This window comes from Corynebacterium sp. HMSC034A01 (genome assembly GCF_001838175.1).
Lineage (GTDB): Bacteria > Actinomycetota > Actinomycetes > Mycobacteriales > Mycobacteriaceae > Corynebacterium.
Genome location: NZ_KV835919.1, coordinates 2,500 through 57,738, shown reverse-complemented (window position 1 = coordinate 57,738; position 55,239 = coordinate 2,500). Strand labels below are relative to the sequence as shown.

52 protein-coding genes, 1 tRNA gene and 3 pseudogenes are annotated in these 55,239 nt (G+C 65.4%); 28 read left to right on the top strand and 28 right to left on the bottom strand.

Annotated features, from left to right (window positions below; translation table 11 throughout):
- Positions 1-8: 8 nt before the first annotated feature.
- A complete protein-coding gene (locus HMPREF2791_RS00430) occupies positions 9-1,361 on the top strand; it encodes an MFS transporter (RefSeq protein ID WP_070843785.1) in 1,353 nt (450 codons plus the stop codon).
- Positions 1,354-2,547 carry a copper oxidase gene (locus tag HMPREF2791_RS00425; protein WP_141764872.1) on the top strand — a complete coding sequence of 398 codons (1,194 nt, stop codon included), beginning with the start codon at positions 1,354-1,356 and terminating at the stop codon, positions 2,545-2,547. The genes HMPREF2791_RS00430 and HMPREF2791_RS00425 overlap by 8 nt, the downstream gene beginning before the upstream one ends.
- Here the strand turns inward: HMPREF2791_RS00425 and HMPREF2791_RS00420 are convergent.
- Complete coding sequence (locus HMPREF2791_RS00420) at positions 2,528-2,911, bottom strand: cupredoxin domain-containing protein (RefSeq protein WP_070472389.1); 384 nt, start codon at positions 2,909-2,911, stop codon at positions 2,528-2,530. The two genes, HMPREF2791_RS00425 and HMPREF2791_RS00420, sit on opposite strands and share 20 nt — an antisense overlap.
- A gap of 91 nt (positions 2,912-3,002) precedes the next feature.
- Here HMPREF2791_RS00420 and HMPREF2791_RS00415 point away from each other — a divergent pair, with 91 nt between their 5' ends.
- Positions 3,003-3,689, top strand: coding sequence for a helix-turn-helix transcriptional regulator (locus tag HMPREF2791_RS00415; RefSeq protein ID WP_070472392.1), 687 nt, complete (start codon positions 3,003-3,005; stop codon positions 3,687-3,689).
- Here the strand turns inward: HMPREF2791_RS00415 and HMPREF2791_RS00410 are convergent.
- Entirely contained in the window at positions 3,686-4,858 is a 1,173-nt protein-coding gene (locus HMPREF2791_RS00410) for a globin domain-containing protein (protein WP_070472395.1), read from the bottom strand. The two genes, HMPREF2791_RS00415 and HMPREF2791_RS00410, sit on opposite strands and share 4 nt — an antisense overlap.
- Before the next feature lie 57 nt (positions 4,859-4,915).
- Between HMPREF2791_RS00410 and HMPREF2791_RS00405 the strand changes: the two are divergent.
- The 3 genes and pseudogenes from HMPREF2791_RS00405 to HMPREF2791_RS00400 form a co-directional block, all read left to right on the top strand.
- Positions 4,916-6,154: pseudogene (locus tag HMPREF2791_RS00405) on the top strand (glutaminase); the annotation flags it as partial.
- A gap of 18 nt (positions 6,155-6,172) precedes the next feature.
- Positions 6,173-6,547, top strand: coding sequence for an SRPBCC family protein (locus HMPREF2791_RS12355; RefSeq protein WP_371335875.1), 375 nt, complete (start codon positions 6,173-6,175; stop codon positions 6,545-6,547).
- A 64-nt stretch (positions 6,548-6,611) separates the two neighbouring features.
- Positions 6,612-7,769 (top strand): alpha-amylase family protein, encoded by a 1,158-nt coding sequence (locus HMPREF2791_RS00400; RefSeq protein ID WP_070843782.1) that lies wholly within the window; start codon positions 6,612-6,614, stop codon positions 7,767-7,769.
- On the opposite strand, the gene HMPREF2791_RS00395 is transcribed toward HMPREF2791_RS00400, so the two are convergent.
- The 4 genes and pseudogenes from HMPREF2791_RS00395 to HMPREF2791_RS00385 form a co-directional block, all read right to left on the bottom strand.
- Positions 7,748-8,290 (bottom strand): hypothetical protein, encoded by a 543-nt coding sequence (locus HMPREF2791_RS00395; RefSeq protein WP_070843781.1) that lies wholly within the window; start codon positions 8,288-8,290, stop codon positions 7,748-7,750. The genes HMPREF2791_RS00400 and HMPREF2791_RS00395 overlap by 22 nt on opposite strands.
- A 187-nt stretch (positions 8,291-8,477) precedes the next feature.
- Positions 8,478-8,588 (bottom strand): annotated as a pseudogene (locus HMPREF2791_RS12350) (excalibur calcium-binding domain-containing protein); the annotation flags it as partial.
- Positions 8,589-8,604: 16 nt separating this feature from the next.
- The gene (locus tag HMPREF2791_RS12345; protein ID WP_371335877.1) at positions 8,605-8,736 is read right to left on the bottom strand and encodes a hypothetical protein; all 132 of its coding nucleotides are present in this window, start codon (positions 8,734-8,736) and stop codon (positions 8,605-8,607) included.
- Between the two features lie 304 nt (positions 8,737-9,040).
- On the bottom strand, positions 9,041-10,351 hold the full coding sequence (locus HMPREF2791_RS00385) for a M20/M25/M40 family metallo-hydrolase (protein ID WP_070843779.1): 1,311 nt from the start codon (positions 10,349-10,351) through the stop codon (positions 9,041-9,043).
- Between the two features lie 41 nt (positions 10,352-10,392).
- Between HMPREF2791_RS00385 and HMPREF2791_RS00380 the strand changes: the two genes are divergently transcribed.
- Both HMPREF2791_RS00380 and amn read left to right on the top strand, forming a co-directional pair.
- Positions 10,393-10,980 carry a TetR/AcrR family transcriptional regulator gene (locus HMPREF2791_RS00380; protein WP_070843778.1) on the top strand — a complete coding sequence of 196 codons (588 nt, stop codon included), beginning with the start codon at positions 10,393-10,395 and terminating at the stop codon, positions 10,978-10,980.
- 9 nt (positions 10,981-10,989) lie between these two features.
- Positions 10,990-12,348, top strand: coding sequence for an AMP nucleosidase (gene amn, locus HMPREF2791_RS00375; RefSeq protein WP_070843777.1), 1,359 nt, complete (start codon positions 10,990-10,992; stop codon positions 12,346-12,348).
- 183 nt (positions 12,349-12,531) lie between these two features.
- On the opposite strand, the gene HMPREF2791_RS00370 is transcribed toward amn, so the two are convergent.
- Together HMPREF2791_RS00370 and HMPREF2791_RS00365 are read right to left on the bottom strand one after the other, a co-directional pair.
- Positions 12,532-13,239, bottom strand: a complete 708-nt coding sequence (locus tag HMPREF2791_RS00370; protein WP_141764871.1) for a PDDEXK family nuclease — start codon at positions 13,237-13,239, stop codon at positions 12,532-12,534.
- Positions 13,240-13,441: 202 nt separating this feature from the next.
- The gene (locus HMPREF2791_RS00365) at positions 13,442-14,671 is read right to left on the bottom strand and encodes a dicarboxylate/amino acid:cation symporter (protein ID WP_070843775.1); all 1,230 of its coding nucleotides are present in this window, start codon (positions 14,669-14,671) and stop codon (positions 13,442-13,444) included.
- Positions 14,672-14,807: 136 nt separating this feature from the next.
- On the opposite strand from HMPREF2791_RS00365, the gene HMPREF2791_RS00360 reads away from it, so the two are divergent.
- Genes HMPREF2791_RS00360 through HMPREF2791_RS00350 form a run of 3 tightly spaced genes read left to right on the top strand, consistent with a single transcriptional unit; the run spans position 14,808 to position 17,627 of the window.
- Entirely contained in the window at positions 14,808-15,740 is a 933-nt protein-coding gene (locus tag HMPREF2791_RS00360) for a Sir2 family NAD-dependent protein deacetylase (RefSeq protein ID WP_070843774.1), read from the top strand.
- Positions 15,737-16,810 (top strand): glycosyltransferase 87 family protein, encoded by a 1,074-nt coding sequence (locus HMPREF2791_RS00355; protein WP_070843773.1) that lies wholly within the window; start codon positions 15,737-15,739, stop codon positions 16,808-16,810. Before HMPREF2791_RS00360 ends, HMPREF2791_RS00355 begins: the two co-directional genes overlap by 4 nt.
- Positions 16,737-17,627: a CAP domain-containing protein gene (locus tag HMPREF2791_RS00350; protein ID WP_141764870.1), complete on the top strand. Its 891-nt coding sequence runs from the start codon at positions 16,737-16,739 to the stop codon at positions 17,625-17,627. The genes HMPREF2791_RS00355 and HMPREF2791_RS00350 overlap by 74 nt, the downstream gene beginning before the upstream one ends.
- Here the strand turns inward: HMPREF2791_RS00350 and HMPREF2791_RS00345 are convergent.
- Both HMPREF2791_RS00345 and HMPREF2791_RS00340 read right to left on the bottom strand, forming a co-directional pair.
- On the bottom strand, positions 17,559-18,347 hold the full coding sequence (locus HMPREF2791_RS00345) for a serine hydrolase (protein WP_083290105.1): 789 nt from the start codon (positions 18,345-18,347) through the stop codon (positions 17,559-17,561). The genes HMPREF2791_RS00350 and HMPREF2791_RS00345 overlap by 69 nt on opposite strands.
- A complete protein-coding gene (locus HMPREF2791_RS00340; protein ID WP_070843771.1) occupies positions 18,348-19,403 on the bottom strand; it encodes an ROK family transcriptional regulator in 1,056 nt (351 codons plus the stop codon).
- Positions 19,404-19,469: 66 nt separating this feature from the next.
- Between HMPREF2791_RS00340 and HMPREF2791_RS00335 the strand changes: the two genes are divergently transcribed.
- Positions 19,470-21,113 carry a DUF885 domain-containing protein gene (locus HMPREF2791_RS00335; RefSeq protein WP_070472435.1) on the top strand — a complete coding sequence of 548 codons (1,644 nt, stop codon included), beginning with the start codon at positions 19,470-19,472 and terminating at the stop codon, positions 21,111-21,113.
- On the opposite strand, the gene HMPREF2791_RS00330 is transcribed toward HMPREF2791_RS00335, so the two are convergent.
- Positions 21,088-22,083, bottom strand: coding sequence for an AbrB family transcriptional regulator (locus tag HMPREF2791_RS00330; protein WP_141764869.1), 996 nt, complete (start codon positions 22,081-22,083; stop codon positions 21,088-21,090). The two genes, HMPREF2791_RS00335 and HMPREF2791_RS00330, sit on opposite strands and share 26 nt — an antisense overlap.
- Positions 22,084-22,101: 18 nt before the next feature.
- Here HMPREF2791_RS00330 and HMPREF2791_RS00325 point away from each other — a divergent pair, with 18 nt between their 5' ends.
- Positions 22,102-22,851 (top strand): TSUP family transporter, encoded by a 750-nt coding sequence (locus HMPREF2791_RS00325; protein ID WP_083327831.1) that lies wholly within the window; start codon positions 22,102-22,104, stop codon positions 22,849-22,851.
- Here the strand turns inward: HMPREF2791_RS00325 and HMPREF2791_RS00320 are convergent.
- Positions 22,834-24,285, bottom strand: coding sequence for an amino acid permease (locus HMPREF2791_RS00320; protein ID WP_070843768.1), 1,452 nt, complete (start codon positions 24,283-24,285; stop codon positions 22,834-22,836). The two genes, HMPREF2791_RS00325 and HMPREF2791_RS00320, sit on opposite strands and share 18 nt — an antisense overlap.
- A gap of 88 nt (positions 24,286-24,373) precedes the next feature.
- Here HMPREF2791_RS00320 and HMPREF2791_RS00315 point away from each other — a divergent pair, with 88 nt between their 5' ends.
- Positions 24,374-25,012, top strand: coding sequence for a Rib/alpha-like domain-containing protein (locus HMPREF2791_RS00315; protein WP_070472443.1), 639 nt, complete (start codon positions 24,374-24,376; stop codon positions 25,010-25,012).
- On the opposite strand, the gene HMPREF2791_RS00310 is transcribed toward HMPREF2791_RS00315, so the two are convergent.
- Entirely contained in the window at positions 24,993-27,089 is a 2,097-nt protein-coding gene (locus HMPREF2791_RS00310; protein WP_070843767.1) for an ATP-dependent RNA helicase, read from the bottom strand. The two genes, HMPREF2791_RS00315 and HMPREF2791_RS00310, sit on opposite strands and share 20 nt — an antisense overlap.
- 25 nt (positions 27,090-27,114) lie before the next feature.
- Here HMPREF2791_RS00310 and thpR point away from each other — a divergent pair, with 25 nt between their 5' ends.
- On the top strand, positions 27,115-27,657 hold the full coding sequence (thpR, locus tag HMPREF2791_RS00305) for an RNA 2',3'-cyclic phosphodiesterase (protein ID WP_070472538.1): 543 nt from the start codon (positions 27,115-27,117) through the stop codon (positions 27,655-27,657).
- Here the strand turns inward: thpR and HMPREF2791_RS00300 are convergent.
- Positions 27,654-29,078: an HNH endonuclease signature motif containing protein gene (locus tag HMPREF2791_RS00300; protein WP_141764868.1), complete on the bottom strand. Its 1,425-nt coding sequence runs from the start codon at positions 29,076-29,078 to the stop codon at positions 27,654-27,656. The two genes, thpR and HMPREF2791_RS00300, sit on opposite strands and share 4 nt — an antisense overlap.
- A gap of 133 nt (positions 29,079-29,211) precedes the next feature.
- Between HMPREF2791_RS00300 and HMPREF2791_RS00295 the strand changes: the two genes are divergently transcribed.
- The 5 genes from HMPREF2791_RS00295 to HMPREF2791_RS00275 are packed head-to-tail and all read left to right on the top strand — an operon-like array spanning position 29,212 to position 32,095.
- Complete coding sequence (locus HMPREF2791_RS00295; RefSeq protein ID WP_246825277.1) at positions 29,212-29,838, top strand: alpha-ketoglutarate-dependent dioxygenase AlkB; 627 nt, start codon at positions 29,212-29,214, stop codon at positions 29,836-29,838.
- A complete protein-coding gene (locus HMPREF2791_RS00290) occupies positions 29,835-30,407 on the top strand; it encodes a LysE family translocator (RefSeq protein ID WP_070843765.1) in 573 nt (190 codons plus the stop codon). Before HMPREF2791_RS00295 ends, HMPREF2791_RS00290 begins: the two co-directional genes overlap by 4 nt.
- On the top strand, positions 30,404-31,114 hold the full coding sequence (locus HMPREF2791_RS00285; protein ID WP_070472454.1) for an SDR family oxidoreductase: 711 nt from the start codon (positions 30,404-30,406) through the stop codon (positions 31,112-31,114). Before HMPREF2791_RS00290 ends, HMPREF2791_RS00285 begins: the two co-directional genes overlap by 4 nt.
- A gap of 10 nt (positions 31,115-31,124) precedes the next feature.
- Positions 31,125-31,412 carry an RNA-binding S4 domain-containing protein gene (locus HMPREF2791_RS00280; protein WP_070472457.1) on the top strand — a complete coding sequence of 96 codons (288 nt, stop codon included), beginning with the start codon at positions 31,125-31,127 and terminating at the stop codon, positions 31,410-31,412.
- On the top strand, positions 31,412-32,095 hold the full coding sequence (locus HMPREF2791_RS00275) for a VOC family protein (protein ID WP_070472460.1): 684 nt from the start codon (positions 31,412-31,414) through the stop codon (positions 32,093-32,095). The genes HMPREF2791_RS00280 and HMPREF2791_RS00275 overlap by 1 nt, the downstream gene beginning before the upstream one ends.
- On the opposite strand, the gene HMPREF2791_RS00270 is transcribed toward HMPREF2791_RS00275, so the two are convergent.
- From HMPREF2791_RS00270 to HMPREF2791_RS00240, 7 genes are read right to left on the bottom strand one after another with little or no spacing between them, the layout of a single operon-like run.
- Positions 32,092-32,739 (bottom strand): hypothetical protein, encoded by a 648-nt coding sequence (locus HMPREF2791_RS00270; RefSeq protein ID WP_070472463.1) that lies wholly within the window; start codon positions 32,737-32,739, stop codon positions 32,092-32,094. The genes HMPREF2791_RS00275 and HMPREF2791_RS00270 overlap by 4 nt on opposite strands.
- Positions 32,733-34,613 (bottom strand): M13 family metallopeptidase, encoded by a 1,881-nt coding sequence (locus tag HMPREF2791_RS00265; RefSeq protein ID WP_070472468.1) that lies wholly within the window; start codon positions 34,611-34,613, stop codon positions 32,733-32,735. The genes HMPREF2791_RS00270 and HMPREF2791_RS00265 overlap by 7 nt, the downstream gene beginning before the upstream one ends.
- Positions 34,606-35,472, bottom strand: a complete 867-nt coding sequence (locus tag HMPREF2791_RS00260; protein WP_070472471.1) for a cutinase family protein — start codon at positions 35,470-35,472, stop codon at positions 34,606-34,608. The genes HMPREF2791_RS00265 and HMPREF2791_RS00260 overlap by 8 nt, the downstream gene beginning before the upstream one ends.
- A gap of 19 nt (positions 35,473-35,491) precedes the next feature.
- Positions 35,492-38,689 (bottom strand): arabinosyltransferase domain-containing protein, encoded by a 3,198-nt coding sequence (locus HMPREF2791_RS00255; RefSeq protein WP_246825275.1) that lies wholly within the window; start codon positions 38,687-38,689, stop codon positions 35,492-35,494.
- 10 nt (positions 38,690-38,699) lie between these two features.
- Positions 38,700-40,529 (bottom strand): arabinofuranosyltransferase, encoded by a 1,830-nt coding sequence (locus tag HMPREF2791_RS00250; protein WP_070843763.1) that lies wholly within the window; start codon positions 40,527-40,529, stop codon positions 38,700-38,702.
- Positions 40,530-40,549: 20 nt separating this feature from the next.
- On the bottom strand, positions 40,550-41,194 hold the full coding sequence (locus HMPREF2791_RS00245; RefSeq protein WP_070843762.1) for a response regulator transcription factor: 645 nt from the start codon (positions 41,192-41,194) through the stop codon (positions 40,550-40,552).
- Positions 41,191-41,865, bottom strand: a complete 675-nt coding sequence (locus HMPREF2791_RS00240; protein ID WP_070472482.1) for a sensor histidine kinase — start codon at positions 41,863-41,865, stop codon at positions 41,191-41,193. Before HMPREF2791_RS00240 ends, HMPREF2791_RS00245 begins: the two co-directional genes overlap by 4 nt.
- 92 nt (positions 41,866-41,957) lie before the next feature.
- Here HMPREF2791_RS00240 and HMPREF2791_RS00235 point away from each other — a divergent pair, with 92 nt between their 5' ends.
- A complete protein-coding gene (locus HMPREF2791_RS00235; RefSeq protein WP_070843761.1) occupies positions 41,958-42,623 on the top strand; it encodes an ABC transporter ATP-binding protein in 666 nt (221 codons plus the stop codon).
- A complete protein-coding gene (locus HMPREF2791_RS00230) occupies positions 42,620-44,011 on the top strand; it encodes an FtsX-like permease family protein (RefSeq protein ID WP_083327830.1) in 1,392 nt (463 codons plus the stop codon). Before HMPREF2791_RS00235 ends, HMPREF2791_RS00230 begins: the two co-directional genes overlap by 4 nt.
- A 118-nt stretch (positions 44,012-44,129) precedes the next feature.
- Here the strand turns inward: HMPREF2791_RS00230 and HMPREF2791_RS00225 are convergent, their stop codons facing one another.
- From HMPREF2791_RS00225 to HMPREF2791_RS00215, 3 genes are read right to left on the bottom strand one after another with little or no spacing between them, the layout of a single operon-like run.
- Positions 44,130-44,894: a decaprenylphospho-beta-D-erythro-pentofuranosid-2-ulose 2-reductase gene (locus HMPREF2791_RS00225; protein WP_070472491.1), complete on the bottom strand. Its 765-nt coding sequence runs from the start codon at positions 44,892-44,894 to the stop codon at positions 44,130-44,132.
- A 12-nt stretch (positions 44,895-44,906) separates the two neighbouring features.
- A complete protein-coding gene (locus HMPREF2791_RS00220) occupies positions 44,907-46,304 on the bottom strand; it encodes a decaprenylphosphoryl-beta-D-ribose oxidase (RefSeq protein WP_371335871.1) in 1,398 nt (465 codons plus the stop codon).
- A gap of 21 nt (positions 46,305-46,325) precedes the next feature.
- Positions 46,326-46,562: a hypothetical protein gene (locus tag HMPREF2791_RS00215; protein WP_070472498.1), complete on the bottom strand. Its 237-nt coding sequence runs from the start codon at positions 46,560-46,562 to the stop codon at positions 46,326-46,328.
- Positions 46,563-46,587: 25 nt separating this feature from the next.
- Between HMPREF2791_RS00215 and HMPREF2791_RS00210 the strand changes: the two genes are divergently transcribed.
- Together HMPREF2791_RS00210 and HMPREF2791_RS00205 are read left to right on the top strand one after the other, a co-directional pair.
- Positions 46,588-47,370 carry a hypothetical protein gene (locus HMPREF2791_RS00210; RefSeq protein WP_141764867.1) on the top strand — a complete coding sequence of 261 codons (783 nt, stop codon included), beginning with the start codon at positions 46,588-46,590 and terminating at the stop codon, positions 47,368-47,370.
- An 11-nt stretch (positions 47,371-47,381) separates the two neighbouring features.
- Complete coding sequence (locus tag HMPREF2791_RS00205; RefSeq protein WP_246815166.1) at positions 47,382-47,810, top strand: GtrA family protein; 429 nt, start codon at positions 47,382-47,384, stop codon at positions 47,808-47,810.
- Here HMPREF2791_RS00205 and HMPREF2791_RS00200 read toward each other — a convergent pair.
- Positions 47,797-48,699: a galactofuranosyltransferase GlfT1 gene (locus HMPREF2791_RS00200; protein WP_070843758.1), complete on the bottom strand. Its 903-nt coding sequence runs from the start codon at positions 48,697-48,699 to the stop codon at positions 47,797-47,799. The two genes, HMPREF2791_RS00205 and HMPREF2791_RS00200, sit on opposite strands and share 14 nt — an antisense overlap.
- Positions 48,700-48,990: 291 nt before the next feature.
- On the opposite strand from HMPREF2791_RS00200, the gene HMPREF2791_RS00195 reads away from it, so the two are divergent.
- Positions 48,991-49,728 (top strand): hypothetical protein, encoded by a 738-nt coding sequence (locus HMPREF2791_RS00195; protein WP_141764866.1) that lies wholly within the window; start codon positions 48,991-48,993, stop codon positions 49,726-49,728.
- Between the two features lie 79 nt (positions 49,729-49,807).
- Here the strand turns inward: HMPREF2791_RS00195 and HMPREF2791_RS00190 are convergent, their stop codons facing one another.
- Both HMPREF2791_RS00190 and HMPREF2791_RS00185 read right to left on the bottom strand, forming a co-directional pair.
- Positions 49,808-50,614 (bottom strand): galactan export ABC transporter ATP-binding subunit Wzt/RfbE, encoded by an 807-nt coding sequence (locus HMPREF2791_RS00190; protein WP_070472511.1) that lies wholly within the window; start codon positions 50,612-50,614, stop codon positions 49,808-49,810.
- A gap of 17 nt (positions 50,615-50,631) precedes the next feature.
- Positions 50,632-51,480, bottom strand: a complete 849-nt coding sequence (locus tag HMPREF2791_RS00185; RefSeq protein ID WP_070472547.1) for a galactan export ABC transporter permease subunit Wzm/RfbD — start codon at positions 51,478-51,480, stop codon at positions 50,632-50,634.
- A 144-nt stretch (positions 51,481-51,624) separates the two neighbouring features.
- Between HMPREF2791_RS00185 and HMPREF2791_RS00180 the strand changes: the two genes are divergently transcribed.
- Positions 51,625-52,836 carry an aminotransferase class V-fold PLP-dependent enzyme gene (locus tag HMPREF2791_RS00180; protein WP_070843756.1) on the top strand — a complete coding sequence of 404 codons (1,212 nt, stop codon included), beginning with the start codon at positions 51,625-51,627 and terminating at the stop codon, positions 52,834-52,836.
- A gap of 16 nt (positions 52,837-52,852) precedes the next feature.
- Here HMPREF2791_RS00180 and HMPREF2791_RS00175 read toward each other — a convergent pair whose 3' ends face one another.
- The gene (locus HMPREF2791_RS00175) at positions 52,853-53,788 is read right to left on the bottom strand and encodes an NAD(P)H-quinone oxidoreductase (protein ID WP_070843755.1); all 936 of its coding nucleotides are present in this window, start codon (positions 53,786-53,788) and stop codon (positions 52,853-52,855) included.
- A gap of 31 nt (positions 53,789-53,819) precedes the next feature.
- Between HMPREF2791_RS00175 and HMPREF2791_RS00170 the strand changes: the two genes are divergently transcribed.
- Together HMPREF2791_RS00170 and HMPREF2791_RS11960 are read left to right on the top strand one after the other, a co-directional pair.
- Positions 53,820-53,907: transfer RNA gene (locus tag HMPREF2791_RS00170), tRNA-Ser, on the top strand.
- 177 nt (positions 53,908-54,084) lie between these two features.
- Positions 54,085-55,239 (top strand): annotated as a pseudogene (locus HMPREF2791_RS11960) (hypothetical protein); the annotation flags it as partial.

Below are 55,239 nucleotides of genomic sequence, written 5' to 3'. Positions count from 1 at the left end.
ATCTGCGCATGACTAAGGCGCAGCGCTGGGGATTTTTCGCGGTGGTCTCGCTCGGACTGCTCATGATTGGCCTGGACAACTCGATTCTGTACACCGCTCTGCCGGCGCTGGAGCACTCGCTGGGTGCCACCCCGGAGCAGGGCCTGTGGATCATCAACGCCTACCCGCTGGTGCTCGCCGGCTTGCTGCTGGGTACGGGCGCGTTGGGCGACCGGGTGGGTCACCGACTGATGTTCATTGTGGGGTTGGCTATCTTCGGCCTTGCGTCGTTGGGCGCGGCGTTCGCGCCCGGCCCTATGGAGCTGATTCTGGCGCGCGGGATGCTCGGCATGGGCGCTGCGGTGATGATGCCGGCCACGCTCGCGCTGATCCGCTTGACGTTTCCGGACGAGCGCGAGCGCAACACCGCCATCGGCATTTGGGGCTCGGTGGCGGTGGCGGGCGGCGCGCTGGGACCGGTGGTTGGCGGCGCACTGATCGAGCACTTCTGGGTCGGCTCTGTCTTCCTCATCAACGTGCCCATCGTCGTCGTCGCCCTCGTGCTCACCGTCGCGCTCGCACCGGAGAACTTGCCCAACCTGGACAAGCAGTGGGATGTGATCTCCTCGTTCTACGCCCTGATTGCGCTGTCGGGCCTGACTATGGCCATCAAGCAGACCGCCCATAGCCCCGCCATCACTGCCGCAGCCCTGGCCGCCACCGCCGTGGGTTCCTGGCTGTTTGTGCGCCGCCAGAACCGCCTGGAGGATCCGCTTTTGACCTTCGATATCTTCCGTTCCCGCCTGTTCACCGGCGGGGTCCTCGCGGCGGCCGGCGGCATGTTCGTTCTCGCGGGCGCCGAGCTGATGACCACGCAGAAGCTGCAGCTTGTCGACGCACTCACGCCCCTCGCTGCTGGCGCCACCGTCGCCGTGATGGCGTTTGCGGCCATACCGGCTTCCACGCTCGGCGGGGCATTTCTGCACAAGATCGGCTTCCTGCCGCTGATCGCCGGCGGGTTCGTCGGTGCGGTTGTGGGTGCGGTGGTGTTGGCGGCCGGATGGACGTCGATAGGCATGGTGCTCCTGGGGCTGTCCGCGGGCTCGGTGATGAGTGTCTCCTCGATCGCCATCATTGGCTCGGCGCCGATGCACCGCTCCGGGATGGCCGCGGGTGTGGAGGAGGTGTCCTACGAGCTGGGCACCTTGATCACCGTGGCGCTGACGGGGTCGCTGCTGCAGGCGGGGCTGGACCGCGGCGCGGACTACACGGACGCCTACACCGGGGTGATCGGCGTGCTGGCGGCGGGCGCCATGTGTTTTGCTGTTGCCACCTGGTGGTGTTTCCGCGACAACCCGAAGTCTGGAGGAGTCAATGCCTGACATGAACCCCCGCGCGTGGCACCGCAAAGCCTCGCGCCCGGTGAGCGTCTGGATGGCGGTGTTCATCCTCGCCGGCCTCGCGCACCCGTTCATCCCGGACGGGTCCTGGCTGCTCATCCACATTTTCACGCTGGGGATTTTGACCAACTCGATCATGTTGTGGTCCCAAAACCTCACCGAGCGTTTCTTGGGGCACAAGCTTGACGACGCCTCCCGGCCCGCCCAACTCACCCGCACCTACCTCCTCAACGCCGGCACCGTCGCCGTCCTGGTAGGCCAGCTCGCGCGGTGGTACTGGCTGACGTGGGCGGGCGCGCTCGTGGTCGCGGTGGCGCTGGCGTGGCACGCGGCGGTACTCTTTAAACAGGTGCGCTCGGCTTCTCGTAAGCATGCCGGGGTCCTAGGCTTTCTCGCCTCCGCGTGCTGCCTGCCCGTGGGCGCGCTGTTCGGCGCCGCGCTGTCCGTCGGCCTGCCGGGGCAGTGGCACGGCGCGGTGCGCCAGGCCCACATGTTCACCAACGTGGGCGGGTTCGTCGGGTTCGCAGCGATGGGCGCGCTGAGCGTGCTGTTCCCGGCGATGTGGCGCACCCGCGGGCAGGACCGCGTCGGCGTGGCGCTCGCGCTGGCCGGCATCGGTGTCGCCGTGGCGGTGGCGGGTTCGCTGCTGCACCTGCCCGTGGTGGTGGGCGCGGGCACCGTGGTGATCCTGGCGGGCTGGGTGTGGCTCTACCAGGGGTTCTTAGCCAGCGCGCTAACTGTGCTGAAGGACCCCCGCGGGCGGGTGACCTACCCGGCGCTGTCCGCGCTGTTCGCGGTGACGTGGTTGATCGGCGGGCTGACCTGGTACGCGGTGCGGATGTTCGGCGGGGCAGGGGAGATCCCCACGCTGCCGCTGCTGCTCGGGTTCGCGGGCCAGCTGCTCATCGGCGCCATGAGCTACCTCATGCCCACCACCATGGGCGGCGGCCCGGCGGCGGTCAAGGCCGGGCTGTACGAGCTCAACCGGGCAGCTTACCTGCGCGCCGGCCTGTTCAACGCGGCGCTTTTGGCCTGGCTGGTGGTGGGCAACTCCTACGCCCGCATCGTGCTGTCCTTTATCGCGTTCGGTGTGCTGGTGGCGTTTTTGCCCCTGATGGCGCGTGCGGTGAAGGCGCAGGTGGCCGTGATCAAATCACGTCGACCTTAAACGTCATGCCCATCGTCTTGTGCCCGGCGATGGTGCACCACCCGCGGGTGTCCTTGTTGAACTCCCCGAAGTAGGTCGTGCTGGCCTCGCCGGGGGAGAGCCTGCCGGAGTTAGCCTCCCCGATCTTCAGGTCGTGCTCCTTGTCGCCGTCGTTGACCAGGTTGACCACCAGTTTGGTGCCGCGCGGGACCTCAATCCGGTCGGGGACGTAGCGCATGCGCTCGATGCGCACGTCCGCGGTGACCACGTCGTCGCCAGTAGGCAGCTCGCCCTCGCGCGACTGCGTGACCGCCGCCGTGGTGGCGACGGCCGCCACACCCGCGGCGACAACCGCCCACGCTGCAACGTCGATAGCACGTGGCATGTGGCCAACACCTCCAAAAACCAAGTTGTCCAACATCTAAGGTTGGAATATACTCCTGACGTAACAACAAAACGCCTCCAGGAGAATGCGCATGGAACGCACTCACGCGCCCCGTCCCGCCGGTGAATTGCTCAACGCGGTCGGCCACCTCAGCCTAAAGCAGCTCGAGGTGTTTCACGTGATCCAGGAAAACCCGGACGGCATCCAGGTCGCCGAGATCGGTAAGACGCTGGGCATGCACCCGAACACCGTGCGCGGCCACCTGGAGGAGCTCCTGGCCGCGGGCGTGGTCTCCCGCCGCGTCGCCTCCGGCACCGGCCGCGGCCGCCCCTCCCACATTTACACCGCTCGCGTGGCGCGCACGAACCTGGCCTCCCACTCCATGATCGCCCTGGTGGAGGTGCTGGCCAGCACCTTGGCGGACAAAGACACCGACAGCGCCAAGCGCCTCGGCCGCCAGTGGGCGGACCGGGTGAACACCCGCCGCCACGAAAACCTCCGCGTGGATTTAGACACCGCGGAGCGCCACACCTGCCAGACCCTGCGCGAGATGGGCTTCGACCCGACACCGCGCCAAGACGCTGCCAGCGCGAAGGTGCGTGAGGTGGGGCTGAACGCCTGCCCCTTCATCGCCGAGGCGGGCACCCGCCCCGCCCCGGTGGTCTGCGCGCTGCACGAGGGCTTCTTGGACCAGGGCGCCGGCGACGTGAAGGTGCAGCTCATCCCGCACGACCGCCCCGGCCAGTGCGGCGCCCGCCTGACCAAGCGCGAGGCTTAGGCGACCAACCAGTCGTTCGGGCTGAACAGCTCGTAGTACACGTTGGCGGGTGCCTTGTCGGCGGGCAACTGGGCTACAGCGTCGCGCAGCGACTGGAGGAAGCCGGTGCCGCCGCACAGGTACACGTCCGCGCCTGCGACGTCGAGCGCGGCCACGTCGATACGCTCGGCATCACCGCGGAAGTAGGTCTGCAGCGACCCATCCTTCAGCCCCTCCACCAGCTCGCGGGTTTCCTGCGCCTGCGCCCAGGATTCCTCGGAGTCGTCGGAATGCACGTAGGTCACCCGGCGCGGATCACCGTTCTGCTCCAGGTGGCGGAGAATGCCGGTCAGGGGGGTGGAGCCGATGCCGGAAGAGATCAGCACCACCGGGCGCTCGCCCGGCTGCAGCACCAGGTCGCCTGCGGCGAGCGTGACGTCCACGGTGTCGCCGACGCTGACACGCTCCTGCAAGAACGAGGAGACCTCGCCGTCTTTCTGCACCGCGATGCGGTAGCGCGACGAGCTGCCTTCGATGATGGAGTACTGGCGCAGCTGCCGTGCGCCGTCGTCAAGCTTGACGCCTATGGACGTGTACTGGCCCGGCCTCGGCTGCGTGAACTCGCCTTCCACGGTGAAGGCGGTCACCGCGCTCGAAAGCTCCTGCTTCTCCATCACCGTGCCGCGGCGGAACACGTCGCCGTCCGCCACACCGTCGGAGGCGTAGAGGTCCTTTTCGGCCTTGATCAGCACGTCCGCCATGAGCCAGTACACCGCGCTCCAGGCCTCCGCCACCTCGGGTGTGACAGCGTCTCCGAGCACCTCGGCGATCGCGGCCATCAGGTTTTCGTACACGATCTGGTACTGCGCCTCGGTCACGCCGAGGGAGACGTGCTTGTGCGCGATGCGGTTGAGCATGACCACCGGGTCGGGTGCGGAGTCGTCCACAAGATGCGACGCGAACTTCACCACCGACGCCGCCAGCGCCTTCTGCTGCGCCTGCTGCTTCTGGTTGCCGCGGTTGAACAGGTCGGAGATCAGTTCAGGGTGGGCGGCGAACATCTTGGAGTAGAACGTGTTCGCAATGGTCTGGATGTTTTCGCCCACCGGTTGGAGCGTCGCCTTGACGGTTTCGGCGTGGGCTTCGGAGAGGTGTGAGTGCTTTGAATCTGGGAGAGTGTCGTTGTACATAAAACCGATTATACCCGGTTTAAACAGTCTCGCAGGGCGGGCCTCTACACTGGCGCCATGCTCTCGTCAGTCAACGATCACCTCCAGGCCATCGTGGACAAGGTCCGCGACCAAGACAGCGGCGACCTCGCCGACTACATCGACGTGCTCAAAAACGCCGACCCGGACAAACTTGCCCTGGCCATGTGCACCACAGACGGCCACCTCTACGCCATCGGCGACGCGGACTACGAGTTTTCCATCCAGTCCATCTCCAAGCCCTTCGTCTACGCGCTCGCACTGGACATGTACGGCGCCGACGAGGTGGACAAGCACGTGGGCGTGGAGCCTTCCGGCGAGGCGTTCAACGCACTTTCGCTTGACGACGACGGCCGCCCCGCCAACCCCCTCATCAACGCCGGCGCCATCACAGTCAACCAACTCATCGGCGGCCCCGACATCCCGGTGGAGCAGCGCAGCGAGAAACTGCGCGACTACTTCTCGCGCCTGGCCGGCCGCGAGCTGTCCATCGACCAGCGCGTGCTCGACTCCGAGCTGGACAGCGCCGAGCGCAACAAGGCGTTCGCGCACATGCTTCGCGACGGCGGCATGATCACCGACGACGCCCACGACGCCGTAGCCAGTTACATCGCCCAGTGCGCAGTGCTGGTCACCGTCGGCGACCTCGCCGCCATGGCCGCCACACTGGCCAACGGCGGCACCCAACCCGTCACCGGCGAGAAAGTGCTCTCCGCCGAGGCCGCCCGCATCGCCCAGGCAGTGATGGTCTCCTCCGGCATGTACGACGCCTCCGGCCAGTGGATGGTCAACGTGGGCATCCCCGCCAAGTCCGGCGTGGCCGGCGGGCTGATTGGAACGCTGCCCGGGCAGCTCGGGATCGCGTCGCTAAGCCCGCGGCTGAACAAACAGGGCAACTCCGTGCGCGGCGTGAAGATCTTCCGCGAACTGTCCAGCTCACTGGGGCTGAACCTGCTGTCCTCCAACTTCTACCTCGCGCCGGGCATCAAGTCCGTGGAGCGACGCGAGGGCGCCGACATCGTGGAGCTGCAGGGCATGATCAACTTCACCGCCGCCGAGAAAATCCTGCGGGGACTTGCGCAACGCCGCCTCAGCGGCGAGAGGCTCATCTTCGACGTCTCCGGCGTGACCGGCTTCAACAAAGCCGGCCGCGACCTGATCAAGGACGGGCTGATGAAGTACAAGGACGACGGCTTCGAGGTGGCCATCTACGACCCGGACCACACCCTGTCCGACTGGACCTTCGCCGACGGCACCACCGCCCAAGCCATCCGCGACTTCACCGCGTCCTTTTCCGTGCCCGCCACCCGCGAGGAGGTCTACCGCGCGATCACCAAGCCAAACAGCTGGTGGGACCAGGAGGCCGAGGGCGACGCCAGCGTCGAGGGCGGCGAATTCCACGTCGAGGACCGCGGCTTCTCCGTCAGCGAGGCCGACGACGGCAAGCGCGTGGTCTGGAACGTCGAACCCACCGACGACAACGACCACGAGTGGGATGACACCTCCCTGATCTTCGACATCTCCGAAGACGACGATGGCGAAACCAAGGTCAACTTCACCCACCGCGGCATCCGCCCGCACGACCGCGGCTACGACGAGATTGCCAAGACCTGGAAGGACCGCATCGCCAAGGGCCTGCAGCCTTTGATCAACCGCGAGGAAAATTCGTAGCGTAGGGCACGGAAAATTCGACCGATAGCGAACGTTTTCGCAGCTAGGAGGTAGGCTCGGGCGCATGCTGGACCGCACAATCTGGTGGCACGTCTACCCGCTGGCCGCCCTCGGCGCGCCGATCCGCGAGGAGCACGATTCGGCCCACCGCCTCCGCGCCCTCGAGCCGTGGCTGGACTACCTGGTCGAACTCGGCTGCAACGGGCTGCTCCTCGGCCCCATCTTCGCTTCCGCCACCCACGGCTACGACACCCTCGACCACTTCCGCATCGACCCCCGCCTCGGGGACGAAGAGGACTTCGCTTGGCTTATCGACGAAGCCTCTGCCCGCGGCATCCACATCATGTTGGATGGGGTCTTCAACCACGTCGCCCGCACGCACCCGTGGGTCGGTGAGGGCCTCGCCGGCGACACGGACTGGGAGGGCCACGGCGAGCTGGCCACCCTGCACCATTCGGATCCCGCTGTCCGCGACGCGGTGGTGGAGATCATGCTGCACTGGCTGCGCCGCGGAATCGCGGGCTGGCGCCTCGACGTCGCATACGCCGTGCCCGCCGACTTCTGGGCAGACGTGCTCGCGCGCGTACGTTCGGAGTTCCCCGACGCGATGTTTTTGGGGGAGGTCATCCACGGGGGCTACGCGTCGATAGGCAAGGCTGGCTCCCTGGACGCCGTGACGCAGTACGAGCTTTGGAAGGCGACCTGGTCCTCGCTGGTGGACGTGAACTTTTGGGAGCTCGCCCACGCGCTCGAGCGGCATCCTGCTGATGTTTTGCCCAACACGTTTGTGGGCAACCACGACGTGGACCGCATCGCCTCCACAGTGGGGCCGGAGAAAGCCGTCCTGGCCGCGGCGGTGCTGATGACGGTGCCGGGCATGCCGTCGATCTACTACGGCGACGAGCAGGGCTTCACCGGCGTACGCGGCGAAAGCTGGTCCGCCGACGACGCCGTACGCCCCGCGCTGCCCGCCTCACCTGCGGAACTGTCGCCTTTAGGGGGCTGGCTATTCACCGAGCACCAGCGGCTGATCGGGGTGCGCCGCCGCAACGCGTGGCTCATCCGCGCGACGGTTCAGGTGCTGGACAAGACCAACGAGACCATTTCGTTTCTGTGCCGCGACGGCGAGCACTCCCTGCAGACTGACCTCTGGCTCACGCCCACCCCCGGCGTGCGCATCCACGCCGGCGACGACGAGCTCTACACCTGGATGTTGAAGTAAGCCAGGATCTGCGCCAGCGCCTGCTGGATCATCTTGATGATGTCCGGCAGCTGCAACGTGGTGATATTCGCCACCGGCACATCGAAGCTGGGGGCGCCGGCCGGCGCGAGGTTGATCCGCTCCGGGAACTGCGGGCGGACGTTCAAGTTCTGGGGGTTCTGGTTGTTCTGCTTCGGCTGCTGGTTCTGTGCTGGCTGGTTCTGCTTCGGCTGGGTGTTCTGCGCAGGCTTCGCGCCGCCTTGGGTTCCCTTCAGGCCGCAGCGGTTCGCGGCTTCGTCGACACGCGACAGCGCGTCCAGGATCTGCGGGCCGCGGCGGTCGAACGCGGCGATCGCGCGCGCCTGGCGGACTTTCTGCTGGTAGTCGGCGTCGTTGGTCCAGTAGCGGGAGGCCTGGTCGCAGGAGATCGGGCCGGACGGCAGCTTGGCCAGGGCGTCGTCGATGGCGTCGGCGCCGGCGGTCGGTGCGAGCGCGACGGTGCCGGCAAGGGTGGCGGTCATTGCGAGGGTGCGGATCTTCATGCAGGCCAGTATGTCACGGATGGGGCAAATGTGGCAGGTGGGATTTGCCGTGGGCTATTGACACTTCTGCAAAATTCGGGGGCGTAAGTCAGCGAGCTTTGCGGTTCTGGCTCTGAAAGACGGAACCCCGACCGCATCGACGCCTTTTTTGGGGCTGCATTTTTGCGGATCGGGGGCGGATCAAAGGCTACTTCGGACGCTTCTCGCAGCCAACTCCGTCGCCGTCCCGATCTAGGTGTGACCCGTAACCAGCGTCGCCGCGGTGAATCGGGCCACCCAGGTCGTTCCACACTGCGCGGCAATTGGGGTACGTCTTAGCGGCGGGAGCAGGCCGCGGTGCGGGTGCCGGTGCCGGAGCGGGGGCCGGGCGCGGTGCGGGTGCCGGTGCCGGAGCGGGTGCCGGGCGCGGCGCGGGAGCAGGCGCAGACTTCGGTGCTGGGTTGCACGGGATGAGTTTTGGTGCGGGGTTCGGGATGAAGCCCTTCTGCATTGCCCAGCACGCGCCGCCAGCCGCCACCGCGGCAAAAGCGAGCGAGCCGACAATGGCGCCCACAATCTCCAGGGTGGACGGTTCATCTTCCCGAGTCTGGGGCTGTGCCTTGGCGGGCGACGTCGTCGTGGCGGTCGTGGGTTCCGCCGCGTGGGTGGCGGGCACGGTCAGTGCCCCGGCAGTGACCGCGATGGCGGCGGTCGTAGCTACGAAGGTCTTCCTCATAAAGCAAGTATTGCACAGTTAATTGCAAGGTTTTACTACGCCCCTACGAAGCGTCTGATCAGGGAACGGTACGCCCGCACGGTCAGGGCCACGTCCTCCACGGCGACGGATTCGTCGTGGCTGTGCAGCTGGCCAAGCACCGAGCCGAGCGTCTCCTCGCGCGCGTGCAGGGCGAACCCGTAGCCGACGCCTCCTTTGCGGCGCGCAAAGCGCAGGTCCGACCCGCCGGCCGCGATGGTGGGCACGACTGGGACGCCGGGGAAGAATTCGTCGAAGGTCTGGCAGATGGCATCAAAAAGCGGGCCGGAGGTGGGGGAAACTGTGCCGTCCTCGGTGATGAGGTGGTTGATTTCCACCTCGTCGGCAAGATCCCCCAGTGCTGAGCGCAACAACGAGTCGATCTCTTCCTGCGTCTGGCCGGGCAGGGGGCGGATGTCCAGCTCCAGCCACGCCTCGGACGGCAGGACGTTGATGCCGTTGCCGGCGCGCAGCACGGTCGGGGAGATGGTCAGGTGGCTCATGGCGTGGGAGTAGCTCTCCAGCTGGCCGAAGGCCTCGTAGCCCTCGCCGCGCAGCAGCGCCTCTTCGGTCGCGGGGTCGAACTTCCAGGCGCGGACGTAGCCTTCCCAGATCTCGTCCGCGCGCACCTCGGGCTCCACAGCAGCTACCCTGCGCGCCACCTCCGCGATCTTCGCCACCGCTAGGTCTCGGCCAAAAGGTGCGGAGCCGTGCCCGGCGTCGCCGTGGACGGTCAGGCGTCGCTGGCCTGCGCCCTTCTCGCCGACGACGACCGCCAGCGCGTCGGAGCCATCAACGGCGGGGATGTGGGAGCCGCCCTCCTCGGACAGGCAGTTCTTCCAGGAGAACTTCCCGTGCTCGGCCAGCCACTTCGCGCCCAGGCCGCCGCGGGCTTCCTCGTCGGCGCAGCCCACGAAGGTCAGGGTGCCGCGCGGCCTGTCCCCGCGGGCCACGTCGCGCACGCACGCCGCCATCGCCGCGGTGATGTAGAGCATGTCGGTGGCGCCGCGGCCGAACACGCGCCCGTCGATAATCTCGCCCCCGAACGGGTCTGTGGTCCACTTGTCTTCGTCCACCGGCACCACGTCGGTGTGGCCGAGGAGTGTCAGCGGCTCGGCAGAAGGGTCGGTGCCCTCCACGGTGAAGCTGATGGACACGCGTCCAGGGTGCGGTTCATAACGCTCCACTAATACGTCTGTACCTGCAAAGAAGGCCTCCAACGTGTCGGCGTTTGTTACCTCCTGTCCAGAATCTGCCGAAAAATAGTTGACGCATCCATTCCGGATGAGGCTTTGCAGCAGTGCGAGGGTGTCATCGGTTAGGCTCATATCACAAAAGCCTAACGTCCAAAGTTTTTGGAGAACCCAGGATGAACCACGATCTGCCGGGACGCAGGTCTGACAGCACGGACCCGCGCGCCCTTCGTACCCGCAAGGCACTTGTCGACGCAGTGCTCCGCCTCCTCAACGACTACGAAGTGGCCGACCTCAACGTGTCGCAAATCGTGAAAGAGGCTGGGGTGAGTCGCCAGGTGTTCTACCAGCACTTCGCCGACCGCGACGCGCTCATCCTCGCCGCCGCCATGGACTGGGTGCTGGACGCCTACGAGCACTTCGCGGACCGTTTCAAGATCGACAAAAACTTCGAGGCATCCGTCGTCGAGCTGGCCAGCGTCGTCGACGGCAAGAACGAGGCCGCCGTGCGCCTGATCGATTCCCCGGTGCACTCCGTATTCGACCACGAGGTGCAGCGGGTCATGCGGGACACGATGCGTGAGCAGCTGCTGCCGCGCTCGAAGGAGTGGGGAGACGCGGACGCAGAGCTCATCGACGACATGTCCCGCGTCTACGTCGCCGGCATGCAACGCCTCATTGAGCAGTGCGTCCGCGAAGGCTGCACCGCGGAGGAAATCGGCCGTCGCGCCGAAGCCGTGCGCCGTGTGCTCATTCGTGAGTAGCCTGGCTGCATGTGTGAGGTACCGGAGGTCGTCGCAAAGCTAAAAGCCCTCTACGAGCAGTCGTGCGAAATCGCGCGCTCGGGGGAGTTCGACCGGTACGGGGAGGTGCGCTACCCCAAACTCACGGTGGAGGTGGAGCAGTGGCGGCCGATCGACCGCTCCGAGCCCTTCGGCTACGTCGACGAGGCCGGCACCTACTCCGCCGTCATCTCGCGCCCGGACCTCATGGAGGGCTACCTCACGGCGCAGCTTGAGGCGCTGACCTCGAACTACCCGTGCTCGGTGGACGTCGGGTACTCGGATGTGGTGATCCCGCCCGCCTATATCAAGGGCATGCCGCCTATCGACGAAACCGCGAACCTGCCCCGCCCCACCCTCGACGAGGTGCACGACGCGATTGTCGACGGCCACTGGGACGCGTTCAGCGGAGAAGAAAAACCGTTGTTCCACTTCGGGCCGCAACGCTTTGACCTGGCGCTGGCGAGGTTAGAGCACTACACCGGCATCGAGGCGGACTCGCTGCAGCGCTTCATCCTGTTCACGAACTACGCCATGCACGTGACCGAGTTTGTGAAGTTCGGTCTGCGCGAGCTGTCGGACCCGTCCTCCAGGTACACCCGCCTGGTGCTGCCCAGCGGGGAGACGGTGTCCGACACTGTGGCGCTGGAGGACCTGGAGCTGGGCTCGAAGTTCCAGATGCCGCGCTACGACCTGGTCACCGAGGACGGCGACGGCATCACCATGATCAACATCGGCGTCGGGCCGTCCAACGCCAAGACCATCACCGACTCGCTGGCGGTCTTAAGGCCCGAGGCGTGGATCATGATCGGCCACTGCGCCGGCCTGGACGCCCGCATGCGCATCGGCGACCTGATTTTGGGCAACGCGTACGAGCGCCACGACCACGTTTTGGATGACTACCTGCGCCGCGAACTGCCCATCCCAGCCGTGCCGGAGATCCAGCGCACGCTGGAAAAGGCGGTGTCGAAGGTCTACGGCTTGGACGCGTCGCTGATGCGCACCGGCACTGTTTTGAGCACGGGCGACCGGAACTGGGAGTGGAAGGACCCGCGCGACCTGTGGGAATGGCTGCGCGGCTCCACCGCGGCCGCCGTGGACATGGAGTCGTGCACCATCGCCGCGAACGGCTACCGCTACCGCGTGCCCTACGGCACCCTGCTGGCGGTGTCCGACCTGCCGCTGCACGCCGTGCCGAAACTGCCCGCCGGCGCGCAGGCGTTCTACTCCAACTCGAAGGAAGCCCACGTCATGTGCGCCGTCCGCGCCGTGGAGAAGCTCGCGCGGCACCCCGAGAGGCTACGCACGCGCAAGCTGCGCCGCGCGATCGGCGAGGTGCCGTTTAGGTAGTCGGCGATAGGTTTGTTGCGAGTGTGCTGACCTGCGGGTTTCCGGGTCGATACCTCGAAGTCGATAGGCCTATGTCGATAGTTGCAGGTCAGCGACTTCTGGTACACGTGACTGTGAAAGTGTATCCAACGCTGTGACCAGGAACTATCGACATAGAGGTATCGACATGGGCATATCGACCCGTCAGTACCCCTTTGCCAGCCATTTCCGCACGGTGGCAATAAACTTGTCCGGGCGCTCTTCGAGGTAGCGGGGTGAGAAGCGGAGTACCTTGAACCGGTCGTTTTCGATCTCGTTTTGGCGCTGTTTCTCCTTCATGAGCTGCTCGTCGGTCTTGCCGTACGTTTCACCGTCGTATTTGATCCAGCCGTCGATCTCGATGACCAGCCATCCGTTGACAAGCAGGTCCACCCGGTACTTCCTGCCCAGCACCCACACATTGACCTGCACGTCGGTGATGCCGGCGGCGAGTAGCAGCCCGCGCGCGTACGACTCCGGCGCGGAATCCGGACGAGTCGACACGTGCTGCGCGGCGAAGCGGGCAGCAACCTTTCCGGGGAAGGTCGGCTGGATTTCCACCAGGGTTCGCAACCGTTCCGGTGCGCACCCGCCGTGTTTGGCCAGCCAGTCAGCGATGACTAGAGCGTGGGCGAAGCCGTCGAAACGCGCGACGTCGAAGAATGTGCGCAGCGGGGAAGTCGTGGACATCGCCGTCCCCCGCACCAGGTCGCGCTCCGCGAGCCGCCCCTTGACGTACTGCACACCTTCCGGCCACTGCGAGCGCGGCGGGACGTGCCGGGCGACTAGCGCGACCCGGTCAAGCGGCGTATTGGCCACCCACATGTCGTTCAAGTACGCCGACGCGCGTCCGGTGATCACTGCCTGTCGCACGGACAACCCCACGCAGTAGGCCCGTGCCCAGTGCTGTTGGTTTCGTTGTAGCTCTGTGTATGTGGTGCGGCTCAGGGCGTGGGTCGTCGATAAGCGAATGAGCTCCTTGTTTAGGAGCGCTAAGCGTTGCGGAGAGTCCGCCCCCCGAACGTCAACTAACTGGCTGCGAATATCCGTTTTCCAATCCCCCATGGGGGAAATGCTACCAGCGGGACTCGTCGAGGATCTTCTCGCGCTTGGCCACCACCGTTGCCACCACGGACTGGCCGGTGACGTTGACGGCGGTGCGGCCCATGTCCACGATCGGGTCCACCGCGAGCAGCAGGCCCACGCCGGCGAGCGGTAGGCCCAGGGTGGACAGGGTCAGGGTGAGCATGACGGTTGCGCCGGTGGTGCCGGCGGTGGCCGCAGAGCCCAGCACGGACACGATGACGATGAGCACGTAGTCCGAGATAGTCAGGTCAATGCCGTAGAACTGCGCCACGAACAGGGCGGCGATGGCGGGGTAGATGGAGGCGCAGCCGTCCATCTTGGTAGTGGCGCCGAGCGGGATGGCAAAGGACGCGTACTCGCTGGGCACACCCATGGATTCCTCGGTGGTGCGTTGGGTCACCGGCATCACGCCCATGGACGAGCGGGTGGCGAAACCCAGCGTGGTCACGGGCCACACGCGGCGGAAGAACTCCAGCACCGGGATGCGGTGCGCAGCAAGGATGATGGGGTAGAGCGCGAAGATCACCAAGGCCAGGCCGATGTAGATGGCCAGCACGAACTTGCCCAGCGAGCCCAGCGCGTCCCAGCCGTACGACGCCACCGCGTTGCCGATCAGCGCGGCGGTACCGATCGGGGCGAGGCGGATGATCCACCACAGCACCTCTTGGACCACCTTGAGCAGCGAGCCGGAGAACTCGATGAACGGCTCGGCGGGCTTGCCCACGCGTACCGCGGCGATGCCGAGCAGCAGCGAGACCACCAGGATCTGCAGCACGTTGAACTTCACGGACTCGCCGGAGACACCCAGGCCGAGGATGTTGGCGGGCACCACGGAGTCCAAGAAGCCCATCCAGGAGCCTGTCGACGTCGGCTCCGCCGCAGTCGCCGCATCCACCGAGGTGTTCGCGCCGGGCTTGATCACCAGGCCGACTGCAATGCCGATAAGTACAGAGAAGAACGCGGTGATGGCGAACCACACCAGGGTCTGCACGGCCAGGCGTGCGGCGTTGGTGACCTGGCGCAGGTTGGCGATGGAGGTGACCACCGCGGTGAACACCAGCGGCGGGATCAGCAGTTTGAGCAGCTGGACGTAGGTGGATCCGACCCAGTCCAGGGTGTCGGCCAGTGGCTCGACGTCCACGGCGATGAAGCCGAGGATGAGGCCGATGATCAGGCCGTAGATGACTTGTGCGCCGAAGCTAGTTGCCCATTTAGGCACGAGCGGCTCCTTCTAGACAGAACTGTTCACCTATGTGATAAAGACGTGGATAACCTACTCCTCCGGCCCGAAAAAGCAAACCGGAAAAACAGACAACACGGTCTGTTTTAGGCTCAGAGGATACACTTCCCAGACGATGGAACCCCACTTCGACGACCCAGCAATCGCCATGGCGCACCGCTCCGCCGTGCGCTCCATCGAGCGGGTCGTCGCCGAAACCGCCGCGCCCACGCAAAACGCAAAAGAGAAAATCCTCGAGCAACTCAAAAACCCGAAAACGCTCATCATCACCGGCGCGGGCATCTCCACCGATTCGGGGATTCCGGATTATCGCAGCAAAAACGGCCGCCTGACCAAGGGCCGCCCGATGACGTTCCAGGAGTTCGCGCACTCGCCGAGACAGGTGCACCGCTACTGGGCCCGCGCGTTCGTGGGCATGCACTACATGCGCCAGGCCAAACCCAACCGCGCGCATTTCGCCCTCGTCGAGTTGGAGAGGGCGGGCCTGATCCGCGGCATCGTCACGCAAAACGTCGACGGGCTGCACACCCAGGCCGGCTCCGACAACGTCATTGCGCTGCACGGGGACATGGAGCACGTGGTGTGCCTCGACTGCACAACTCTGCATGAGCGTTCGCTTATCGACGCCCTCCTCACCGCCGCCAACCCCACCTACTTCGACTCCGTGGAAGTCGAGGGCTCCATGCTGAACCCGGACGGCGACGTGGAACTGAGAGCCGAAGACGTCGAGCGTTTCCGCATGATCGCCTGCCCCACGTGCCAGAGCCACCGGCTCAAACCGCACGTGGTGTACTTCGGCGAGGGGGTGCCGAACAAACACAGACAGGCTGCAGATGCTTGGCTGAAGGAATCGGAGAGCGTGATCGCGATCGGCACGTCGCTGGCGGTGATGAGCGGCTACAAGTTCATCCTCGACGCGAAGAAGCAGGGCAAACCCACCGCCGTGATCAACGGCGGGCCGGGCCGCGCCGACGCCAAGGTGGACACGCTCTGGCGCGCACAGGTCGCCGACGCGCTCGACGAGATCCTGGACGGTCTCGACCTGTGATCGGCCTTATCCTCCTGCTGGCGTTTGCACTCTGGCGCTACATCGACTCGGGCTTGCCCAACGCGTTCACTACCGAGTTCCCCAGCGACCTGAAGGTGTACCTCTTGGGCGGCGAGAAGGTCGCCACACACCTGCCGCTCTACGACGCCGACCTGCTTCCCGGCCTGCCGTTTACCTACCCGCCGTTCGCGGGCGTGGTGTTTTCCTGGCTGACGGAGAGCGCCACTCTGGGGGTGGTGTGGAAACTGCTCTCCGTGCTGGTGGTGCTGCTCGTGGTCCGCGCGTCCACAAGCAAACATGCCCTCTTGCTCACCGCCGTGTTCGTGCTGTGGCTCTCGCCGGTGCAGGGCACCCTGTTTTTCGGCCAGATCAACCTGCTGCTCATGGGCCTGGTGTGCCTGGATTTCCTGCCGCGGGTGAGGCTTCCCGGCATCGGTATCGGGCTCGCCGCGGGGCTCAAGCTCACGCCGGCGTTCTTTGTGCTCCTGCTCATCCAGCAGCGCCGCTGGGGCGCGGTGTTCATCGCCGCGTTGACGTTCCTGTGCACCGTCGCCACAGGCTTTTCCGAGGTCACAGACGCGAAAACCTTCTGGACCGACGCCATCTTCACCACCACCCGCATCGGCACCGACGACAATCCGGGCGCGCAGTCCATCCGCCAGGTCCTCGCCCGCGCCGGCCACGACGAGCTGTGGCTCTGGCTCATCCTCTGCGCCCTGGTCACCGCCCTTGCGCTTGCTGCTTCTCGACGAGCTCCCGCCCCCCTCGCCGCCTCCTTCATCGGCATGGCGTCCTGCCTGGTCAGCCCGTTTTCCTGGTACCACCACTGGGTATGGATCCTGCCGATGCTGGCCTACGTCTACAACCGCTGGGGAGCGATCGTGCTCGCGCTGTTCATGGTGCCGTTCGCGTCGGTGAACCTGTTCCACGTCCCGGAGCTTTTATTCACCTTGGTCCCAGTCGGCTTTATGCTCTGGTACACGCTACGCTCAGGGTATGCGCACCCGTTTATTCGCCGCCGCGACCGCGGCCGCCACAACACTGACTCTCGCTCCGTTCGCCGCCGCTGACCCGGCACCAGTGACTGGGGTGGAGCTGAACCAGCCCGCCGACCAGGTCATCGCCGTGGAGGCGAAGTTCAACCTCACCTCCGACGAAGACACCGCGATGCGGGAGCTGCGCAAGCTGCGCGGGGACATGTGGGACCGCAACGTGCCTTTCGACGGCACCACCCTGCGCCAAGCAGCCGCCAAGCACGGCCTGACCACCCGTGACGCGTACGTGGGCGCCGCCAAGTACGACGCCGGTCTGTCCCGCATCGCGCTGCAACGCGGTGCCGAGGCTGCGAAGTTCTTCCGCCACCAGCGCCCGTACAACTCCACCTGCACGAACAACTGCGGCGACATCAACACCGCCACCTACAAGGGCAAGGCGGCGCCGGGGGAGAACCTGCACTCCGTCGCCAGCATGGGCAAGGCGATGCAGGACTGGGGCTACGGCGAAGTCAACGACCTCGTCCGGGCGAACGGCCACTTCAACAACGGCAACGGTCACCTGCACAACCTGTTGGACCCGCGGATGAGGCACTACGGCTTCGCCAGCGTGGTCACCGCAGAGGGCGAGGCCAGCGTGACCTCCACCTGTGGCGTCGGCGCCGGCAACGAGCGCATTGCGGGCGAGCAGAGCACCGTCCTGCACCGCCCGGCCAACGGCAGAGAAAAGCCCAGCACCACCCCGAAAAAGCTTGTGTTTGGTGGTGCCGCCTCGTCCTCCTCGCCCAAGGAGATCCTCGGCATCATCGCCACCGTGCTGACGGTGCTATCTGTCCTGCAGACCCTGTACAAGTTCGTCGAGCCGCAGCTCAAGCAGCTCCGCGACCTTGTCTAAGGCGTCCATAGTGTCGTCGTAGCTGCCGTCCTCGCTGCGCGCGCCGATGGCCACCCCGTAGCCGTCGAACCAGCCGAACTGGCGGGTGTGCCAGGACCCGTCGGTTTCGTCGTCGGACCATCCGCCCTTAAACGGCACGGTCTCCAGCGTGCCCAGCCCGTAGGACTGGTCTTCGGCGATGTGGTGCATCTCCATGATCACCGGGTCGTCCTCGTCCTGCTGGCTGAGGTAGAACGCGTAGCGCGCCTGGCCGGGGAAGGACCAGCTGGTGGTGCCGAAGGCCCCTTCCACCTGCACCTTGGAGCCGGACTTGGCAATCTCGTCGCGGACCATTTCTCCGGCCTTTTCGTCGCTGCCCATGCAGTCCCACAGGGCGCGGGCGGAGTCGTTGTCGGACCACTCGATGGAGGCCTGGGTCAGCTCTTCGACGTAGTCTGCGCCGTAGTCGCAATGCTCCACTGCGGCGCGCGCGATGGGGATCTTGATGGTGGACCAGGCCGGCAGCGCGTAGAGGGATCCTGTTTGCGTCATCTCGGAGCCGTCGAAAAGCGCGATGCCCACCTCAGTGTCAGTGTCCTTCTCGATGGCGGCCACCGCCTCGTCGAGTCCCTCGAAGGGGTCGGGCGCGGGCTGGGTGGTCACCGCGGTGTGCAACGGCTCAGCCTCCTGGGCGGAGCAACCCGCCAGGAGCAGCGCCAACAACCATGCGGCGCGCTTCATCTATTTCCCCGCGACTTTCAGTGGCTCGCGCAGCACGTGGTCCAGCGCCACGGCGCGGGCGATGTCGCGCACGACTTCGCGGTGGGTGGGGATCAGGCGCAGCTCAGGGGTGCAGTTCGCCTCGGAGCGCACGGTGCGGGCGAAGGGGGCGGAGGCCAGCGGGTCGTCGATGAACGCGCTGCCCGCAACCACCACCGTGGCCGGGCAATGGGTTGAGCACAGCCCCGCCACCAGCGAACCCAAGCCGCGGGCGCGGCGGTCCAGAGCGTAGCGGGTGTCCTCGCGCGAGTCGGTCACCGCGTCCTTGAGCGTGCGGATATTCTCCACGCCGATGCTGTCGATCAGGCCTCGGGTGGTCAGCTCGCCCTGCTCCACCTCGATCGGCTCCACGCCGTCGGGGCGGGAGATGGCGCAGGCAATCGAGTCGTCCGCGAAGAGCGCCATCACCGACGGGATGTTCAGCGAGGCGGTGGACTGCATCTCCGAGCCCACAATCGCGCTCGAGATGGAGGAGACCTCCACCGGCACCGAGAACTGCTCGCGCAGCTGGTCGCCGATGTTCACGCCGTCCCAGCCCAGGTTCGGCGCGAAGACCTTGCCGCGTTCGCGCACCGTGCCGGAGGTGGTCACGCCGACGGTGCGGATGGGGCGCTCCAGCTTGGTGGTCATCTGGTTCAGCTCCGCCATCATGGACTGGATGAAGTCGTCCTCACTGACGTTTTTCACCGTGATGTCCATGTCGCGGCACAGCAGCGTGCGGCCCTTCAGGTCGAACAGGGCCACGTAGGTGGATTCGGTGCCCACCGCCACGCCCGCGTGCACGCCGGGGGTGTCCGCCAGCTCCAGCGGGATGGTGGGCCTGCCGCGCCCCTTGGACTGGGTGAGGTCGTTGCGCTCTGTGACGTAACCGGCGTCCACCAGCGCTGAGATCGCGCGTGTGACGGTTGGCTGGGACAGCCCGGTCGCTTTGACAAGATCGCTTCTCGACGTCGTCTCGTGCAGCCGTATAAGGTGCAGGCACTTGGCTGCAGGTGTTCGCGGGCGGGAGAAGGTCATATGAATATATTTACCCGGCGCTTGACGTAATTGTCCATTTGGCCAGGTCGGATACAATCGCTCGGCATGACCAACGAAAGCTTGCGCGAGCCGTCCCTGCTGGACGCCACTTGTGAGGACTTCGTCTACGACCTCGCCGAGATCAGCCCCACCCTTGCCACCCAGATTGGCATCGACGGCCACGACGGGGAGTTGCAGGATTTCTCCCCGGACTACTGGAGCCGCCTGGCGGACAGGATGCGGGACCTGGTCGCGGACGTGGACGCGCTCAACGATTGCACGGATGCCTCCGACGACGAGGACGACTTCGACGACGTGGACAACCTCACCGCCGCGATCCTGCGCGACCGCATGAGTGCGGAGCTGGAGTTCCACCACCGCGGCGAGCTGCTGTGCCGGCTGAACAACATCGATTCGCCGGTGCAGACCATCCGTGATTCCTTCGCGCTGATGCCGAAGGTGACGGAGGAGGACTTCGACAACATCGCCTCGCGCATGTCTCGCATCCCGAACGCGTTGGCGGGGTACCGCGAGTCGTTGAGCGAGGCGGCGGCGACAGGCGATGTTGCCTCCCACCGCCAGATTGACGCGGTAATCAACCAGTGCGAGCTCCTCGGCGAGACCGAATCCCAGCTGGACCACCTGGGCCTGTCGCCCGATTCGCATGTGGTGGGCCATGCCAAGGAGGCGTTCCTGGAGATGGCGGACTGGCTGTCCACCGAGCTGTCGCCGCAGGCCTCCCACAACGACGGCGTGGGCCGCGAGCGCTACCAGCTGTTCGCCGAGTTCTTCCACGGCCGCGAGGTGGACCTGGACGCCAGCTACGAATGGGCGCAGGAGGAACTGGCCAAAACAGTGGAGGAGCAGCGCGCCATCGCACGCGAGCTCTACGGCGACGTCTCCGTGGCGGGCGCCTACCGCAACCTGAACCAGGACGAGCGCTACATCCTCCGCGGCGCAGACGCGCTGATCGAGTGGATGTCCGACCTCAACGACAAGGCCGCCGACGTCTTCCACGTGCCGGAGGGCCTGCACACAGTGGAGTGCGACATCGACCGCGCCGGCTCCGGCGGCATCTTCTACACCCCGCCCAGCGACGACATGATCCGCCCCGGCACCATGTGGTGGTCCGTGCCGGAAGGCCAGGAGACGTTCCACACCTGGCAGGAGATGTCCACCGTCTTCCACGAGGGCGTGCCGGGCCACCACCTGCAGCACGGCTACGCCCTGCTCAACCGCAGCGAGTTGAACCTGTGGCGCCGCTCCGTGTGCTGGAACTCCGCCCACGGCGAGGGCTGGGCGCTCTACGCCGAGCACCTCATGGAGGACCACGGCTTCTTCGAGGACCCCGGCTACCGCATGGGCCTGCTCGACTCCAGGCGCCTCCGCCTCGCCCGCGTGATGGTGGACATCGGCGTCCACCTGGGCAAAACCACCCCGGAGGGCACCGGCACCTGGGACGCCCAATATGCGAAGGCGTTCCTGCGCGACAACACTGCCATGCCGGAGGCGAACCTGGCTTTCGAGCTGGACCGCTACATGGGTTGGCCCGGCCAGGCACCGTCGTACGCCCTGGGCTACAAGGACTGGGTGGACCTGCGCCGCCAGGCACTCATCCAGGGCATGAGCGAGCACGAGTTCCACGTCAAGGCCCTCAAGCTCGGCTCCATGCCCATGGACATGCTCACGAACGAGGTGCTCCACCACTAAGGATCTTGGGCAGCCACCCGGCGAACAGGATCACCATGATCAGCCGGATCACCTGCAGCGCCACCACCGCCGGGCTGGTGGCCAGCACCAGCACGGTCTCCAGCGCGCCGGGGCTGGTGGCCAGGTAACCCTCGTAGAAACTCAGGCCCAGCCACTTGGCCATGAGCCACCCCATGCCGGCGCACGCCAGCATCAGCCCGGCGATGTAGGCCAGCGTGGCGGGAAGCAGGCGGGAAAACCGGCGCAGCGCGGGCACGGACAGCCCGCCGCCGCACATCCACCCGATGGCCAAAAAGCCCACAATGGACAGCAGCTGCGGCGGCACGATGGTCACATCCACCAGCGCGCCCACCAGCACCGTCAGCGCCATCGGGCCAAAGACCGAGGGGTTGGGAAACCTCAGCAGCTTGCCCGCGAACAGCCCCACGACAATCAGCGCCGGGACCAGCAGCCACATCCACCAGTAGGGCTCCAGGTCTGTGTGTGCCGCAGTAGGGGCGCCGAACAGCGACGCCACCAGCGGCAGCGACACGGACACAATGAGCAGCCGCAGGTACTGGCTGAGGCTGACGTAGCGGATGTCCGCGCCCACGTCGCGTGCGATCGCCGGCATCAGCGACGCACCGCCGGGCAGCAGCGACAGCACACCCGTTTCCCGTGAAACACCGTGGTTCGCCAGCACTAGACCGCCAACGAATCCAAGAGAGATCACCACCGCGCCCGCAACCACGCCCGGCAGGAGGTAGGGCAGCGGGTTCATCCCCACCAGCGGCAGCGCCGCAAACACGCCGACGGTGCCGCGGGCGAAGGTGAACAGGTGCTCGTTGACGGGCAGGTCTTCCTCCGTCACCAGCGCCACCGACCCGGCCCCCAGAATCCCGGCCAGGATCCAGGCTGCCGGCACCCCCAGCCAAGAAAACAACAGCCCGAGCGCCACTGAAAGAGGTGCAGCCACAAGCCAACGGTTCATGTGGGGCATAGTAGTCCCGTGATTGTTTTCCTCCTCGCGGCGTCCGCGCTCGCCGGCTGGATCGACGCCGTGATCGGCGGCGGCGGGCTCGTGCTCATCCCGGTACTGATGTCGGCGACGTCCATGCCGGCGGCGTCCGTGCTGGCCACGAACAAGGTCGCGGCGATCTCGGGCACCGCCTCCGCCGCGGCCACCCTCGTGCGCCGCGTCGGGGTGCCACGCATCACGTGGGTGTACGCGTTCATCGCCGGGGTCGCGGCAGCGCTCGGCGCCAGGGCGGTCTCGCTTATCGACGACTCCGTGGCCACCCCCATCATCCTCATCCTCCTCGTCGGAGTGGGCATCTTTGTGGCCATGAACCCGAAGTTCGGGCAGGAGGGCGCCGGCATCTTCTCCGGCAAGCGTCTCGCCTTCGCCGCCCTTGCAGTCGCCGTCATCGGCGGCTACGACGGCGTGTTCGGCCCCGGCACCGGCATGTTCCTCATCATGGCGTTCACGGCGATCTTCACCCAGGGGTTCGTGCGTTCGGCGGCGATGGCAAAGGTGGTCAACACCGCCACGAACCTAGGTGCGTTGTTGGTGTTCGGTCTCGGCGGCTTCATTGATTGGAAGCTCGCGCTCGCGCTTGCAGCCGCCAACGTGGTGGGCGCGCAGCTGGGCGCGCGGACGGTGCTGAAGGGCGGATCGACGCTGGTGCGCGTGGCGCTCCTTGGGCTCGTGGTCACGCTAACTGCGAAGTTGGGCTGGGACCTACTCCAGCACCAGTGACCCGTTGACCAGCCCGACCACGGCGATCACCGCCGCGACCAGCACTGCCGCCACCACGGCCCACTCGAAGGCGTTGAAGAGCTTGTCGCCGTGCTTGCGGCGCGTCCAGATGTAGGGGACCAGGCCCGGCACCACGGCCAGCGCGCCGAGCAGGACGTACACCGGGTCCGCGGCGTAGATCAGCCAGAGCGAGTACACGGAGCCGATCAGGCCCACGAAAAGGTGCCTGCGGTTGTCGCGGCGAGAAACGTCCGGCCCGGAGTCGTCGAAACGCGTGCCGGCGTGCGGGTGGGTCAGGCCCTTGCCTCTGATGGTTAAAAGCACCAGGTAGATGGAGGAGAAAATGTACGGCAGCAGGTACATGATGGTGGCCAGCTGCACCATGGCGTTGTAGGACGCCGAGGAGACGAAGAACACCACCACGAAGAACTGGATCGCCAGCGTGGACAAAAGCTGCGCTCGCACCGGAGAACCATTGGTGTTGTGGCTGCCCATCGAGTGCGGCAGCAGCCCGTCCTGCGCCATCAGCACGATCGGCTCGGCGCACAGCATCTGCCACGACACATACGCGCCCAAAACAGACAGGCACAGGCCGATGGAGATCAGCGCGCCGCCCCACGGTCCAACCACTTGCTCGAGCACCGCGCCCATGGAGTTGTCCGGAAGCGCCGCCAGCTCTTCCTGGCTGAGCACGCCGTAGGAGAGGGTGGACACCGCCACCAAAAGGCCCAAAACAGAGAGGAAGCCGATGATGGTGGCCTTGCCGACGTCGCTACGCACGCGCGCCTGCTTGGAGTACACCGAGGCGCCCTCGATGCCGATGAACACCCAGACGGTGTAGAGCATGATGCCCTTGAGCTGGTCCGTGAAGGGGATGTGCGAGCCCCAGAAATCCATGGTGAAGCGGTCCCAGGAGAACCCGAGGAACGCCACCAGCACAATAAAGGCCAGGATGGGCAGCAGTTTCGCCACGGTCGTGACCGCATTCATCACCGCCGCCTGCTTCAGACCGCGGGTCAGGCCGAAGAAGATCAGCCAGCTCAGTGCACTCACTGAGATAGCCAGCACCCAGCGGTTGGAGAAGACCGGGAAGTAGTAGCCGAGAGTGTTAAAGAACAGTGTGGCGTACCCCCCCTGGGCCATCACCGAGCCGAGCCAGTAGCCCATGCCGGAGGTGAACCCGATGAAGTCGCCCAGCCCCGCCCGGACGTAGGAGTAGACTCCGGAATCCAGGTGCGGTTTTCTCACCGCCAGGATTTGGAAGACGAAGGCGATGGAGAGCATTCCCACGCCTGCGATAGCCCAGCCGGTGAGCATGGCGCCCGGGCTGGCTACTGAACCGATGTTTTGGGGCAGCGCGAAAATGCCGGACCCGATGGTGGATCCGATAATGAGTGAGACCAAGGTCCACACGGAAACAGTGCGCTTTGACATGGCGAGTAAGACTACATCAGGAGTTGTCCACTACAATCATCGATAATCCGAAGCCATATAAACATCTACAACTGAGGAAACCTGAGAAATGCGCACCAAACTTATCGCACTCACGAGCGCCCTCGCGCTCGCCTGCGCGACAGTTTCCCCAGCTCACGCTGAAGATGGGTACGAGACCACCAACGTGGTTCCGGGGCTTACCGCCACCCTTGAACCCCCGCTGCCACTCGGCGCGGCATGGTACGAAGCGGACTCCATGCCTAGCTGGGCAACGATGACGCCAGACGGCGCGATCCACCTAGAACCGGGGGAGGAGATCACCCCCGGCGTCTACGAGTGGTCGGTCACCGCGACGTTCGCCGACGAGACCACCCAGGTCTTCCCCGTCAGCGTCACCGTGGGCACAGAGTCTGACGCGTCCCAGGAGGGCGCCGTCATCGACGCGTTTGTCCAGTACGCCCCCGAGGTTTCCCACCGCTGCGCAGCCACCGCTCTCGGAGTCGGCCTGCCGCTGCTGGTGCTTTTGCCGCTCGGGTTCGCGTCTCAGCTGAGCATGCCGTTTGTGGCGCGCCAGGACCACCTGCAACTGCAGGTGGATAACGTGCCGTTCCAGCTGGACGTGAAGCTGCGCGACCTGAACTCCAAGGACGTGGACATGGGGATCGCCGCAATCCTCGCCGCCGCGGGCCTCGCTGGCGCCGGCGCCATCATTTCCCAGTGCCAGTAGGGTCCTCGGGCCACGCGTGCTTGGGGTAGCGCCCGCGCATCTCTTTGCGCACCTGCTGGTACGGCCCCTCCCAGAAACTGTCTAAGTCGTCGGTTACCGCCAGCGGCCTACCCGCCGGCGACAGCAGGTGGTACAGCACCTTCACGCCCGACACCGTCTGCCCCTTCTGGCCGAACATGTGCTGCAGCTTCACGCGCTTGACCGGCCTGCCACTGCCGTACTGGTACTCCTTCGGCGCCGCAGCATCCAGCTCCGCCACCTGCTTCCAATCCAGTTGGCGCAGCATCGCCTGCCTCATGTCGCAATTGCTTATCGACGCACCTTCGGCCACCCCACGTACCTCCACCGAGTAATCGCCCTGGCTGACATCCGGCCAGCCCAATGTCTCGTGCAGGAAGTCCAGCCGCTCCTTCAAGTGCTGCTCCTCCTTGGTCAGCGGGAAGCTGGCAAAGTCCACGTCTGTCAGCGCCTCCGCCGCCTCGTCCGGGGTGAGCTTCACTGGCGTGGAGCTGAGCTCGATCGCGCCAATCCTGGCGACCTTTCGGCCTCTGACCTTGCCATCTTCCAGGTAGGCCTTCGTCTCCTCCACCACGCGGTGCTCCGGAAACGCGATCGGTTCGGCCTCGCGGATGACTGCCCCGCTGTGGGTTCGTTGCACCTCCGCGGCCGCGATCCATTCGGCGTTCGAGTTGAACTTTGCGCGGGTGCCTGACGCCAGCTGGTACTCATCGCCGACCTTCTTGGCGATCCACTGCGGGAAGGCACTCGCAATCACCTCGCCCGGATCCACCGGGCCCTTGTCCGGCACCAGCCGGCGCAGCCGGGGAGAATCCCCGGCAAGTCTCGCCACTATCGGCGCCGCTTGGGAGCCCCACTCCAACAGAGCAGCACCGAGTCTCGGGTCCAGGGGAAACCTCGCCAGCTTCTTGCCGAACTCCGTGATTTTGCCGTTCTTGGTGGCCCCGAGCTGCTCGAGGTTGGATTCGGCTTCGGTGAGGTCCTTTGGTTCGTCGATAAGCGGTAGGTCCGGCGACCCCCACGCCTTCATGGTCAGCAGCGCGCCGGTGAGGTCCGCGGTGAGGATTTCAGGGGTGATGTCCGGCTGCATCCTCGCGTACTCGTCGCGGGAGAAGACACGCACCACCTCGCCGGGGCCCTCGCGCCCCGCGCGGCCGGCCCGCTGGTCAGCGCTGGTTTTCGCCTCCGAGACCGTGACCAGGCCAGTCATGCCCCTGTTGTCGCGCTTGGGAACTCTGGACAACCCGGCGTCCACCACCTTGCGCACCCCCGGCACAGTTATCGACGACTCCGCCACCGACGTCGCCACCACCACCCGGTTTGTCCCCCGCAAAGATTCGTCCTGCTCCTTGCTGGTCTGGCGGCCGTGGAGCGGCCTCGCATCATCGAGGAACCCGCACACCAGGTCCACCTCGCGCACGCCCGGCACGAACACCAGCGTCCGGTGCTCACTGTCGGTCTGCGCCGCGACGTGACGATAAAACTCCTTCGTCCCCTGGATCCGTTCCGGGTGCGGGGCGTACTGGATGTCCAGCGGGTGCGTCACCGCCTCCGTGGACAGGACCTGCGCGCCCATGTGGTCCGCGAACTTCTGCGCGTCCAGCGTCGCGGACATGGCGGCCAGGTACAGGTCATCGCGCAAGAGCGCGACCTCCATGCACATCGCCAGCACCAAGTCAGTGTCCAGCTGGCGCTCGTGCACCTCGTCGATCACCACCGCGTTGACGCCCTCCAGGCCCGGGTCCTTGAGCAGGCGATTGAGCAGCACGCCCGGCGTGACAAATTCGACGAGCTCGCCGTCCTTGTGCTCGCCGCGGATGCTGTAGCCGACTTTGGCGCTGTCGCTGAGATGCGCGAGCCGCTGCGCCGCCGCCCGCACCGCCACCCTCCTGGGTGCCGTGACCAGCGTTTTTCCCACCTTGTTCGCGATTGCCGGCGGCACCAGCGTGGTTTTGCCCGTGCCGGGTGGCGCCTCCACCACCAGCGGGCCTTTGTCCGGCAGCTGGTCGATAACACGCGACACGGGCAAATCCCGTCCGATTTTCGCGAGGTCAAACATGGCAATTAAGGGTAGCGTGTGGGCCATGAGACGCCTCTTCGCAGCGATCGTCCCTCCGGCCGATGTTCGCGAACACCTCATCACCGCCCTGCGGCCCATCCGGGACTTCTCGGGCACAGAAGTGCGCTGGGCCGACCCCGACAACTGGCACATCACGGTCGCCTTCTACGGGTCACAGCCCAACGACGCCGCCGCGGTCACCGACCACCTAGCGCAAGCCACCGCCTTCACCCGGCCCTTGAGGTTGCACCTCCGAGGAGCCGGGTGTTTTGATCGGCGCACCATGTGGATCGGGGTCGGCGGCGACAAAGCACCGCTGAAAGACCTGATGGCGGACTGCCAGCTCGACCCCGACATGCGCCGCCGGCAGCGCGCACACCTGACCGTCGCGCGGACCGGCACTCGCACAAGGGATCCATGGCTTCTCGACGACCACGCCCACGCCCTCGCCATCTACACCGGCCCTGAATTCGCCGCCGATGAAGTGCTGCTGCTGGAGTCACACCTGGGCAAGGGCCGAAGTGGCGGCCCAAAGTACGAGGTGGTGGATCGGTTTTACTTGCGTTAGTGTTCTTCCTCCTCCGGGTCGGGGAACGGGGCCTCAACCGGCTCTTCGGGGAGCGGTTCCACGTATGGCATCTCTGGAGTGAACCCGAATTTCATGCCGTACTCCTGCTCTAAGTCTTTGATCGCGGCGGTGGCCTGTTCGAGGTCCAGGTCCTGCTCGAAGGTGTCCAGGATTGTGTGGCCTTTGGCGAAAAACTCCGCAGCCCGGGAGCGATTTTTGCGCACGGCGGACATACTGGACTGCCACCGCGGGTTAAACGGTGTGATCTGGTCGCGCAACAGGCCCTCTTCGGCGGTGACGACATAGGTGCCGTCGGCGAATAGCCAGATGATGTCGCCGGAGTAGGGGTCGGGGATGTAGAAAATCCGGCGGTCGGTCTTCATGTTGTGGTGGTGCTGGCACAGGGGGAAAAGGTTGTCCACCTCGGTGCGGCCGCCCTCCTCGTAGGGGATGCGGTGGTCCAGCTGGCACTGCTCGGCGGGACGGTTGCACTCCGGGTAGATGCAGGTGCGGTTGCGGGCGTACACGGCGTGGCGCATGCCCTCGCCGGGGCCGTAGCCCTGCAGCACCTTTTCGCCCTCTTTCTCCAGATCGCGCGTGACGGGGAACGTTCTTGCCAACCAGTCTTCGAACGCGGAGGTGGCCTCCGGTGTCGTCCAACCGCTGCCGGGGAGGTAGACCGGGCCGCTGATCGCGCGGTTCTTCGGGGCGTACACGTTCAGCACCGGAGTCACCTCAATGCCGATCGCCTCGCCGGACAGCAGCATGATAGCCGCGTCGGCCGTGCTGATGCCGAGCTCGCGCGCAACCTCGGCGACGTTCGCCTGGATCCTCCGGCCGTCCAGAGAATTCGTGTCCAGCTGCACGATCGCCCGGTCGCGGTACTCGTAGATGCCGAACTTTTCTGAGTTGTCCTGCTCGCGCTTTTCTCGCTTGCGCTTGTCGTAGGCGCGACCCCTATCCATGCGCTTAATCGCGGCACGGATGCGGTCTGTGACGGTTTTGCGCTGGGGAACAGCCTGGTCGTGGCGGGTGGGGGTGAACGTGTTTACCAGGATGCCGTCGATAAGCATGAGTGCTTCCTCGTCCACATCCTCCCCGAGCTCCTCGATGGCGGTGTAGACCGCGGTCAAGTGCCCCACGTCCATCACGCGCGATTCTTGTTGCAGCTCCCGCAGGCGCGGAAGGTCTTGCAGCGCGGCGTGGCCGAGGATCGCATTCTTGACAAACCCTTTGTGCCACCCGGTGGCGAGCTGCAGTTGTGTCACTGTGGCGTCGAAATCCTCGACGTCGAAACCGGGGTACGCGTAGTGCCCAAACATGGTCCAGTACGTATCCCGGATGGCCTGGGCGCATTCGCTATCCGGGTCGTGTTCTCGCTGGTTGCGAAATTTTTTCGGTGCTGTGGTGGCGGTGGTCACGGTCGCCCCTCTCGTCGTGATATGCTCAACAATATAGAACAGGTGCACGACTGTCAAGGGGTAGGCCAGGAAAAAGAAAACGAAAACCACTCATGTGTTCGACACTGACGCGCTGGTGCGCTACATTATTCCCGTGCTCGTCATTCCGCGGCCGCCCGCCCGCATCATCCCTGGTGCGGTCCATTTGCCTGCCTTCTTCACGCCCGCTGAGCAGGAGGAATTGGTCGCCCAGGCGCGCGAGCTGGCACGAATGGCAGCGGGGACGCCCGTTGCTATGCGACGTCCAAAGGTCGGCCACGGCCACATGGATGCCTGGCTGCTCTCGCTGGGCTGGTTCTGGGCCACGAACCCGTACCGCATGGTCAGGGAGGTCGACGGCTACCCAGTGCCGCCGATCCCCGGGAACTTCCAGGCCATCGCGGATAACGTCATGGCCAAGGCGAGGGAAGTAGACCCGCTAGTCGGCCCGACCCCAAGAATTGAAACAGCGCTGGTGAACTTCTACCCGCCGGGCAAGGGGATGGGCCAGCACGTGGATGCGGAGGAAAAGTCGGAGAATGCGGTGGTCAGCCTGTCGTTCGGCCAGGACACGATCTTCCGCATCGCTGGGCGCGATACGCTGCTCCTGTCCGGCGACGTTGTCGTCTTTGGCGGTCCAGCCAGGAGGGCGAAACATGGCGTCCTCGGCGCTAGAAAGGGCACGTCCGACCTGCTCGAAGGCCGGCTGAACATCACCATGCGGCAAATGGAGGCGACATGATTGCGTTACTCGGTGTGTGGCTTGCGGCGATCGCGAGCCCCGGCCCGGACTTGGTGCAGATCATCCGCGTGGGGTCGAAGGACCGCAGGTCGGGCGTGATGTGCGCGCTGGGCATCATGCTCGGCAACACCATCTGGATCGTCGCATCCCTGGCGGGCCTAAGTGCGCTGATTCAGGCATTTCCGCAGGTTTTGTCGGTGCTCCAGATCGTGGGCGGAGCCTACCTGCTGTGGATGGGCATCGGCGCCATCCGTGCCTCCGACCCGGAGATCCCCGCCACGAAGCGGGTGCCGAGGCCGCTGCTCACGGGCTTGCTCACCAACCTGTCCAACCCGAAAGCGATCCTGTTCTTCGGCGCCATCTTCGCCCAGTTCGCGCACCTCGGGTGGATCGCCGCGCCGGTCATGGCTATCACGGGCACCATCTGGTTCACCGGCTTTGCGCTGGCAGTCCAAGCAATGTCGCAGCTGATCGTCAAGTACAGCAAGCTTATCGACGTCATCACGGGCAGCATCTTCATCGCATTAGCACTCTGGATGCTGTGGGAGGGCCTACACTTCGGCTCATGAGCGAGCAGAAGGTAGCAGTAGTCACTGGCGGATCGGCCGGTATCGGGGAGGCCACATGCAGGGCGCTGGCCAAGGACGGCTGGAAGGTCGTCGTGGCGGCGCGGCGCCTGGAGAAGTGCCAGAGCATCGCGGACGAGATCGGTGGGGTGGCGATGGAGTTGGACGTGGTGGACCGAGGGAGCGTCGAGAAGCTTGCGGAGCTTGACCGCGTCGATCTACTGGTCAACAACGCCGGCGGCGCGAAGGAGCTGGACTTTTTGCGCGACGCGGACGACGCGGACTGGGAGTGGATGTTCCAGACCAACGTGATGGGCACGATGCGCGTCACCCGCGCGCTGTACCCGCAGCTCAAGGCGTCGAACGGGCTGGTGGTGAACATCGGGTCGGTGGCTGGCACGGACGCGTACAAGGGCGGGTCGGGCTACAACGCCGCCAAGCACGGACTCCGCGGCGTGACCAGGGCGTTCAGGCGCGAGGAGGCGGAGAACAACATCCGTGTGTGCGAGATCGACCCGGGCCGGGTGAAGACGGACTTCTCCCTGAACAGATTCAAAGGCGACGAGCAGCGCGCAAACAAGGTCTACGAGGGCAAGCAGAATCTCTCCGCGGACGACATCGCGGAGGCCGTGCGGTGGGTGGCCAGCCTGCCGGCGCACGTCAACATCGACACGATGAGCATAATGCCGGTGGATCAGGCAGAACGCTAGACTGTCGGCCATGCATATCGACGTGCCCATTTCAGGCGACACGATCAAACTCGGCCAATTTCTCAAACTGGCCAACCTCGCAGAATCCGGCGGCCACGCCAAGGAGGCCATCAGCTCCGGCGAGGTCACCGTCAACAACGAGGTGGTCACCTCGAGGGGGCACTCGCTTATCGACGGCGATACCGTCGGCCTTGGGGCTGATTCGGCCACGGTTGTAGTCGACGGAGACGACGGCGACTACTTCGACGAGCGCACCGCCAACGACGACTTCGACCCCGAGAAGTGGAGGAACCTGTAATGCCCGCATTCGAAGGCAAGGAAGGCATGCCGTTCTGGCAGGACTTGGTCACCCAGAACCAGCTCAAGTCCACCCACTTCTACTCCGAGCTTTTGGGCTGGGAGATCGTGGACGGTATCGCCCGGAAAGAGGGCCTGCCGGTGGCTGGCATTGTGCCGGCGCAGATGGACATGTGGGTGACGTCGTTTATCGGCAGCCCGGAGAACGTGGAAAAGCTGGGCGGCAAGGTGCTCAGTGCAGATGAATCCGTCACACTCTGCCAGGACCCCGCCGGTGGCCTGTTCGGTCTGAAGGACCCGGAGGAGCGCTTCTTCGCCGCAGGTGAGCCGGGTGTGCCGGTGTGGTACGAGTACTCGGCTCCGAGCATGGACGCCATCGACTTCTACGGCGAGCTGTTCGACTGGGAGATCCGCGAGGAGGACGGCTACTTCGTCGCGGTGGAGGACGGGGCGCCGTTTTTGGGCATGTTCGTCGGCGAACACGCCCAGTGGTTCAGCTACTTCGGCGTGCGCGACGTGGACGCGGCCTGCACGCAGGTGGAAAACCTCGGCGGCGGGGTGGAGTTTGGCCCCGAGAACGGGACTGCCGGCGTGCACGACGCCAACGGCGCCCAGTTCTTCCTCGCCGAGGTTGACGAGCCCACCTTCGACGAGGTGGACGAAGCCGAGTCTGTTCTGGGCTAGAGCTCCTCGGCGGCGTCTGTGACCCGGCGGCGGATCTCCGCCGGCGTGGAGATGAACCCGTCGGCGTGGTACTCGGTGCCCTCAAGGCCAGAACCGGCCCTGACCTGGATAAACCCGTCCACCGCAGGTTGCGTGGTGGGAAAGGTGACGATGTAGCGGTCTGCCGGCGGCAACGCTACGTCGCCGAGTGCCCACACCACCTCGGCGCCGACCAATTCCACAGCCCTGGTGGCATCTGCCACTGAGTCCACGTCCAAAATCGTGGTGCCGGACAGCTCCGCGGCGGCCGCGACATCTGGGCGCCAGAGCATGTCCTTGGCGCCTGTGGGGCCGTCCCAAAGCGAAACTGCCCACCTCCCGTTCGGTTTTGATGGGCGGAACACAACACCAAGCTCGTGGGATTCCACTGTGACTCCATCAGCCCACTTTGTCGCTGGAAGCGCGTGGTCGACGGCGCTCCCGAGCATGAGCATCGCGGCGTGAGTGATGCGGTCCGGCAGCAGGGCCAGGTAGTTCGGCCCGTCCTCGTAGGTGGCGTGCATGTAGGACGCCAGCTGCTCCAGCTGCAGCTCCGGCGGCATGTCGCGTTTGACGCCGCCGACGTTGAAGTTCGGGTCGCCCTGCTCGTTGATGTGCTCTACCAAATCGTCACCCTGTCCTCGGGGTCGATCCACATCTTGGAGCCCTCTTCCACATCGAACGCCTCGTAGAACTCGGCGATGTTCGCGGCGATGACGTTGCAGCGGAACTCGTTCGGCGCGTGCGGGTCAATGGCCAAAAGCTGCGCCGCCATCTCCGGGCGTGCCTTGGAGCGCCACACACGCGCCCACGCGAGGAACAGGCGTTGGAAGCCGGTGTACTCGCCCTCCAAGTCGCCGAACTTCTGCGGCTCCCCATCATCGAGGCCGTGGTCCTGAAGGTACTTCTTGTACGCCACCACGGCGATGCCCAGCCCGCCGAGGTCGCCGATGTTCTCGCCCAAGGTGAACTCGCCGTTGACGCCCTTGGTCTTCGTGCCCTCCAACACGGACGGCACCAGGCCGTTGAACTGGCCGACTAGCTTCGCGGTCAGTTGCTCGAAGTTGGCGCGGTCCTCGTCGGTCCACCAGGAGTTGAGGTTGCCTAGCCCGTCGTAACGCGAGCCCTGGTCGTCGAAGCCGTGGCCGATCTCGTGCCCGATCACCGCGCCGATCGCGCCGAAGTTCTCCGCGGCGTCAGCGTCCGGGTCGAAAAACGGCGGCTGCAGGATCGCGGCGGGGAACGTGATGTCGTTGACCACAGGGTTGTAGAACGCGTTCACCGTTTGCGGAGAGGAGACCCATTCCTGCCGGTCGGAGGCTTTTCCAATCTTGGATAGCTGGTAGTCGTGCTCGAACGCGGCACCGCGGCGGACATTCTCCACCAGGTCCTCGCCGAACTCCAGGCCGGAGTAGTTGCGCCACTTCTCCGGGTAGCCGATCTTGGCGTTGAACTGCGCGAGCTTCTCCAGCGCGCGCTCCTTCGTCGGCTCGCTCATCCACTCCAGCTGCTGGATGCGGGAGCGGTAAGCAGCAATCAGGTACTCCACCAGCTCCAGCATCTTCTCCTTGGATGAGGGCGGGAAATGCTTCTCGACGTAGCTCCGCCCAATATCCTCTCCAACCAGGCTCTCCGCGAGCCCCACCCCACGCTTCCAACGGTCGCGCTGCTCGGTGGCGCCGGAGAGATGCTTTCCATAAAACTCGAAGTTGGTCTTGCCGATCTCCTCAGAGAGCACGCCGGCGCGGGAGCGCAGGATGTTCCACGCGGCCCACAGCTGCCAATCCGCGAGTGTTTCCCCGCGCAGCATGCCGTCCAGGTCTTCAGTGAACGACGGCATCATGTTGACGACCTTGCCGGAAAGACCGGAGGCGTCGAGAAGCACGCGCACCAAAGGCGGCATCTCCTCAAGGGTGGTGGGGTTGTAGGTGGCCACCGCGTCGCGCGCCTTGACCACGTCCCAGTGGCTCGCCGCCAGCTGGGTCTCCAGGTTGACGATGCGCTCGGCGGCGATCTCGGGTGTCAGTCCCTGCAGGTACTTCGGCTCGAGGAAGCCGAGCATCTTCGCCACGTGCTTCCTGTACGCCCCGAGGGTTTCCGCGTGGTCCTCGTCGCGGTAGTACGCCTCGTCCGGAAGGCCCAGGCCAGACTGGAAAATGTAGGCCACGGACTCCTCGCCCTGCGAGTCCTTCTCCACCCAGTAGCTCACCGGCCCGCCGATGCCCACGCGCTCCAGCTCGCCCAAGCCGCGCACGAACCCTTCGACGTCCGCGACCTCAATCTTGGCCAGGTCGGGGTCGAGGGAGCTGATGTCGCCGGGGTTGTCCATGAAGGACGTGAACAGGTCGCCGCCCAAGCCGGCACCTTCCTCCAGGATGGCGTGGACGTCTTCCTCGGACTTATCGCGCAAAACGTAGAACGCGCCGTCGATGCCGCGGTCAGCGGGGATTTCGTGGGTTTTCGCCCACGTGCCGTTTACAAGCTCAAAGAGGTCATTCATGCCCCAACTCTACCGCCGGAACAGGAATTTGGATGGGGGCTTGGGACTGCTCGATGATCCAGTTGCTGGCCTCGCGCTGCTGCGCCAGCGTGTAGCCGCCGTGAGAGCCGATGTCGAAGAAGATGCCCAGCGACTTCAGGCCGAGTGCACGGAACAGCACGTTGAACTCGGCGAGCGGCACGCGGCCGGCGGCCAGGTTGGTGCGCATGGCGGGGGCGACCAGTCCGCGGTGCGACTCCTGCATGGAGCACACAAGGTCGTCGACGCGGCAGATCTCCAACACGCGCGGGCCGAGCACGCCGTAGCCGTCCGGGAGCGAGCCCAGCGAGCCGCGCGAGTGCGGGGACGTGCCGGCGGAGAGCACCGCGCCGTTGCCGCCCTGGTGCGGGTTGGCAAACAGCGCAACACCGGAGACACGCTCCGGTTCGATCGGGCCGCGTCCATTGGCGATGTCGCTGGTGATCGTGGCGGCGATGTCCGCGCCGAGCGAGTAGCCGGTGAAACTGAACTTCGCGTCCGGGCACGCGTTGGCCAGTCTTTTTACAGTGGATCGTGCGCGCTTCAGCCCGCCCGCCTTGGACTTCTCGTACTCCGTGGTGGCGAACGGGGTGGACCGGTAGGACACCCACAGCGGTGTGATCTCCCCGCCGGTGCCCAGTCGGGTGAGCATGCCGGTCATGAACACGTTGCCGCCGTGCGGCACGTAGTCCGGGATGCCCTCTGCCGTGTTAGCGCCGCCCGGCACCGCGACCAAGTAGTGCGCGGCGCAGCTCTGCTGGGCCTGGGCCTGAGCCTGAGCGGGGGTGGCGACCAGGGAAAACAGCAGGGCAGCGGCGGCGGCGATCTTTGGCAGTTTCATAGCGAGGGGATTGTACCTTTTATTCCTCCGGGTCGCGCACCTTCATCGGGCCGGGGGTGTACAGGCCCGACCTGGTGGTTTCTTCCAGGTCCACCTGCGCCAGGGCGGGAGCCTCGCCGGCGGAGTTGGTGCGGCGCTCGTACTTGGCCACAGAACCCCAGTCGCGCTGCCAGTCGCCCTTGAGGTAGCCCGGCACCTCGTAGGAGGTGTTCACGGCCTCCACCGGGGCGAGCGAGCCGCCGCCAAGGAAGTCCATGAAGCCGGACAGCTGCTGCTTGCCCGGGGCGTCCGGCATGATGCGGAACTCCGGGATCTCGTCCACGCCTGCGTGGTGGTAGAAGGGGCGCTGGCAGGGGTATTGGAACGCCACGGCCCAGTCCAGAAGGCCCGGGGTTTCGGAGTCGAACATGGTGTTCAGCTCCACCAGTTTCGGGTTGCGCAGCGGGGTCACGGCCAGCCAGTCCTTCTCCGCCAGGGAGGTGTCCTTGGCCACCAGGCGCACCACGTCAGCCTCGTCGGGCAGATCAGCAATGGGGTAGCGCAGGTTGCGCCACTGCGGGGTCGGACCCTGGTCCAGCATCTCCACCGCGCCGAGCTTCTGCACGCCGCCGGAAGTTTTCCGGCCGTACTGCAGCTCCAGCTCGTTGCCCTCTTGCTCGACGCCGTTGATGTCGTGGTGCTTGATGCGGCCGGCCACGGACGTCACCAGCAGCGGGCGCTCCTCCGAATCGGACGGCAGGTCGAACCACGAGGTCTCCAGCTTCGCGGACTGCGTCGGCTCGTCCTCGAAGGTGCCCAGCACCGGCACGCGGGTGTAGTCCAAGCCGAACGGCAGGCGCACCGTCGAGCCGTTCACGCCGCGCATGGAGCGCGGGCGGTTGCCCTGCGTGTTCACGCGCGAGGTGGACTGCGCCTCGTCGGAGCCGGGGTCCACGTCGGCGGTGTCGTCGGACTGGACCTGCTGGTTGCTCGAATCCGAGGTGTCGGCGTTTTCAGACGCGATGAAGGCGGGAACTCCGTCGGGGTGGAAGCCGTAGTTGTCGCCGGAATCCAGGGAGCGGCCGAGCGGGACGCCGTCGATAGGCGAAAGGAATGCGTCGTTGGTGTCCTCCTCCAACAGCACATCCGCACCCTGGGCGCAGCGGTCGCCCGCAAACGTGCGCACGTTGCCCATGCCCACCGAGTAGTTCGGCGCCTGGGAGATGAAGGACTTCACAAACGTCAGGCAGGACAGCGCCACAATCAGCGCCGCCGCCACGGCGATCGGGGCGGACATGACGCCGGCCCAGCGGGAGGCGTCCACAGGCTTCGGCGGGCGCATGGACTGCACCACGCCCACCACGAACACCACCAGCGCGATAGCCAGGACGATGGTGTTGAACTCCACGGCCTTCAGCTGCGGAGTGCGGTCCCACCACGGCACCGCGTAGGAGGACACGTACCACCAGCCGTTCCAGCCCGCCAGCGTCAGAGCCAGCAGGAACAGCACCGCGGCTGTTGCAAACGAGCGGTTGCGCTTGGACTGCAGCGCGATCCGCGAGAGCACCACCGAGCCGTACGCCGCGATCGCCGCGCCGAGGCCCGCGTAGATGCCGAAGTGGTGCGTCCACTTCGTCGGCGTGAACATAAGGAAGAAGGTGGACAAGCCGATGATCAGCATCATGCGCTGCGCGGTCTTTGTCCTTTCACCGCCGCGGGCGAACCACCACAGGGTCAGGCCGATGCACAGCAGCAGCACGAACATGGGGAAGCGGCGCGCCAGCGAGCCGTCCACCGTCTGCTCGAACAGCACGGAGTAGCGGCTCCACTCCTCGAACCAGCTCATTGCGGGGCCCACCTCGGAGCGCACCGCGGTCGCCTCCAGCACAGTCGCCAGCGTCTGGTCCTTGAACACCGGCACCATCACAGCCATGCCGGCGCCCATGAACGGCGCGATCGAAGCGAGCTTTGCCTCTCGACGCCCAATGGTCCCCAACACCCAGGGCAAAGAAATCAGGAACACGCCCACAGCGGCGAGGCCGGTCGGGCCGCACGCCAGGGTCAGCGCCGCCACGACGGTGCCCCACGCAGCGGGGACCAGGCGGTCGGTCTCCATGGCGCGCTCGAACAGCGCCCACGTGGCCATCAGGCCGAACGCGATGATCGGCTCCGGGCGGGTGCCGTTGTTGTACGGCAGCCAGAACGTCAGGAACACCAGCGCGGCGGTCCAATGGGCGACGCGCCTGTTGGCAACCGCGGGGCCGAGCTTCGGCAGGATTTCGCGCGAGAGCAGCCACCACGTGCCCAGGCCCGCGAACAGGGCCGGCAAGCGCATCCACATCGACGCCGTGGTGACCTGCGACATCAACGCCAGCAGGTCGTAGAACGGGGAGCCGAACGGGGCCTCCGGCACGCCGTACCAGCGGTAGTAGTTCGCCATGTAGTCCGTGTTGGCGGCCACGCGCGCCATGGTGAGCAGGAAGCCGTCGTCGGAGGTGTTAGCGCCGAAGATGTGCCAAAAGCCGAGCACGGCGGCCACCAGGCCGTCGAGAGGCTTCAGCCCCTGGCGGCGCAGGCGCGGGGCGGGGCGGTCCAGCTTGCGCAGCGCGGCCAGGGAGATCAGGGCGCTGATCAGGCCGAGCACCATCGCCAGCGTCTTGATCAGTGTCGGCTGGGAGGTGAAGCGGGAGTTGATGTCCACGTTGGCGGACAGGCCTGCGTCGATAAGCTTTTGCTCATCCTTGAGCTCGGTGTAGATGCCGGTGAGCTGCGGGCGATAATCCTCCTCATCGTCCTCCTCGGAATAATCCGTGCCCGGGATCTCCACGGTGGTGAGGTCGTGGGCGAGGTGGGCCTCAAGCTTCGCGTCGTCGGGGAGTTTCGCCACCTGCGCCGGAGTGAGCTGCAGCAGCACCTCGTTCAGAGAGCTGACCACCAGGCCGCCGTCGGGCGAGGTGATAAAGAAACCGCGGTCGCTGGCCTTCGGGGAGCCCTCAGGCAGCGTGCCCAAAAGCAGCGACTGGCCCTCGCGGAGCTCGTCGATAGCCGAAAGCGGCACAGTGACATCGAGCTGCTGCGGCGCGAGCGAGATCAGCGGCGCGTTCACCGACGCCACCGAGCCGTTCTGCGGCCACGACACGGACGATTCCGTCTGCTTCACCGGCAGAAACGGCACGAGCAACAGCAGGACAAACGCGATCAAACCCGCGACAGTCGCGGTGGTCTGGACTCTTTTCACAGCGGACACCTTACTTCCTCACCGCCACAGCAAACGGGCCGAACTGCTCGACGTCCCAGTCCTGCTCGAATGCGTCTGGGTTGAAGAACAAGCCTTCGTAGCGCACGTTCGGCTGGCTTGGGTAAATGTCGTGCGCAATGTGGGTCTTCAACCCGTCCTTGCCGTTGTCGCGGAACACGAACGCGACCGGCGGCTCCCACTGCGAATTGTCCACCGCCTCGGTGAACTTCTCTGGGTCCTCGTAGGAGATCTCCGCCCACTGCTTCAACTCGTCGTTGCGGTGCTCGAACTCGCCCAGCGGGTTGGCGTAGTGGCTGGTGTAGGCGTTAAACGCGTAGAAGGGCTGGAAGGCCATGAAGTTGATCTCGTCGGTGTAGATCACCGCGTCGTTCTTCATGTGGCCGTGGGCCTCGATGAAGTCGGCCATCTCCTGGTAGTAGCGGCCCGCGTCCGGCGGGAAGCGGTCCGCGCGCTCGCCGTTGCCGTCGGTGTCGGCATACGCCTGATCGATGTAGTCCTCGTTTTCCACCGGGATGTTCTGCACCATCTGCAGCGCGCCCACCGCCAGGATCGCGGCGACGGCGGTGGTGTACTTGTTCAGCCCGAACTCGGAGATCGCAATCACACCGAGGGTGGCAAACAGCGCCACAATCAGCACCTCCAGGCGGAAGCCCAGCAGGGAGGTGCCCAGCAGGGTGATCGCCATCGAGGCCAGGGCCCACAGGTAGCACACGCCTATCGACGCACCAAGGGCCGCCAACTCAGGCTCCTTGATCCTGTAAATCAGGTAGATCAACCCGATCATGGACAAAAGCCCGATCAGCGAGAACGACAAAAACGGCAGCGGGAAGTACGTGCCCTCAATGGGCAGAAAGTGGTTCGCGGTGGACTCCAGCTGCTCGTCGCCGGTGATCACGCGCCAGACGTACGGCCCCCAGGAGATCGCGGCGATGGCCAGCGAGCCCACGCCGGTGACCAGCAGGTGCACCAGCGGCTGGACCGAGTGCTTAGTAAAGGTGTGGATGACGGCCAGCACCACCATGGTCAGCGCCGCAATCGCGGTGAACAGGGTGTAGAAGCTGGCGGAAATGCCCAGGTAGACGGCCAGTGCGATGGTGGACGCCCACGAGCCGTTGACCGCCCGGTAGGACATCACCGCCGCCGCCGGCACGAACATGGCCACCACAGCCGCATACGGCTCCTCCGGCACCTCCGTGAGCACAACCGCCGTGGTCACCGTGGCGATGGCGAGCGCGGTGGGCAGCGAGCCGGTGAGCCTGCGCCACACCGGGGTGAGCATCGCCGCAGCCGCCGCCAACGTGGCGATCGCGAACGGCTGGTACACCTCCCAACCCTGCATGCCCAGCACGTTGGCGGTGCGGCCTCCGAGCCAGAACCAGCCCATGGGGTAGAAGGTGGGCAGGTCTTTGTACGCCATGTCCGCGTGGCCGAGGTTCTCCGTCATGCGCGACAGGAACTGGGTGCGGAAGCCCTGGTCCACCTGGATGCCGTCCAGGTACAGCCGGGTCGCGCCCAGCGGGATGCCGATTGACGACACCACCAGCCCCGCCGGCACCAACGACATCACGGCCGAGGAAATCCAGGGCTTCTTGCCCTTCGTCCACAGCACAGCCAGAACGACGCCGACGCCGATGCAGACGAAGGACGCGGCGGTGGCCAAAGACCTGGTCACCATCGACGTGTTAAACGCCGGCAGCGAGATCTTGTGCAGCACGAACCAGGCGACCAGGGCGATCACGCCGCCGGCGAGCCCGGCCGCGACAGTCCGGGCAGCGGTTTGCCCAACCGACTGCTCGTCGGGGTGGTAAGCGGTAGTCATACGTAACAGTTTCGCATACGCTACCCAACTCCACGTTCTGCCAGGTACATCAGGATCGCGCGTACGCGCCGGTTGTCCTCGTCGGGGGTGAGGCCGAGCTTGGAGAAGATGCTGGAGACGTGCTTCGCCACCGCAGCGCCGGAGAGGTAGAGCTGCTCGGAGATCTGCGCGTTGGACAGGCCCTCCGCCATGTGTTCGAGCACTTCCATCTCGCGCGGGGTGAGCGTGGTTAGCCAGCGCGAGCTCGCGGCCATGAGCGCGCTGGCCACGTCCGGGTCGATGACCACGCCGCCGGACGCCACGGTTTCGCACGCCTGGATGAAGTCTTTCACCTCCGCGACGCGGTCTTTCAGCAGGTAGCCGGTGCCGCCGTCGCCGCCGGAGAACAATTCCCTGGCGTAGGCGGGCGCGACGTACTGCGACAGCACCAGCACGTTGACTGGGCCCCGTTGGCGCAGCTCCAGTGCTGCTTGAAGGCCGTCGTCGCGCATGTTCGGCGGCATGCGCACGTCCGTGATCACCAGGTCGGGCGCATGCGTATCGACGACCCCCTGCACCCGATCCGCACTATCCACCTGCGCCACAACCTCGTGGCCGCGCCGGGTGAGCAGGCCGGCAACGCCTTCCCGCAGCAGTGCGGAGTCGTCCGCGATAACAATCCTCATGGCGCAATCCCACTTTCTCCCCGGAACAACAGCAACGGAATACGGGCGGTGACGGTGGTCGGCCCACCATCCGGCGAGTGCAGCTCCATCTCACCGCCGAACGCTGCGATTCGTTCCTGCATCCCGTCGAGCCCGCCGCCGGGGGTGATGCGTGCGTTGCCGCCGCCCTGGTCGGTGACGGAAACATTCAGAGTGTGGTCGCAGGTGACCAGCACGCTCACCGGTGCATGTGGTGCGTGCTTTGCGGCGTTGGTTAAGGCTTCGGTGGTGAAGAAGTAGGCGGCGGCGGTGACGGAGGCGTCGATACGCGGCAGCTCGTGCGGCGCGCGGACCGTGACATGCGGGCCGTGCTGTGCGGCGGCGGTCTCGATCGCGGCAACCAGCCCGTGGTCCGACAGCTCTCGCGGGTGGATGCCCCTTACGGTGCGGCGCAGGGCGTCGAGGCCGTTGTGGAGGTCGCGGGCGGCGTCGTCGAGAAGCTGCGATGCAATGTCCAACCTTGCCTCGCCCAACTTCATCGCGGCAGCCACAAAATATTGCTGCGCGCCGTCGTGCAGGTCGCGCTCGATGCGCAGCCGCTCCACCTCGTACGCCTCCGCGATCCTGCGCCGCGAAACCGTCAACTGGTGGATTTTGGCGGCCGCGCGCTCCTCGTGTTTATGTCGCCGCATGGCCCCGAGCGTAGCCAGGTAGAGCTAGCACTACCCATATTCGGGAGCCAGGGCCATAGTGCTTATCGACGACCACCTGTGGAATAGACACCATGCTTGAACTCAACGACATCACGAAGTCCTTCACCCAACAACGGGTCCTCGAAGGCATCAGCCTGACGGTTGGCGGCGGCGAATCCGTCGCGATCATGGGGCCCTCTGGCTCCGGCAAATCGACCCTGCTGCACTGCATGTCCGGCGTGCTCGTGCCCGACGACGGCCAGGTGCGCTTCAACGGCCAGGACGTGTCGGCCATGAACGACGCGGAACGCTCGCGCCTGCGCCTCGAGAACTTTGGCTTCATCTTCCAAGACGGCCAGCTGCTGCCGGAGCTGACCGCCACCGAAAACGTCGCCCTGCCACAGATCATGCGCGGGGTGTCGCGTGCGGAGGCACACGCCGAGGCCATCGACATGCTCACCCGGTTGGGCTTGGGGGCCTTTGTGGACCGGTACCCAGGGCAACTCTCCGGCGGCCAGGTGCAGCGCGTGGCCATCGCCCGCGCCTTGGCCGGGCCGCCGTCGGTGGTGTTTGCCGACGAACCCACCGCCGCCCTGGACCAAGCCACCGGGCACGAGGTCATGCAGCAGATCGTGGCAATCGCGCAGAAGTTCGGCGTCACCCTCGTGCTGGTCACGCACGACCCGAAGATCGCCGACTGGTGCAGCCGCCGCGTCGAAATCCGCGACGGCCTGATCCACTCGGAGGTGGCGCGATGAGTGCAATGACGTTGATGCGCTCGGCGGTGTCGTCGACAAGCGAAGGGCGCTCGCAACGGCAGATCGGCGAACGCTGGGTCCGTGCCCTGTCGCTGGTCGCCGTGACCGTGGCGACCTGGATGCTGTGCACGCTCATGGGCGGCACCTGGATGTTCCTCGCCCGCGACCTACACCCGCACGAGGCGCTCGTGGAAATCGAGGAGTCGATGGGCGGCCCCATTTCCATCGCGTATATCTTCCTCGCGCTGTTCGCGTGTGTGCTCCTCGTGCCAAGCCTGTTGGGGCTGCTCACCCAAGCTGCGCGGGCGAACCTCGGCGGGCGCGAAGAACACCTGGCAGCGCTACGCCTCATCGGCGCGACCGCCGGCGAGGTGCGCGGAATGATGATCTTGGAGTCCCTGCGCCAGGCGCTTGTCGGGCTCGTGATTGGCTCAGTGCTCTACGTGGTCACGAGTCCCGCGTGGTCGTTGCTGACTTTCCAGGACAAACCCGTCGGCGCCTGGGAGATGCTCACCTGGTGGGTCATCCCCATCGCCTGGATCGTCGTGCTGGTGCTGGCCGCGTGCTCAGTGTGGCTTGCCTTGCGACGAGTCGCCGTCACCCCACTCGGCGTCACCAAGAAAATCCCACCAAAGGGCCAAAACTTGATCACGCTGGTGCTCTCGCTCGTTGGCGCGGTGGTGCTGTACCGCTACCTAAGCTCCCTGACCATCGCTCCGCAGGCAGACGCGTTGGAATTCGGCGCCTTGCTGGTTGTAGCCGGTGGCATTCTCACCGTCAACGCACTGATCGCCGTCGGCGTGATCCAACTCCTCGCTCGCGTGAGCTACCGGGTGCCCGGGGCCGCGAACTACGTGGCCACGCGCCGGGTCGGCCGGGGCGCGAAAACCACCTGGAAGCGCGTCACCGCCCTGTACTTCGTGGCATTCATCGGAGGCGTCGGCGCCTGGATCTCCGCGGTACCGGAGATCGAAGACCAGCCCGCCCTGAAGATGATCACAGGGGACATCCCCTCCGGCGTGGTCATCACCGCCGTCTTCGCGGCAGTCCTCCTGGTCGCGTCCACCCTGCTCACCCAGGCACTTTCCGTGGTGGAGCAGAAGCAACTGACCAAATCGCTCTACTTCATTGGAGCGCCCGCCGCCTTTCACACCAAGGTGGCCGTGCGTGAAGTTGGGATTCCCATGCTCGTGGTGGCCCTGCTGGGGTTCGGCATGGGTGGCCTGATGGGATTCGGCATGGTCATGGTTTACGTCAACGTGCTGGACAAGGTGGCCCTGTTCGGCGCCCTCGTCGCCGTCGCGCTGGTTGGTTGTGTTTTGGCGGTGGTGGGGACCGGCCGGCTCCGCGAGCAGGTGCTGCACGGCATGGGCCGCGCCAAGGACTAGGTAGTCCTGACACATTACGCCGGAAAATGTCAGGGTCCTGGGGAAATAGGGCCCGTCTGACAAATTCAGCCGCGATCCGTCAGCGGTGACGGATCGTGGCTGAATTATGCGGGCAGAACTAGAAGTTGAGCTTGCTCATGATCGGCGCCGGGATGGCCTTGAGCACCAGCGAGATCGGGCCGAAGAGCTTGTGCACGAACACGGAGGACTTGCCGGCCAGGGCGGCGTCGACAGCTGCCTCGGCGACGTCTTCCTTGTTCACGGTGAGCGGGGCCTCGTCGAGCCCGTCGGTCATCTTGGTGCGCACCTGGCCGGGGCGGACCACGGTGACCTTCACGCCGTCGTCCTTGAGCGCCTCGCCGAGCTGCAGGTAGAACCCGTCGATGCCGGCCTTGGAGGCGCCGTAGACGAAGTTGGAGCGGCGCACGCGCTGGCCCGCAACGGAGGACAGGGCGATGATCGTGCCGTGGCCCTGACGTTTCATGTGCTGGCCCAAAAGCACGCCCACGGACATCGGGGCGGTGAAGTTCGTCTGCGCGGACGCCACTGCCGCTGCCTGGTCCTGCCAGAGCTGCTCCTGGTCGCCGAGGGTGCCGAAGGCGACCACGGCAACGTCGACGTCGCCGTCCTCAAACGCGGCGTCGAGCACCGCCGGGTGGGAAGTGAAGTCGAGGGCGTCGAAGTCCACGAGGCGCACGTGGCCTGCGCCGGCTTGTTGGACGGCCGAGATCGCGCCGTCGATACGCGGGGAGTCCTTGCGCGCGCACAGGGTGACGGTGGGGTTGCCGCCGCGGGAGGCTAGCTCGGCGACGATGGCGAGGCCGATCTCGCTGGTGCCGCCGAGGAGCAGGATGTGCTGGGCTTGGCCTACTGCATTCAACATGGTCGGTTCTCCTTAGTTCAGCTCAAGTCGGCGGGACATGTCGGACGCGAACACGCCGGTCGGGTCGATGTCGCGGCGGGTCTTCAGCCAGCCGGCCATCCCCGGGTACATGGCGTGGAACTTCTCCGCGGAGGTGCGGGACTCCTTGGCCAGGTAGAGACGGCCGCCGAACTGCATGACCTGGTCGTCCAGGCGGTCCAGGAACTCGTTCAGGCCATCCCTAATCGGGAAGTCCACGCACACGTTCCAGCCCTTCATCGGGTAGGACAGCGGCGCCTGGTTGCCCTCGCCGAACAGCTTGAACACGTTCAGGGCGGTGTAGTGGCCGGAAGACTGGATGTCGTAGATGATGTCCTTGAACGGCTCGACGGCGTCGGTGGGCACGACGAACTGGTACTGCAGGAAGCCGGCCTTGCCGTAGCCGCGGTTCCACTCGCCGATGAGATCCAGCGGCTGGTAGAACTGCGTGAGGTTGAGCACCTGGTTACGCGCGGGCTTGCCCATGAAGTAGTACGCCTCGCCGATGGCCATCAGCGACAGTTTGTTCATGGTCCAGGACGGGAAGATGTCCGGCACCGTCATCAGCTGCGGGGCGTTGAACTTCAGCGGGTCCTTGGCCAGCTTCGGCGCGAGCTCCTTGAGCTGGTCCAGGGTGGCCAACGAGCCGCGGGAGATGGTGGAGCGGCCGGTCTTCGGCGGCGCGGAGATGGCGTCGAACCAGGCCGAGGAGTAGGTGTAGTTCACCTCGGAGCCGTCGGAGTGCAGCGCGATCGTCTCGTCCAGCGTGTCTGTGCGGTCGGTGTCTGCGATGAAGTAGGCGGTTTCCGTGAACGTCATCTGGATGCGGGCGCGCAGGATGATGCCGGTCAGGCCCATGCCGCCGACGGTGGCCCAGAACAGCTCGGCCGTCTCTCCGGTGGGCTCCAGGTGCAGCACGCGGCCGTCGGCGACCAAAAGCTCCATGGAGAGCACGTGGTCGCCGAAGGAGCCGGCGGAGTGGTGGTTCTTGCCGTGGATGTCCGGGCCGATGGCGCCGCCGATGGTGACCTGGCGGGTGCCGGGCAGCACCGGGACCCACAGGCCGTAGGGCAGCGCGGCCTTCATCAGCTGGTCCAGGGTCACGCCTGCGTCCACGTCGACGATGCCGGTGTCCGGGTCGATGGAGTGGATGCGGTTCAGCGGCGTCATGTCCACGACGAGGCCGCCGCCGTTTTGGGCGGGATCGCCGTAGGAGCGGCCCATGCCGCGGGCGATGACACCGCGGCGTTTGTGCTCTGGAAGCTCGGAGTTTTCGTCGGCCACCTGCTTGACTGCCTGGGCGATGGTGTCAACGTCGGCGGTGGACAACACCTGTGCGGTAGAGGGGGCGGTACGGCCCCAGCCGTAGAGGGATTGGGTTGTCAGTTCCATGCCCATAACCCTACGCCGGAATCACAGATCCATGATGCTACGAATCTCCGCGGGGAGCTCTTCTTGGCTGGAAATCACAGGTTTGCCGGCTTCCTTGTGCTCGCGCAGGATCTCGTAGATCCGGGTGCGGCCTTTGGAGTCCACAAAGGGCAATTCTTCCGCCATGAGGCGGACCATGAAGTCGGACAGCGGGGCGTCGATACGCTGTGCTGCCTCGTGGATCGCGTTGGGGTCGTCGCCTTTGTAATGCTTCCTCATGGAAAGAAAGCCTATATTGGGCGCCATGTCCAGCACCCTTTACCGTTCAGACCACCTCGCGCCGGTGATCCGCCTCGCCGAGCGCCGGGCTGGTGCGACGCTGCTTGTGCGCGTTGGCCTGGTGTCGGATGAGGTGGTGTACCGGTGGGTGGGTATCGACGAGGACGCGATCATCGCGGAGTGCTGCGAGATTGTGGGGGAGGTCTTCGGCATCGAGGAGGTGGGTGCGGATGCGCCCCAGGAGCGTTTGCTTTGCGACGTCCTAAAGTCCCCCGGCGAATCCACCCACTTCTCCCATGGGTTGTGGTCTTTTGAGATGCAGCTGGCGGGCGTGTACCCGCGCGACGAGTCCACGCCGCCGTCCGTGTGCGTGGCAGGCTCCGGCTCGTTCGGGCCGCATGGGTTCGACATCGGGGAAGTCAACGCGCGGCTGATGGGGGAGGTCGAGGTGCCGGGGCTGCGCGCGGAAGTGCGCGAGTTCATGGCGCGGGCGCGCGGGCACGACTTTGTGCCGCTGCTGCAGGCGCTGGATGTGGGCGCGGGGGAGCGGATCGAGGCGCTGCCGGTGGAGTCTGGGCGCAAGGAGAGGGATGCCTTTTGGTCCCTGGTGTTCGCGCTGGCCTGCTGCGCTGGCGGGGAGACCGCGCAGATCGCGGAGAGCATCTTCGCCTCGTTGGGGCATGGTGCGTTGTCTATGGGGGAGATTCGGGCGCTGTGCGCCGAATCGCTGGCGTCGCTGGATGAAATTGGCGGCGAACGGAGCGCGGCGGAGATGTTGGATGTCTACCGTCAGCTCATGCGCGGGTAGGGTATTCGCCCGTGGCGGAAACTTCTACCCTGAAACGGCAGCTCGTGCCCTTCCTCTTGGTCGGCGTGGGCTGCGCAGTCATCGACTTCGGCATCACCCACAGCCTCGACGAATTCATGGGGGTGCAGCGCGACTTTGCCAAGGCCGTGGGCTGGGTTTTCGGCACCGTCGCCGCCTATGTGCTCAACTCCAAGTTCTCTTTTCAATCCAAGATCAACGCGAAGAAGGCTGGGGCAGTCTTCGTGCTCTACGCGGTGACGTTCGCGGTGCAGATGGTGCTGTGGCGCGTGACGGACTCGCCGCTGACGTCGCTGGGTCTGGTCAACCCGTGGAAGAACGTCGTGTCGTTTGTCATCGCCCAGGGCGTGGCCACCGTGGTCAATTTTGAGCTGCAGCGGCACTTGATCTTCCGCGAAGCCAAGAAAACTATGGCCGCCTAAAATCCTCTTTGGCGCCGCGGCGCAGCAGCTTCAGCCACTGGTAGAAGCCCTTCGGGTCCTTCTTCTCCAGCAGGAAGAACCACCCGAAGCGGACCACCTCCTGCAGCTGCATCTTCTTCATGCCGCGCTGGTTAATGATGTAGCCGCGGTTCCGGTACGTGAAATACCGCTTAGTGGGGTTGTCGGGGAATTGGGCGTGGGCCCGGCCGCCCATGATCGGGTGGAACTCGCCCGAGCCGTCCGGGTGCAGGTAGAACGTGGTCAGCGCCGTGCCGTAGTTCAGGCCGGATTGTGCCAGACGACGGTGGTACTCCACTTCGTCGCCCCGGATGAACAGGCGGTAGTCGGGCACGCCGATGCGCTCCGTGGCCTTTGCCGAGATCAGCGCGCCGTTGAACAGACTCGCGTACTGGGGCAGGAAGTCGCCTTCGAGCTCATCGACGCGGCGGTGCCAGGTCGTGCCCTGTCTTAGTGGGAACGCGAGCTTCTCCGGGTCGTCGATGTTGGCCACCACCGGGGAGACCTCCGCAAGCTGGTGCTTTTCTGCGACCCGGTAGAGCTCTTTGAGCACGTGCTCGTCTTTCGGCCGGCCGTCGTCGTCCGCGCACCAGATCGCGTCCGCGCCCAGCGCGAGTGCGTGCAGGAATCCGTAGGCGAACCCGCCCGCCCCACCCAGGTTGGTGTGGGAGGGGAGGTAGACGGCGCGGTCGGCCGCGAGGTCGTCGAGAAGCTCCTGCACCTCGTGTTGCGCCCCGTTGTCCACCACAATCACCCAATCCACCGGATGCGTCTGGTTGACCACCTGCTCAAGCGAGTGTTTCAGCAGGTCAACGCGGCGGTGGGTGACAATCACGGCGGCGGTCGTGCCGTTCGGATTCAACGCAGTCATGCTTTGTATTGTGCCCGAGGGATCCAAACGCGCCTTCTTCACGTCTAAGTAGGCATGGTGAATTTGTATGACGGGATGAATGTCGGTCCAGAGAACAGTTTGCTCCCCGCCGGCAACCTGCCCCAGGGGATGCAAACGATGCAGGTAAGCGCGCGATTCCACATGCTCGCGCGGGAACAGAGATCCTACGAACTAGCCCGGGCGGACGCGCGAAACCACCCGCGGGGAGTGATCTACCAAGTCCCCGCCGCGTATCGTGCCGCGGCTTTTGGCATAGAGAAGCCTTCCACCGTGGTCCTCGCCCATGGCGCGCTTGCGCTGTACGGGCTCAGGTACCGGGTGGAGGGCAAGGACACTGTGCTCATGGATCCATCCGCGGAACGCAACTCACACGGCAATATCTCCAAGCCGTCGATCGTGCGCCGGGGGTGCAAACCCGAGCATGTTTGGCAGGTCCGACACTACGGGCATGAGCTGCAGGTGGCCAGCCCTGCGGCGGCGACGGCGCAGGTGTTGAGGGAGATCCGGAGGTCGTCGCCAAGCAATGGCGCCACCTTCGCCGGGCACAGCATTGACCTTGTGGAAGCGATCACTCTCATTGACTGTGTGCGGCGCCACCTGGGCATTGACCCGATGGAGATCCTGAAGGCGAGCTCAGGGACGGTGTGCCAGCGGTGGCTCACCCGCGCGCTTGCGAAGTCGAGCAAACTGGCGGACTCGCCGAAGGAGACCGAAATGCGCCTGCTCGCCCAGATGGTGTGCGACGAGTTCGGGCTGCTGCTGGAAGAGCAAGTCGTTGTCCGGGACGGTGGCAAGATCGTGACCACGTTTGACCTGGCCATCCCGGAGCTCGGGATCGGCATCATGTACGACGGCGCCCACCACGGCGAGGCGAAGCAGTGGCACAAAGACGCTGAGATCAACTCCGACCTCACTATTTGCGGGTGGCGGGTGCTGCGCTTCACCTCGGCGTCGTTGCACAAGTTTGTGGAGAAGCTCGTGGCGCTGATCCGCAAGCTCCAGTCCTGACAAATTACGGCGGGCGTTTGTGCCGAACTGGGGGTTTGGGTCCGGTCTGACAGATTCGGCCGCGATGTGTCGGGAGGGGCTAGGGCTTCTCGACGTCAGCTTCGCCGTGGAAGCGCTCCACCAGCTCTGCGACGTACTCGCCGGTCTCGGGGCCCTCGTAGGCGCCCACGACGTCGGCGACCAGGCCGGCCTCTCGGATTTCGCCCTTGTCCACCCACAGGGCGGTGTTGCAGAGCTGTGCCAAGAAGTCGTTGGAGTGGGAGGCGAAGACCAGGATGCCGGAGCGCTCCACCATCTCGGCGAGCCTCACGCGGGCTTTAGCCATGAAGGCGGCGTCGACGGCGCCGATGCCCTCGTCGAGCAGCAGGATCTCCGGCTCGATGGAGGTGACCACGCCGAGTGCCAACCTGACGCGCATGCCGGTGGAGTAGGTGCGAAGGGGCATGTTGAGGTAGTCGCCGAGCTCGGAAAACTCGGCGATCTCGTCCATCTTCGCTTTCATCTGCTTGCGGGTCTGGCCCAGGAACAGGCCGCGGATGATGATGTTTTCGTAGCCGGAGATCTCCGGGTCCATGCCCACGCCCAGGTCGAAGACGGGGGCGACGCGGCCGCGCACGTCGGCGACGCCGCGGGTGGGCTCGTAGATGCCCGACAGCAAGCGCAGCAGGGTTGATTTACCTGCGCCGTTGTGGCCGACCAGGCCGACGCGGTCGCCCTCCCTAAGGTGGAGGTTGATGTCGCGCAGCGCCTCCACAACCACGGTGTTGGAGGCGTTCTGGCCGATCTTGCCGCCGGCGGACGACATCACGGCCTTCTTCAGGGAACGGGACTTCGCGTCGAAGATGGGGAAGTCGACGCAGGCGTTGTAGGTGTCGATGGAAACCATGTGAAACTCCTAAACTCCTAAACCCAGTACGGCACGCGGAAGCGCCAGCGCTTCATGGCAAGCAGGGTGATCAGGACGCCGGCGACGGTGCACGCGAGGACGATGCCCCAGTGGTAGGTGGCCAACGGTTCGTCGATAAGCGGGGCGCGCACGATCTCGAGGTAGTGGTAGAGGGGGTTGACCTCGGCGAGCATGGCGCGCTGCGCGACCTCGCCACCCTGGTCCTTGAGGGTGCGGGTGGTCCAGACGATCGGGGTGACGTAGAAGAGCAGCTGCACCAGCGCTTCCAGTAGCGGGGCGACGTCGCGGAAGCGGGTGGCCACCATGCCGAAGAACATGGCCACCCACACGCCGTTGACCACAAGCAGTGCCAGGCCGGGGATGAACAGCAGGGTGTGCAGGGTCAGCGGGATGCGGAAGATTAGCACCAGCAGCAGCCAGATCACCATGTTGTGCGCCAAAAACAGCAGCTGGCGCCACACCAGGCGGTACACGTGGACCGACAGTGCAGATGGGAGCTGTTTGATCAGGCCTTCGTTTTCGATGAAGACGTTCGCGCCGTCCTTGATGCAGCCGGAGAGGAAACCCCAGACGATGAAGCCGACGGTGACGTGCGGGAGGAACTCCGCGACGTCGATTTGGAACAGCATGGAGTAGAGCAGGCCCAGCGCCAGCGACATCACGCCGGTGGCGATGGTGATCCACAGCGGGCCGAGGGTGGACCTCTTATACCGCTGTTTAATGTCCTGCCATCCCAGTTGCAGCCAGAGCTCGTGCTGCCCCCAGCCGCGGATGAGGTCGTCGAACGCGCGCCGGAAGGTCTTGGACTTCGACGGCGGCGTGTCTCCGCCCGGAGGGCTGGTCATGCGGGCGACGTCTTGGCGCAGCTGTTCTTCGTTGTGCACGCAGATCACCCTAGTGCACGGTATTTGCGCACCCGAGCTGGCGGTGTGCGCCGTGTCGGACGGGCGTGCATAATTGGGGCATTCTTGCCTGAAGGGAGGTCGGCCGTGGCGTATGACGTGTGGGGAGTGCGTGGACTCTACACATCGCTCGGTAGCGGCTGGACGTACCTGAACGCCCACACGCAGCCGCAGGTGCCGGAGAAGGTGGCCACGGCGGTCTCGAGAAGTTTCCGCAGCGCGGCGCTGGTGCCGCCGCCGGAGCCGGTGCTGGGATCGCACTCCAAGGAGGCGCTGGGCCAGCCGGAGGGCGTGCAGTACCCGGAGGCGGCGCGCGTGGCCATCGCGGACCTGACCGGGGTGACGGCGGACCAGGTGGTGCTGGGTCCCAGCGTGCCTGCGTTGTATTCGGCGCTGGTCAACGCGATGAAGCCGATGCTGCGGCGGAACTCGTCGATCGTGCTGAACCCTCTGGATCGCCCGCATTTGACCAAGCGTCTGCAGCGCGCCGGGCTGGATGAGGTGTGGGCGCAGGCGGACCTGGCTACCGGCGACCTGCCGGCGTGGCAGTACAGCGAGATCGCGGACGGCTCCACCCGCCTGGTGTCTGTGCCGGCGGCGCACGCGGAGCTGGGCAACGTGGTGCGTGTTGCCGAGATCGCGGAGGCTGTGCGCGCGAAGTCGAGGGCATGGGTGCTTGTGGACGCCACCGCGTACGCCCCTTACCGCCCCGTAGACCTCGAGGCCTGGGGCGCGGACGTGGCCGCGGTGGACATCGCCCAGCTGGGCGGGCCGGACATCGCCGCGCTGATCTTCCGCGATTCCGCAATGTTCAAGCGCCTGGACATGGACGCGCTGGACCTGGAGGTTTCCCAGGGCTTGGCGGGCGCGGTGCCGGCGGTGGTGGACCACTACGCCTCCCTGGTCGAGGGCTTTACCGGCCGCGCTACCCGCCGCAACCGCCTGAAGTACTCCCTGGACGCGACCACCGCCTACCTCAACGGCCTGCGCGACGACCTGCACACGTTTTTGGGCACCCTGCCCGCAGTGCACATCGTCGGTGTCAGCGGCGAGGCGGCCGAGGACGCGCGGGTGGAGCGCATCCCGCGCCTGGCGTTCGGCGTGACTGGCGTGCCGTCTGAAACCGTGCTGCGCCGCCTGTTGGCCAACGGCATTGTGGCCACCCAGACGTGCGCCACACCGCTTCTCGACGACATGGGCGTCGCCGACATGGGCGGCGCCGTGACCATTGCCATGTCCCCGTTCAACACCCAGAACGACATCGAGCAGCTGGTGCGGACGGTGGCGTCGCTGGCCTAGTGACGCTGGCGCGTCACTAGAGAACCAAAAGGATTTTCCCGGTGTTGTCGCCGGAATCCAGGTGCTCGTGGGCCTTCTTGGCATCCTCGAGGGGGAAGCGCGCGGAGATGTTCGGGGCGATCTTGCCGGACTCGATCAGCGGCCAGACATTTTCCACTGTGGAGGCGACAATCGCTGCCTTCATCGGCCGGGGGCGTGCGCGCAGGGTGGTGGCGGTGACGGACAGGCGCCGCGGCATCATCCGGCCCAAAGACAACGTGCCCTTCGGCCCGCCCTGCACCGCGATGACGATGAGGTGCCCGTCCGTGTTCAGCGCTTTGATGTTCTGCTCCAGGTACGGCCCGCCAACCACGTCCAGGATCGCGTCCGCCCACCCGGGCAGCTCCTCGGCGAAGTCCTGCTCCTTGTAGTTGATCAGGATGTCCGCGCCCAGCTCGTGGCAGTACTCGAGCTTCTCTTGGCTTCCGGCAGTCACCGCAACCTCGCAGCCGAGCGCCTTGCACATCTGGATGGCAAAGGAGCCGATGCCGCCGGCGCCGCCGTGGATGAGCACTTTGTCGCCCTCAGCAATCCCGGCGACCATGCCCAGGTTCGACCACACCGTGCACGCCACCTCGACCACACCGGCGGTCTCTTCCACAGTCAGGCCTTCCGGGATCGGCGTGAGCTGGCCCTCCGGCACCGCGACGTATTCTGCGTAGCCGCCGCCGGCGAGCAGGCAGCCGACCTCCTCGCCTTCCTTGCGTCCGGTCGTGCCCGGGTCCACGATCACACCCGCGCACTCCAGCCCCATAATCTCGGACTCGCCCTTTGGCGGTGGGTACTTTCCGGCGGCCTGCATCAGGTCGCCGCGGTTCACGCCGGCGGCGACGACCTTGACCAGGACTTCGCCTTCGCGGAGGTCGGGCGTAGCGACGTCGATAAGCTTCAGTTCCTCATTGATTGCTTTCATGCGGCCAGGCTACGTTAGACTGCTCTGAGTTGGAGACGTGGCAGAGCGGCCGAATGCACCGGTCTTGAAAACCGGCGAGGTTAATCCCTCCAGGGGTTCAAATCCCCTCGTCTCCGCCAACATCTTTTTGGGGGCCTTTGCTTAACGACGCCTTCCGGTTTCCCTCCTTTCCTTAAATCTTGGTGAATTTATTGGAAGAGCCTGATCAGCACGTCTGGTAAAGGGGTAACCTCCCTGGCATACCGGTTATCCGGGACACAACCAGTTTTGTTGCCGCTCAACAGTGGAGGCCAGGGATGAGCGAGAATAGACGATCAAATACGAGGAAAAACCGCTGGTGGCGTAGCGTCGCCGCGGTAGTTAGCACGGTGGCGCTGGGTATCGGCGGTGTGGCGGTGCCGCAGACCGCGGGGGCTTACATCCAAGATGACTCTCTCACCACCCAGCACGGGGACGACCTGGGGAAGAAACCGCAAGCGTCCATTGCTTTGGACCTGGCGGACACAGAGGTTCGGGCGGGTGAATCCACCACCGCCACAATCAAAGTTGGCTCGTCGGTTCCTTTCGCCAAAACCGCAGAAAATAAGTATGGAGAGTCCGATGCGACAGCTGTGATTTTCTCGATCCAAGTTGACGACAGGTTGGAGATTGACCTCGGTGACTCGGTCGAATCCAATATCCGATGGGACGACGGGCAGAATCGTCGTCCCCACACATTTGGTGTTGACGAAGAGATTAACGAGCTGACTATCGAGTTTGCCGCTAGCGACTTTCCGCTCGGGGCTAATCCGGGTTTCACCCTCGAAGTGCCAGTCAAGGTAGCCCAGGACGTTGAACCGGGAACGGAACTTCAGTTAGCTGTTGGCTCTGAGGTCGATATTCGTCCGGATCTAGACTGGGAATTCGGCAACTACACCATGCAGAGTGTTGACGAGCTTGAACCGGGGCAGGATCGATGTGTCCGTAAGGGCACGGTCGAGGTCTCTTTTGACAATATCGGTCAATACGGCACGTGGATGGCGGATCTCTGGCTAGGTACGAACTCTGATTTTCAACTCTACGGCGATGCGTCGTTCAAGCTAACGGGGCCCAACGGTGAGGATCTGACGGGCCAGGTCTTCGGTCAAGATGGTTCTCCAGTAGCCACTTTGATGCCTGATGGGGAGCCAGAACGTTCCGAAGGAAGGTTCGAGAACCATAATTGGCTGAAAAGGTATCAGTGGCGGATCAACGAGAATGCATTTGCAGGTGAGGCGTGGGTCCCAGAGGGATCGCACCTGCAAATTCAGCAGTATGTGTCCTCTGAGCGCTGCACCTTCGACCCGTCAGCAGAGCTTTTCAGTGCCAGTGTAGTGAGCCGTAATTCGCCACTATTCGATCAAGCAACCGCTACCAAGAATATTGTGGTTGCGGAGCCGACGCCGACGGAGGAGCCGACACCGACGGAGGAG

Bases quoted from the DNA above. Each gene is read 5' to 3' on its own strand.
- thpR (WP_070472538.1), top strand. From the start codon at position 27,115: ATGAGACGCCTCTTCGCAGCGATCGTCCCTCCGGCCGATGTTCGCGAA.
- HMPREF2791_RS00425 (WP_141764872.1), top strand. From the start codon at position 1,354: ATGCCTGACATGAACCCCCGCGCGTGGCACCGCAAAGCCTCGCGCCCG.
- HMPREF2791_RS00215 (WP_070472498.1), bottom strand. From the start codon at position 46,562: ATGAGGAAGCATTACAAAGGCGACGACCCCAACGCGATCCACGAGGCA.
- HMPREF2791_RS00290 (WP_070843765.1), top strand. From the start codon at position 29,835: ATGATTGCGTTACTCGGTGTGTGGCTTGCGGCGATCGCGAGCCCCGGC.
- HMPREF2791_RS00335 (WP_070472435.1), top strand. From the start codon at position 19,470: ATGACCAACGAAAGCTTGCGCGAGCCGTCCCTGCTGGACGCCACTTGT.
- HMPREF2791_RS00385 (WP_070843779.1), bottom strand. From the start codon at position 10,351: ATGAGCCTAACCGATGACACCCTCGCACTGCTGCAAAGCCTCATCCGG.
- HMPREF2791_RS00310 (WP_070843767.1), bottom strand. From the start codon at position 27,089: ATGTTTGACCTCGCGAAAATCGGACGGGATTTGCCCGTGTCGCGTGTT.
- HMPREF2791_RS00235 (WP_070843761.1), top strand. From the start codon at position 41,958: ATGCTTGAACTCAACGACATCACGAAGTCCTTCACCCAACAACGGGTC.
- HMPREF2791_RS00350 (WP_141764870.1), top strand. From the start codon at position 16,737: ATGCGCACCCGTTTATTCGCCGCCGCGACCGCGGCCGCCACAACACTG.
- HMPREF2791_RS00230 (WP_083327830.1), top strand. From the start codon at position 42,620: ATGAGTGCAATGACGTTGATGCGCTCGGCGGTGTCGTCGACAAGCGAA.
- HMPREF2791_RS00210 (WP_141764867.1), top strand. From the start codon at position 46,588: ATGTCCAGCACCCTTTACCGTTCAGACCACCTCGCGCCGGTGATCCGC.
- HMPREF2791_RS00420 (WP_070472389.1), bottom strand. From the start codon at position 2,911: ATGCCACGTGCTATCGACGTTGCAGCGTGGGCGGTTGTCGCCGCGGGT.
- HMPREF2791_RS00330 (WP_141764869.1), bottom strand. From the start codon at position 22,083: ATGAACCGTTGGCTTGTGGCTGCACCTCTTTCAGTGGCGCTCGGGCTG.
- HMPREF2791_RS00185 (WP_070472547.1), bottom strand. From the start codon at position 51,480: ATGACCAGCCCTCCGGGCGGAGACACGCCGCCGTCGAAGTCCAAGACC.
- HMPREF2791_RS00360 (WP_070843774.1), top strand. From the start codon at position 14,808: ATGGAACCCCACTTCGACGACCCAGCAATCGCCATGGCGCACCGCTCC.
- HMPREF2791_RS00285 (WP_070472454.1), top strand. From the start codon at position 30,404: ATGAGCGAGCAGAAGGTAGCAGTAGTCACTGGCGGATCGGCCGGTATC.
- HMPREF2791_RS00250 (WP_070843763.1), bottom strand. From the start codon at position 40,529: ATGACTACCGCTTACCACCCCGACGAGCAGTCGGTTGGGCAAACCGCT.
- HMPREF2791_RS00280 (WP_070472457.1), top strand. From the start codon at position 31,125: ATGCATATCGACGTGCCCATTTCAGGCGACACGATCAAACTCGGCCAA.
- HMPREF2791_RS00345 (WP_083290105.1), bottom strand. From the start codon at position 18,347: ATGAAGCGCGCCGCATGGTTGTTGGCGCTGCTCCTGGCGGGTTGCTCC.
- HMPREF2791_RS00415 (WP_070472392.1), top strand. From the start codon at position 3,003: ATGGAACGCACTCACGCGCCCCGTCCCGCCGGTGAATTGCTCAACGCG.
- HMPREF2791_RS00340 (WP_070843771.1), bottom strand. From the start codon at position 19,403: ATGACCTTCTCCCGCCCGCGAACACCTGCAGCCAAGTGCCTGCACCTT.
- HMPREF2791_RS00200 (WP_070843758.1), bottom strand. From the start codon at position 48,699: ATGACTGCGTTGAATCCGAACGGCACGACCGCCGCCGTGATTGTCACC.
- HMPREF2791_RS00240 (WP_070472482.1), bottom strand. From the start codon at position 41,865: ATGCGGCGACATAAACACGAGGAGCGCGCGGCCGCCAAAATCCACCAG.
- HMPREF2791_RS00395 (WP_070843781.1), bottom strand. From the start codon at position 8,290: ATGAAGATCCGCACCCTCGCAATGACCGCCACCCTTGCCGGCACCGTC.
- HMPREF2791_RS00320 (WP_070843768.1), bottom strand. From the start codon at position 24,285: ATGTCAAAGCGCACTGTTTCCGTGTGGACCTTGGTCTCACTCATTATC.
- HMPREF2791_RS00315 (WP_070472443.1), top strand. From the start codon at position 24,374: ATGCGCACCAAACTTATCGCACTCACGAGCGCCCTCGCGCTCGCCTGC.
- HMPREF2791_RS00275 (WP_070472460.1), top strand. From the start codon at position 31,412: ATGCCCGCATTCGAAGGCAAGGAAGGCATGCCGTTCTGGCAGGACTTG.
- HMPREF2791_RS00265 (WP_070472468.1), bottom strand. From the start codon at position 34,613: ATGAATGACCTCTTTGAGCTTGTAAACGGCACGTGGGCGAAAACCCAC.
- HMPREF2791_RS00225 (WP_070472491.1), bottom strand. From the start codon at position 44,894: ATGTTGAATGCAGTAGGCCAAGCCCAGCACATCCTGCTCCTCGGCGGC.
- HMPREF2791_RS00380 (WP_070843778.1), top strand. From the start codon at position 10,393: ATGAACCACGATCTGCCGGGACGCAGGTCTGACAGCACGGACCCGCGC.
- HMPREF2791_RS00260 (WP_070472471.1), bottom strand. From the start codon at position 35,472: ATGAAACTGCCAAAGATCGCCGCCGCCGCTGCCCTGCTGTTTTCCCTG.
- HMPREF2791_RS00220 (WP_371335871.1), bottom strand. From the start codon at position 46,304: ATGGAACTGACAACCCAATCCCTCTACGGCTGGGGCCGTACCGCCCCC.
- HMPREF2791_RS00410 (WP_070472395.1), bottom strand. From the start codon at position 4,858: ATGTACAACGACACTCTCCCAGATTCAAAGCACTCACACCTCTCCGAA.
- amn (WP_070843777.1), top strand. From the start codon at position 10,990: ATGTGTGAGGTACCGGAGGTCGTCGCAAAGCTAAAAGCCCTCTACGAG.
- HMPREF2791_RS00175 (WP_070843755.1), bottom strand. From the start codon at position 53,788: ATGAAAGCAATCAATGAGGAACTGAAGCTTATCGACGTCGCTACGCCC.
- HMPREF2791_RS00400 (WP_070843782.1), top strand. From the start codon at position 6,612: ATGCTGGACCGCACAATCTGGTGGCACGTCTACCCGCTGGCCGCCCTC.
- HMPREF2791_RS00430 (WP_070843785.1), top strand. From the start codon at position 9: ATGACTAAGGCGCAGCGCTGGGGATTTTTCGCGGTGGTCTCGCTCGGA.
- HMPREF2791_RS00190 (WP_070472511.1), bottom strand. From the start codon at position 50,614: ATGGTTTCCATCGACACCTACAACGCCTGCGTCGACTTCCCCATCTTC.
- HMPREF2791_RS00245 (WP_070843762.1), bottom strand. From the start codon at position 41,194: ATGAGGATTGTTATCGCGGACGACTCCGCACTGCTGCGGGAAGGCGTT.